47 protein-coding genes (2 of these 47 only partly in view) are annotated in these 57,671 nt (G+C 57.0%); 25 read left to right on the top strand and 22 right to left on the bottom strand.

The features are described 5' to 3' along the window. From G536_RS30845 to G536_RS0117020, 10 genes are all read right to left on the bottom strand, one after another. Window positions 1–2,148 carry the 5' portion of a S8 family serine peptidase gene (locus G536_RS30845; protein ID WP_084708670.1) on the bottom strand. Its footprint begins 468 nt before the window's first position, so the window shows 2,148 of its 2,616 coding nt (coding positions 1–2,148); the start codon lies at window positions 2,146–2,148; the stop codon falls past the left edge of the window. Between the two features lie 316 nt (window positions 2,149–2,464). Next, window positions 2,465–4,474 carry an OmpA family protein gene (locus G536_RS0117060; RefSeq protein ID WP_022824815.1) on the bottom strand — a complete coding sequence of 670 codons (2,010 nt, stop codon included), beginning with the start codon at window positions 4,472–4,474 and terminating at the stop codon, window positions 2,465–2,467. Between the two features lie 183 nt (window positions 4,475–4,657). Next, window positions 4,658–6,100 (bottom strand): 3' terminal RNA ribose 2'-O-methyltransferase Hen1, encoded by a 1,443-nt coding sequence (locus G536_RS0117055; protein WP_022824814.1) that lies wholly within the window; start codon window positions 6,098–6,100, stop codon window positions 4,658–4,660. A gap of 356 nt (window positions 6,101–6,456) precedes the next feature. Continuing rightward, entirely contained in the window at window positions 6,457–8,337 is a 1,881-nt protein-coding gene (locus tag G536_RS0117050) for a cytochrome-c peroxidase (RefSeq protein WP_022824813.1), read from the bottom strand. A 102-nt stretch (window positions 8,338–8,439) separates the two neighbouring features. Beyond that, a complete protein-coding gene (locus G536_RS0117045; RefSeq protein ID WP_022824812.1) occupies window positions 8,440–9,909 on the bottom strand; it encodes a PhoX family protein in 1,470 nt (489 codons plus the stop codon). Window positions 9,910–10,152: 243 nt separating this feature from the next. Continuing rightward, entirely contained in the window at window positions 10,153–12,915 is a 2,763-nt protein-coding gene (locus G536_RS30840; protein ID WP_084708668.1) for a choice-of-anchor I family protein, read from the bottom strand. Between the two features lie 85 nt (window positions 12,916–13,000). Continuing rightward, window positions 13,001–14,434, bottom strand: coding sequence for a GH1 family beta-glucosidase (locus G536_RS28505; protein WP_022824810.1), 1,434 nt, complete (start codon window positions 14,432–14,434; stop codon window positions 13,001–13,003). Between the two features lie 197 nt (window positions 14,435–14,631). Next, entirely contained in the window at window positions 14,632–15,639 is a 1,008-nt protein-coding gene (locus G536_RS0117030; protein WP_022824809.1) for a glycosyltransferase family protein, read from the bottom strand. Between the two features lie 108 nt (window positions 15,640–15,747). Continuing rightward, window positions 15,748–16,641, bottom strand: coding sequence for a UDP-2,3-diacylglucosamine diphosphatase (locus G536_RS28500; protein WP_022824808.1), 894 nt, complete (start codon window positions 16,639–16,641; stop codon window positions 15,748–15,750). Beyond that, window positions 16,638–16,838: a hypothetical protein gene (locus G536_RS0117020; protein ID WP_022824807.1), complete on the bottom strand. Its 201-nt coding sequence runs from the start codon at window positions 16,836–16,838 to the stop codon at window positions 16,638–16,640. Before G536_RS0117020 ends, G536_RS28500 begins: the two co-directional genes overlap by 4 nt. A gap of 258 nt (window positions 16,839–17,096) precedes the next feature. Between G536_RS0117020 and G536_RS0117015 the strand changes: the two genes are divergently transcribed. Next, window positions 17,097–17,657: a hypothetical protein gene (locus G536_RS0117015; RefSeq protein WP_022824806.1), complete on the top strand. Its 561-nt coding sequence runs from the start codon at window positions 17,097–17,099 to the stop codon at window positions 17,655–17,657. 116 nt (window positions 17,658–17,773) lie between these two features. On the opposite strand, the gene G536_RS0117010 is transcribed toward G536_RS0117015, so the two are convergent. Then, the gene (locus tag G536_RS0117010; protein WP_022824805.1) at window positions 17,774–18,286 is read right to left on the bottom strand and encodes an NUDIX domain-containing protein; all 513 of its coding nucleotides are present in this window, start codon (window positions 18,284–18,286) and stop codon (window positions 17,774–17,776) included. Between the two features lie 376 nt (window positions 18,287–18,662). Between G536_RS0117010 and G536_RS0117005 the strand changes: the two genes are divergently transcribed. Then, the gene (locus G536_RS0117005; protein ID WP_022824804.1) at window positions 18,663–20,093 is read left to right on the top strand and encodes a DEAD/DEAH box helicase; all 1,431 of its coding nucleotides are present in this window, start codon (window positions 18,663–18,665) and stop codon (window positions 20,091–20,093) included. Window positions 20,094–20,299: 206 nt separating this feature from the next. Further along, a complete protein-coding gene (locus G536_RS0117000; RefSeq protein WP_022824803.1) occupies window positions 20,300–20,776 on the top strand; it encodes a hypothetical protein in 477 nt (158 codons plus the stop codon). A 156-nt stretch (window positions 20,777–20,932) separates the two neighbouring features. On the opposite strand, the gene G536_RS32265 is transcribed toward G536_RS0117000, so the two are convergent. From G536_RS32265 to G536_RS28490, 3 genes are all read right to left on the bottom strand, one after another. Continuing rightward, window positions 20,933–21,100, bottom strand: coding sequence for a hypothetical protein (locus tag G536_RS32265; RefSeq protein ID WP_022824802.1), 168 nt, complete (start codon window positions 21,098–21,100; stop codon window positions 20,933–20,935). A gap of 774 nt (window positions 21,101–21,874) precedes the next feature. After that, window positions 21,875–22,600, bottom strand: coding sequence for a helix-turn-helix domain-containing protein (locus tag G536_RS30835; RefSeq protein WP_022824801.1), 726 nt, complete (start codon window positions 22,598–22,600; stop codon window positions 21,875–21,877). Window positions 22,601–22,989: 389 nt separating this feature from the next. Further along, window positions 22,990–24,783: a L,D-transpeptidase family protein gene (locus G536_RS28490; protein ID WP_033370378.1), complete on the bottom strand. Its 1,794-nt coding sequence runs from the start codon at window positions 24,781–24,783 to the stop codon at window positions 22,990–22,992. Window positions 24,784–25,129: 346 nt separating this feature from the next. Here G536_RS28490 and G536_RS28485 point away from each other — a divergent pair, with 346 nt between their 5' ends. Continuing rightward, window positions 25,130–26,941 (top strand): M1 family metallopeptidase, encoded by a 1,812-nt coding sequence (locus tag G536_RS28485; RefSeq protein WP_051167003.1) that lies wholly within the window; start codon window positions 25,130–25,132, stop codon window positions 26,939–26,941. Between the two features lie 193 nt (window positions 26,942–27,134). Then, on the top strand, window positions 27,135–28,082 hold the full coding sequence (locus tag G536_RS0116975) for a cyanophycinase (protein ID WP_022824799.1): 948 nt from the start codon (window positions 27,135–27,137) through the stop codon (window positions 28,080–28,082). A gap of 134 nt (window positions 28,083–28,216) precedes the next feature. On the opposite strand, the gene G536_RS0116970 is transcribed toward G536_RS0116975, so the two are convergent. After that, on the bottom strand, window positions 28,217–29,200 hold the full coding sequence (locus G536_RS0116970; RefSeq protein WP_022824798.1) for an isoaspartyl peptidase/L-asparaginase family protein: 984 nt from the start codon (window positions 29,198–29,200) through the stop codon (window positions 28,217–28,219). Window positions 29,201–29,350: 150 nt separating this feature from the next. On the opposite strand from G536_RS0116970, the gene G536_RS0116965 reads away from it, so the two are divergent. From G536_RS0116965 to G536_RS0116940, 5 genes are all read left to right on the top strand, one after another. Continuing rightward, complete coding sequence (locus tag G536_RS0116965; RefSeq protein WP_022824797.1) at window positions 29,351–29,773, top strand: DUF3127 domain-containing protein; 423 nt, start codon at window positions 29,351–29,353, stop codon at window positions 29,771–29,773. A gap of 221 nt (window positions 29,774–29,994) precedes the next feature. Beyond that, window positions 29,995–31,149 carry a hypothetical protein gene (locus tag G536_RS32260; protein ID WP_157530709.1) on the top strand — a complete coding sequence of 385 codons (1,155 nt, stop codon included), beginning with the start codon at window positions 29,995–29,997 and terminating at the stop codon, window positions 31,147–31,149. A gap of 230 nt (window positions 31,150–31,379) precedes the next feature. Beyond that, window positions 31,380–32,558, top strand: coding sequence for a sulfite oxidase (locus G536_RS28480; protein ID WP_211223340.1), 1,179 nt, complete (start codon window positions 31,380–31,382; stop codon window positions 32,556–32,558). Window positions 32,559–32,754: 196 nt separating this feature from the next. After that, complete coding sequence (locus tag G536_RS0116945) at window positions 32,755–33,630, top strand: SDR family oxidoreductase (RefSeq protein WP_022824793.1); 876 nt, start codon at window positions 32,755–32,757, stop codon at window positions 33,628–33,630. Between the two features lie 140 nt (window positions 33,631–33,770). Then, on the top strand, window positions 33,771–34,403 hold the full coding sequence (locus G536_RS0116940) for an AlbA family DNA-binding domain-containing protein (protein WP_022824792.1): 633 nt from the start codon (window positions 33,771–33,773) through the stop codon (window positions 34,401–34,403). A gap of 268 nt (window positions 34,404–34,671) precedes the next feature. On the opposite strand, the gene G536_RS32790 is transcribed toward G536_RS0116940, so the two are convergent. Then, window positions 34,672–36,183 carry an alpha/beta hydrolase-fold protein gene (locus G536_RS32790; protein WP_071837744.1) on the bottom strand — a complete coding sequence of 504 codons (1,512 nt, stop codon included), beginning with the start codon at window positions 36,181–36,183 and terminating at the stop codon, window positions 34,672–34,674. Between the two features lie 146 nt (window positions 36,184–36,329). Here G536_RS32790 and G536_RS0116925 point away from each other — a divergent pair, with 146 nt between their 5' ends. The 7 genes from G536_RS0116925 (at window position 36,330) to G536_RS28470 (ending at window position 43,219) form a co-directional block, all read left to right on the top strand. Then, window positions 36,330–37,031 carry an alpha/beta hydrolase-fold protein gene (locus G536_RS0116925; protein ID WP_022824790.1) on the top strand — a complete coding sequence of 234 codons (702 nt, stop codon included), beginning with the start codon at window positions 36,330–36,332 and terminating at the stop codon, window positions 37,029–37,031. A 130-nt stretch (window positions 37,032–37,161) separates the two neighbouring features. Next, window positions 37,162–38,223 carry an ATP-grasp domain-containing protein gene (locus G536_RS0116920; protein WP_022824789.1) on the top strand — a complete coding sequence of 354 codons (1,062 nt, stop codon included), beginning with the start codon at window positions 37,162–37,164 and terminating at the stop codon, window positions 38,221–38,223. A gap of 172 nt (window positions 38,224–38,395) precedes the next feature. Next, the gene (locus G536_RS0116915) at window positions 38,396–39,493 is read left to right on the top strand and encodes a carboxylate-amine ligase (protein WP_022824788.1); all 1,098 of its coding nucleotides are present in this window, start codon (window positions 38,396–38,398) and stop codon (window positions 39,491–39,493) included. A gap of 220 nt (window positions 39,494–39,713) precedes the next feature. Next, window positions 39,714–40,562: a type 1 glutamine amidotransferase gene (locus G536_RS0116910; RefSeq protein WP_022824787.1), complete on the top strand. Its 849-nt coding sequence runs from the start codon at window positions 39,714–39,716 to the stop codon at window positions 40,560–40,562. Between the two features lie 159 nt (window positions 40,563–40,721). Continuing rightward, window positions 40,722–41,915, top strand: coding sequence for a hypothetical protein (locus G536_RS0116905; RefSeq protein WP_022824786.1), 1,194 nt, complete (start codon window positions 40,722–40,724; stop codon window positions 41,913–41,915). Window positions 41,916–42,000: 85 nt separating this feature from the next. After that, entirely contained in the window at window positions 42,001–42,543 is a 543-nt protein-coding gene (locus tag G536_RS32255; protein WP_157530707.1) for a hypothetical protein, read from the top strand. Between the two features lie 148 nt (window positions 42,544–42,691). Beyond that, a complete protein-coding gene (locus G536_RS28470; RefSeq protein ID WP_022824784.1) occupies window positions 42,692–43,219 on the top strand; it encodes a YkvA family protein in 528 nt (175 codons plus the stop codon). 130 nt (window positions 43,220–43,349) lie between these two features. On the opposite strand, the gene G536_RS0116890 is transcribed toward G536_RS28470, so the two are convergent. Continuing rightward, window positions 43,350–44,090: a ferredoxin reductase gene (locus G536_RS0116890; protein WP_022824783.1), complete on the bottom strand. Its 741-nt coding sequence runs from the start codon at window positions 44,088–44,090 to the stop codon at window positions 43,350–43,352. Beyond that, window positions 44,087–44,734: a sulfite oxidase-like oxidoreductase gene (locus tag G536_RS28465; RefSeq protein WP_022824782.1), complete on the bottom strand. Its 648-nt coding sequence runs from the start codon at window positions 44,732–44,734 to the stop codon at window positions 44,087–44,089. The genes G536_RS0116890 and G536_RS28465 overlap by 4 nt, the downstream gene beginning before the upstream one ends. A gap of 398 nt (window positions 44,735–45,132) precedes the next feature. On the opposite strand from G536_RS28465, the gene G536_RS0116880 reads away from it, so the two are divergent. From G536_RS0116880 to G536_RS0116870, 3 genes are all read left to right on the top strand, one after another. Next, window positions 45,133–47,391, top strand: a complete 2,259-nt coding sequence (locus tag G536_RS0116880) for a S46 family peptidase (protein ID WP_022824781.1) — start codon at window positions 45,133–45,135, stop codon at window positions 47,389–47,391. A 311-nt stretch (window positions 47,392–47,702) separates the two neighbouring features. Further along, window positions 47,703–48,059 carry a hypothetical protein gene (locus G536_RS32250; RefSeq protein WP_157530705.1) on the top strand — a complete coding sequence of 119 codons (357 nt, stop codon included), beginning with the start codon at window positions 47,703–47,705 and terminating at the stop codon, window positions 48,057–48,059. 67 nt (window positions 48,060–48,126) lie between these two features. After that, window positions 48,127–49,368 carry a metal-dependent hydrolase family protein gene (locus tag G536_RS0116870; protein ID WP_245575851.1) on the top strand — a complete coding sequence of 414 codons (1,242 nt, stop codon included), beginning with the start codon at window positions 48,127–48,129 and terminating at the stop codon, window positions 49,366–49,368. An 81-nt stretch (window positions 49,369–49,449) separates the two neighbouring features. On the opposite strand, the gene G536_RS0116865 is transcribed toward G536_RS0116870, so the two are convergent. Further along, the gene (locus G536_RS0116865; RefSeq protein WP_022824778.1) at window positions 49,450–50,205 is read right to left on the bottom strand and encodes a glycosyltransferase family 2 protein; all 756 of its coding nucleotides are present in this window, start codon (window positions 50,203–50,205) and stop codon (window positions 49,450–49,452) included. Between the two features lie 168 nt (window positions 50,206–50,373). On the opposite strand from G536_RS0116865, the gene G536_RS0116860 reads away from it, so the two are divergent. Both G536_RS0116860 and G536_RS0116855 read left to right on the top strand, forming a co-directional pair. Then, window positions 50,374–50,673 carry a hypothetical protein gene (locus G536_RS0116860; protein WP_022824777.1) on the top strand — a complete coding sequence of 100 codons (300 nt, stop codon included), beginning with the start codon at window positions 50,374–50,376 and terminating at the stop codon, window positions 50,671–50,673. Between the two features lie 147 nt (window positions 50,674–50,820). Beyond that, a complete protein-coding gene (locus G536_RS0116855) occupies window positions 50,821–51,690 on the top strand; it encodes a LysM peptidoglycan-binding domain-containing protein (RefSeq protein ID WP_022824776.1) in 870 nt (289 codons plus the stop codon). Window positions 51,691–51,811: 121 nt separating this feature from the next. On the opposite strand, the gene G536_RS0116850 is transcribed toward G536_RS0116855, so the two are convergent. Continuing rightward, window positions 51,812–52,687, bottom strand: a complete 876-nt coding sequence (locus tag G536_RS0116850) for an SDR family oxidoreductase (RefSeq protein ID WP_026880302.1) — start codon at window positions 52,685–52,687, stop codon at window positions 51,812–51,814. A gap of 329 nt (window positions 52,688–53,016) precedes the next feature. Between G536_RS0116850 and G536_RS0116845 the strand changes: the two genes are divergently transcribed. Further along, complete coding sequence (locus G536_RS0116845) at window positions 53,017–53,880, top strand: Rossmann-fold NAD(P)-binding domain-containing protein (protein ID WP_022824774.1); 864 nt, start codon at window positions 53,017–53,019, stop codon at window positions 53,878–53,880. Between the two features lie 83 nt (window positions 53,881–53,963). After that, on the top strand, window positions 53,964–55,220 hold the full coding sequence (locus G536_RS0116840) for a BaiN/RdsA family NAD(P)/FAD-dependent oxidoreductase (protein WP_022824773.1): 1,257 nt from the start codon (window positions 53,964–53,966) through the stop codon (window positions 55,218–55,220). Here G536_RS0116840 and G536_RS0116835 read toward each other — a convergent pair. Continuing rightward, entirely contained in the window at window positions 55,165–55,725 is a 561-nt protein-coding gene (locus tag G536_RS0116835) for a DUF6756 family protein (protein WP_022824772.1), read from the bottom strand. The two genes, G536_RS0116840 and G536_RS0116835, sit on opposite strands and share 56 nt — an antisense overlap. Window positions 55,726–55,825: 100 nt before the next feature. Here G536_RS0116835 and G536_RS0116830 point away from each other — a divergent pair, with 100 nt between their 5' ends. Continuing rightward, a complete protein-coding gene (locus G536_RS0116830) occupies window positions 55,826–56,272 on the top strand; it encodes a PA2169 family four-helix-bundle protein (RefSeq protein WP_022824771.1) in 447 nt (148 codons plus the stop codon). 116 nt (window positions 56,273–56,388) lie between these two features. Here G536_RS0116830 and G536_RS28460 read toward each other — a convergent pair whose 3' ends face one another. Beyond that, window positions 56,389–57,671, bottom strand: partial view of a DEAD/DEAH box helicase gene (locus G536_RS28460; RefSeq protein WP_022824770.1) — the 3' portion only. 649 nt of this gene lie beyond the right edge of the window; 1,283 of the gene's 1,932 nt are visible here — the last part of the coding sequence; its start codon lies beyond the right edge, outside the window; its stop codon occupies window positions 56,389–56,391.

Here is a 57,671-nt window from a genome sequence, read left to right as displayed (position 1 = left end):
GTCGGTGCTGCCGTAGTCAATATCGGCAACCTGAATGGTGCGGGTGCCGTTTTGCAGCTGCGTCTGGAAGCCGGCAGCCAGAATACGCGGCGCCGTGTTATCCACCACAAATACCGTGACGGTCTGCGAGGCCGAGTTGCCGGCATTATCACGCACGGTGATAGTTACCTGGTTGGGGCCGATGTTGGCGCAGGTGAAGCGGGTTTTGTCGAGCGTCATCGAGGCAATGCCGCAGTTGTCTGTGCTGCCGTAATCCACGTCGGCGGCTTCAATGGTGCGCGTACCATCAGCTTCCAAACCCACAATAAAGCCCGCGGCCAGGATAGTAGGCGGCGTTACGTCGTTTAGGCAGGGATTAGCTACGGCGGCAATGGCCTGCTCGGCCCGTACGAAGCCGAAGCCCGTGCGCAAATCGTAGCCGGTATCGAAGCCAGTAGTGAAGGGGTCATCCATGTCGAGAGCCGTGCTGGTCAGCGCATCCTCAATGGCCTTAGGCGTGAGCGTGTTGCCCGCAGACTGCTGCATGAGGGCAGCCACGGCGGCTACGTGTGGCGCGGCGGCCGAGGTACCGAAGAAGTTGGGGAGGTTATCCGCATCGGCTGGCGTATCGGCCCCGAAGAATGTGTTGTTGCCGCCATCTGGGCCTACCACGGCAATGTTGCGGCGGATTTTGCTCGGGTCATAGCCCGTGTCTACGCCCGCCGTCGTAATAAATACCGGCGTGCCACCCAGTGCCGAGAAGCCGTTGACAACCGGACGAGTCAGGTTGGTATTGAAGGCTGGCGTGTTGAACCACGCGCTGGCGCCAGTGGCTACCGCGCCGGCCGAGTTGTTGTGGCCGTACGAGGTGGAGCTGTTGGTAGCGTACTCTGTGATTACGGAGCTTCCGAAGTCAACGTACTTTATTACAGCCGGATCAGGACCAGCCGTTTTTGTAATAGCAATTTCAATTGTTGCGCCACCAGCAGCCGTCAGGCTCAGAATTTCGGATGGGTCGCCGCCAATGTTGTTGCCCAGCCGAGACAGGTTGGTCAGCAGGGCCCCGTTGAAGTACACCAGAACGTTGAGGTTAGTCCGGGCGCCGGCGCCACCGCTAACCGAGAAGAATGGGTCAGCCCACTGCAACGCCAACCGAACATTGCCACCCGCTGGAATCGTAACGGTTTGCCGGGTATCTACTGTCCCGTCTGTTCTGAAGTTATGTGCCTCCCCGTAATTCACCCCATCCACAATAATGGATTCTCCGGAATTGCGGAAAGGTGCTTGGTACGACTTGTTGGCCTGATTACCAGCCGAGCTGAAGTACGATACATTACGAGCCACCACTTGGTCAACGGCCTGGGCAATAATGCCGTCCTGGAACATCGGCTCGTCCAGATAGATAACGTCGTCGACGATGACGTTGCAGCCGGAGTTGGCCAGCTGTACAATGCCGCTAGCGAAAGAAGCCTGACCCGCAAATGCTGTGTGAAAAGCAATTTTGGCGTCCGGCGCCACGTCGTGCACGATTTCGGCCATGGCGCGGCCTTCATCTGAACCGGTAGGCAGGTCTAGGAGCACCTGCACGTCGTTGGGCAGGTCGCCGGAGGCTACGCCCGCGGCAGGCCCGCCGGCAATGGCGCCGTAGGTGTCGGAAAGTACGCCCACTTTCGAGCCTGAGCCCGTTACGTTGTAAGTGGTTTTGGCTTTGTCAGAGCCCATGGCCTTGTCGCCTTCCGACGTTACGGCGCCCACGTTGTGCATGGGCTGGTAAGATGGCGCAACCTGGTGCAGCGTGTTAATCTGCTCCAGCTGGTCGATTTTATCGATGGGGAACTCACCCGATACCATCCGGCCAAACACTGCGCCGTTTTTCAGCCCCAGCTTTTGCAGGGTTTTGAGCAACGCGCGGCCATCGGCCTGCTCGGAGGCGGCATCAATTACCACGTACCCGTTTCTAACCTGTAACAGGTCTGCTTTCTGCAACCCACCACCAATGGTCGTACGGGATGCTGTAGTGGATTTATTGGCTAGCTCACGTAGCTCAAGGGTCGCCTTGAACTTCTGTTCTTTTGCCTTACCCTGTTGCGCGTAGCTGCTGGTGAGGGTGCCGAACAGCAAGCTGGTACAAGCGACTAGCCTGCCCAGTTGGAGTACTGTTTTTTTCATGTAGGTGTGGGAGATAGATGAAATGATTGTACGCCACAAGGTATAAGTATATTTATAAATAATGTCATTATATAAATAAAATCAAATGCGTATAAGATTGTTTATACACTTGGCACCTTCAAAGGATTCTCGGACTGAAACCTTGCGCTACTATGTTCCTGCTTGACTGTTGCCCACTACCACGCCTAGCTGATACGCCTGCCGATAAATCACTGCTCCAATAGCTTTACTATCAATGTGTTACCTAAACCACCGACACGGCAAAACCGGCTGCTTACTTTGCAGCCTGGGTTTCTGCCCAAGAAGTACCGGCTACTTACTGGACACCCGTTATCCGAAATTCCACGCGGCGGTTGAGTTGGCGGGTAATTTCCCGGTCGTTGCTGGCGCGGGGCTGGGTACCGCCTAGCCCTACCCCTCTGATGCGCTTCGGCACGATGCCCAAACCGATGAGGTAAAGCCGAATGGCCGTCACGCGCTGCTCACTCAGAATCTGATTTTTCTCGGCGGGGCCCACGTTGTCGGTGTGCCCGCGCAGCTCAATGGTAAGCTTGGGGTTTTCTTTCAGGATGGCCAGCAGTTCATCCAGGGCTGGGTAGGCCGCCGGCAGCAGCCGGGTGGTGCCCTGCTCGAATTGCACGTTATCCAGCCGCAACGTGGTGCCCACCGTGAAGGGCCGAAGCAAAATATCCTGCATGTAAGGCCCCGCCAGCGTCCGGTAGGTGCTGTCGGTGGTGAGGTAGCCCACCAGGCGCACCCGCGCAGCGTAGTCCTTGTTGGCCTGCACCGGCACGGCAAATGACCCATCGGGCGCCAGTGACGCAGCAGGACCGAAGCCGCCGCTACCACTAGCCAAGTGCAGGCGCAACTGGGCCTGCGGCAAGGGCTTCAACGTAGCGGCATCGAGCACGCGCCCACGCCACACGGCCGGCGCCGGGGGCAGCGCTGCGGCCGTAGGCATGGCCGGAACGCTTTGCCCAGCTGGCCGGGCATCGGGGTCGGGGACCTGAAACAGGTTGCAGCCCGCCAAATCGGTATAGATGCCGCTGCGCACCCGGTAGGCCTCGCGCCGCTCCAAATCCACCCGGTACAAAGAATTGGGCCCGGCCAGAAACAAGCGGCGGCGGCCGGCTTTGTCGATTTGCAGCAGCACGTCGCTGTAGCCGCCTTTCTCGGGCAGGCCATCCAGAGAAATCATTTCGGGGGCGGGCTGCCGGGTGTTCAGGTCCACCTTTATCAGGGAGCCATCGGTGCTGTATATCTGGTAGAGTGTATTGGCATCGTCGAGGCAGAAATTGCCGTGCGAACCTGCCCCCGCAAACCCGATAGTTGAGTAGTAGGACGCCTGCCGCACGGGGTCGGTGGCCCAAATTACGGTTACGGAGTTGTCGGCGGGGCTAACTTTCACCAGCTGGCTGGCGTCGGCGGTACTGAAATACAAGTCGCCCCGCTCGTCGGTGGCGGCCGAAATCCAGACGGTTTCCGGGCCCTGGGCCGGCAGTTGCCAGGGGGTGTACTCGCCCTGCCGGGTGGTGGGGTTGTAGCGGTACACGTATTCGGGGGCGTTGGTGGGGGCCTTGGTCACCGAGTACAGGCAGTTGTCGAAGCCCTTGGCCAGCGCGTACGACTGAAACGGCAGCACCTGCCGGTGAATTTTGGGCGAGGCGGACGGGTCCGTCACGGAAAACTCGTGAATCGTGCGGCAGTCGTCCTCCCAAATATCGTTGACGTAGCGCAGGGCCGCAATGCCGTACATCTTGTCGTCGCACTGCTGCCCGGCGGGGTAGCGGCCGGCTGGCTGGTTGGTAAACCCAAACGAATCCACCACCTGCTGCCCTTCGGCCAGGGCGCGGCCCTCCTGCCCGACTGTGGCCCAGTATTCCAACTGAAACTCTTGGTTGCCGCGCCATACCCGGCGCCCCAGCACATGCACACGGGTAGCGCCTATTGAGTCCGAGGCGAAAGTGTAATCGTAGCGCAGCTCCTGGTAGCTGCCGGCGTCATGCTGGTCGAGGCGCAACACCTGGGAACGGGGCAAGCGCCGGACACTGCGCCACAGTGAATCCTGCTGATTTCGGGCCAATAGATTTGGGGGTTGCTCGGGCAACAGCCGCACAATCAGTACCACCGCCGGGGCGAGTTTCGAGGTATCGCCGGCAAAGAAAGTCGTTTCGGTTTTACTGGCGTTTTGGCGCAGTTGCCACGCCTGCGGGTACGTGAGCTGGTAGCCCGCCTGCGGATTCGCGTACACTTGCGGGGTGGCTGGCACCTGCGCGTACCCCATCAGCCAGCACCCCACTAAAAACAACGTCAACAAGCCCTTCATACGTAGTGGCAACAACCAATAATTTGTCAAGTAAGTGCAAAAAATCATACGGCGCCGTGTTAGACGCAGTGAAGCAGACGCACCTGCTATGATTCCTTGTTACTTGCCTTTTATCGACTCCTACCCTACCGAATTCCTAAGCTTTTCAGTATCAAGACTTCTACTCCCTAACGTGCGCCCAGCCTACCGCTCAAACACCGCCAGCTGCGACGGCGCGCCGACCTCCTCATATTCCGGCCCTAGCGGCTCGGTACGCACCCGGTAGTTGTGGCGCTCGGCCACGCCCGCGGCCCACTCGGCAAACTGCGCCCGGGTCCACTCGAAACGGTGGTCGGTGTGGCGGAACTGGCCAGCCGACAGGGTTTCGTAGCGCTGGTTGTAGTCGGCGTTAGGTGTTGTGACGAGCACGGCTCCCGGCCGGGCCCGCGCAAATACCACCTGCTCGAAGGCGGCCAGCCGGCTTTCATCTAAGTGCTCGATAACCTCCACCACGGCTGCGGCATCATAGCCAGCCAGGCGCGGGTCGTGGTAGAGCAAGGAGCCCTGCACCAGCGTAAGCCGCTCCCGCTGGCGCGGCGGCATTTCCGCTACGTGCAGCCGCTCGTGGGCCCGCTGTAGCTCTTGGTGCGACACCTCCATGCCCAGCACATGCTCGACGTGCGGAATCTTGAGCAGGCGGCGCAGTAGTTTGCCTTCGCCACAGCCCAGGTCCAGTACCCGCTTGGCCCCCAGGCGCCGGATTTCCTCGGCTACTCGGTCCAGCCGAATATCGTGCAGCTTGTGCTTAGCGGCGGCCGGTTCGGTGGCTTCATCTGCCGTGGCCGTTGCGGGGTCAGTGGTTTCTTCGGCAGTTAGTTCTTCGTTGGCAACGTCGTCGGCGGCGGCCAGTTCGCCGGCCAGCAGGCGCTCCAGCGTGGGGTTGATGAACTCGGCGAAGCGCAGGTAGCGCCGCGTGATAAACTCCCGCTCGGGGTGCTGCGGCAGCCACTCACCACCGCGGTGCAGCAGCTTCTCAGCCTCCGACCGCCCAATCCAGTAGTGCTTGTCGCCGCGGTCGAGCACCGGAATCAGCACGTAGAGGTGGCTCAGCAGGTCGCGCAGGCGGAGGCCGGGGTGGCGCAGACGCAGCGTGTAGTAGCGGCTGTCGCCCCAGTCGGGCATGGTGGGGTCGAGCGGATGGGCCTGGGTTTCCACCGCGTAGCCCAAGGGCCCGAAAAGGCGGTGCAACTGCTCGGCACCGGCCGCGGGCATTACGGCCACGGTTACCTCCAAAGGCAGCAACGTTTCGGGTAGCTCCGGCCGGTCTTTGCAGGTGCCGTTCATGGCCGTATTGAAAGCCTTGGACAAAGCCGTACTCAGAAACGACGAAGCCGCGTAGGGCCGGTCGTTCACGTATTGTTCCAGCGCAAACCCCTCCCCGGCCGGGCCGCGGTGGTTGCGCACCAGCGCAATCGGGTCGATGTCGAGCAACAAGGCGGCGGTACAGCGCTCGGCCGTGGCTTCGGAATAGAAGATATGGGCCTGCCCGTAGGCAATATCCACGGATTGCAGCCGCGCCGGGTTTTTGTGGAGCAGGTAGCCCAGGTCGGTGGCGGGCTGGTGGGTGGTGGAAATTGTGAGAAGCATAGTAGGGATACTAAATAGAATACGGCACCACCCAAGGCAGGCCGCAGCAAGATACGGAAGCCGGCCGCATCGAGAGCCGTATAGCTTTGTGACTTTAAATAGACAGTTTATAGCAACTCACACCCAAATACGGCCGTCATGCAGAGGCGCCGCCGAAGCATCTCGCGTGCTGACGTCAGGATTACTGTTGCAACCTCAGCACGCGAGATGCTTCGCTCCGCTCTGCATGACAGACGGCCTTTGTTAGGCAACTATCCATACGGCCTGAAAATTGGCTTTCTGCGTCTAATACTCTTACACGCAAACGCCCCGGCTGAATTATCAGCCGGGGCGTTATGCAGATGCCAACGGCGGAGCTACCGGGTGCTGGTAGTATCGGTGAGGGCTAGCAGGAAGGCTTTCAGGGCCTTTTGGTCGGGGGCGGAAAGGTTGAGCGGGGTATCGGGTAGGGTTTGGTTGTCCACGGTCAGGCCCAGGCCTTTACCGCCACCTTTATTATAGAAGTCGATGACCTGCTCCAGGGTTTGGTAGGCGCCGTTGTGCATGTAGGGCGCTGTGAGGGCCACGTTGCGCACGGTCGGAATCTTGAAGGAGTGGCGCAGTTGGGGCAGTTGCACCTGCACATAGCGGCCCTGGTCGGTATCGAGGCGGCGAGCGGCGGGGGTGGCCGGCACGCCCAGCACCTCCGATTCGGCCTCGGTGAAACCGGGCGGCACCGTGCCGTTGAACAGCGGCGCGAAGTGGCAGGTCCCGCACTTACCGGCTCCCATGAACACGTTGAAACCCCGGATTTCCTCCGCATTCAATGCCTGCCGCTCGCCCCGCACGTGCTGGTCGAAGCGGGAATTGAGCCGCACCAGGCTCCGCTCGTAGGCCGCCAGGGCCGTTTGAATCTGTACCGGTGTGATGGTGGCCTTCGCTCCTACCTCGCTCTGCGGAAACGCCCGCCGAAACTGCTGCACGTACTCGGGGCGGCGGGTTAGCTCGCGGGCGGCATCTTCCAGGGAGCCGTGCATTTCGTCGCGGTTACCCACCACGTCCACCGCCTGGTTTTCGAGGGTGGTGGAGCGCAAATCGTAGAACTGGCCGGCTTGCAAAGCGGCATTGAGGATGGTGGGCGTGTTGCGGCGGACCAGGCCGCCGGGCGTGAGGGTGGCGTTTTTGGCTAGGCCGTCGGTGAAGGCTTTGTTGGGCTGGTGGCAGCTGGCGCAGGAGCGGCCGTTGCCCGCCGACAGCACCGGGTCGTGGAACAGCTGGCGGCCTAGCGCTACCCGGGCCGCGGTGCGGTAGTGGCCGGTGGTAGGCGCGTAATAATCGGGGTTGAAGGCGGCTGAATCAAAGAGCGTGGCGGCATCGGACCGCAGGGCGCGCACTTCCTGGAAGGGCTGAATGCCCAGTTCGCGCTGGCAGGCCAACAGCGCCTGGCCCAGCGGGTTGGCGTGGTCTTTAATGAAAGTCAGCCGGTCGAAGGCGTTGAAATCGGGGTGCAACTGGGCGTAGCGAGCCGCTTGCGTGAGCTGTTGCTGGGCGGTGGCGTAGGCTTGCTGCTTTGGCTTGGCAGCAGATGTAGTAGGCGCGTAATACGCCAGCACGGGTTGCAGGGCGGCCAGGGTGGCGGCCGTTTCAGGGAAGGTGGCGGCGGGGCTGAGAGGCGTGTCGAAGCCGGTGATACCCAACGACACCACCCGAAATACGTGCAGCCGCAACACGTCGAATACGTGGGCATCGGTGAGTTCCTGCACTTCCCAGCGGGTGCGGGCGTTGCTGATTTCGCGCTGCACGGCCCGCACTTCGCGCACTAATTCGGCGTGGTTGGCAGCATCATACTCGGGGTAAAGCATTTCTTCCAGCACCTGAAAGCCGCCGGGCTCGAAGTCCTTGTTTTCGGCCACTTCCACCTCCCCAATGGGGGGGCCGTTGAGCAGGCGGGCGGTGCCGGGCATGTAGTATTCGGTGAAGGGCTCCACCCGCTTATACAGTAGCCGGCAGGCCCGGAAGCTGCGCCGCAACGAATCAAGAGACGTACCGCGGGTAGCCAGCGGCAACAGTTGCTGCCGCACGTGCCGATCAAGGCGAGCCAGCTCCTGCGCTACGTGCTGCTGCACTTGCTGCGCGGGCGTGGCGGCCGGCTCCGTAGCCGTGGCCCCCGACCGGGAGCAGGCCCCCGCCAGGGCCAACAGCGCCGCCACCAGCAACGGCGCACACGAGCGAAGAACAACCAACAACTGAGAGAACATGGAAAGCGAAAAAAGTCGGGACGCCCCTATGCCAATAGCCCCCCGCCGATAATCGGCGGAGGGCAGGATGCTGGCTAGGAATCAAATAAAATAATGCTGGGCTTAGCGCTGCACGCCGCGCACGATGACCACCTGGCCGCCTTCCTTGTTCTTGTTGCGGGTTTCGCTGGAGCCGTCGGCGTTCAGGTACTTATCGTCCTGCCAGGTGTGGGGGTGCAGGTTGAGCAGGAAGGTGTTGGGCACGCCCACCAGGTCGGAAATATCCTGCATGGCGCCGTACTCCCAGGTGCTCAGGCGCTGGTCGTTGCTTTTGTTGTACTTGGCGTTGAAAGTGGCATCGGTGCGGCGGTGGTTCATTTCCAGCATTGGCTTGAGCTGCTTGTTGCTCATGCCGTACTGCCACACGCGGCCGTCGTGGCGGTTGTTGGCGTAGAACGAGTCCCCGTCTTCCTGAATGTACACGAAGTCGTTGGTCACGCACAGGTTGTCGGGGTTCACGATGCTGTTGCCGGGGTCGGTGCTGCCATCCACGGTTACTTCCAGCTTGCCACGCAGCACGTTGTCGGCCTGCATGGTGAGCTTGTACACGCGGCCCCACATGGTAAAGCCGGTTACGGGCGTCACCTTATCCGACTGGCTGACGCCAGTGGCGGTGAAGTACACCTCGCGGCCGGCGCCGTTGCCGCCTTTGCGGTAGTCCACGTCTTCCACGCGGGCAAACTGAATGGCGTTTTTGGCCACCGACTGCGCCGCAATCTGAGCGCCGGTAGAGGTTTTGGCGTTGTCCACTTCCACAAACTCCACGTCGTACTGCTGGCCAGCCACCATGTTGGTTTCAATCGGGTCGGCGTTGGTGCGCTTGAGCATGTAGAGCTTGCCGTTGTCCAGGTCGCCCACGGTGTTGCTCACGTAGGCAATCAGCTGGCCGTTGCCGCCGTCTTCGCCAATGATAATAACCGTTTTGCCAGGATAAGCGTCTTTGGGCAGCGGTACGGCGTTTTCCATCGAAGCGTGGCCTAGGGCCGGCTTCATACGGCCGCGGTCCTTCTTGTTCACAGCGCCGAGCGGGTCAATGGCGTGTACCATGCTCTCCCCGTCGGTTTCGCCGGCGGTCAGGAACATGGGGCCGAAACCGTGCTCCTCGGGCATAGCCAACGTGGCCGAGCACAAGCGGAAGTTGCCGCCGTCGCCGTCCAGAATGTACTCGCCCTTCGTGGGTTTGAAGGTTTTGTCGAGGTACACCCGCGACACCGAGAACATGATTTCGTGGTTGTTGAGCAGGATGTAGCCTTCGCCGTTCGGGTTCTTGAGGATGCCCGAACCATCAGGCTGCGCCCCGAAAATGAAGTTGGGCGACTCCGGCAGCACGTCGTCGGAGCTGATGAGGGGCAGAATTTCCAGATTATCGAAACCGGGCAGTGCCTTCACCAACGCCGGGTTCACGGAGTGAGCTTTTAGCACCACTTCGGAAGTCGGATTGGATTCGTTGTCAGAGTCGTTGCAGGCACCGAGCAGGGCCAATAGCAGCAACGCAGGCAGCTTAGGCACAATGGCGTAGCGGTTGAAATTCATAGCGGTAAAAGGAAACTGGAGATTGGTTTAATGATGCTGCAAAGGACTTGCTCCACCGTTATTACATTGTTACGGACCTGTTATTGAACTGCTACTTTCTAGATAGGACCGTAACACCCCTGTATGATTTACGTAAGGCGGCGCGACCTTGGCGCAGCAAAAAGCCCCACCCGATAACCGGATGGGGCTTGGTAGCAATGCAGTAATAATAATGCGGCCTAGCAATAAGACACGAAAGCAAGTCTAACGAACCACCAGCTTGGAGCTGGCGCCATCCTCGGCGCGGAGTACATACACACCCGGCGCGAGGCCCGCCGTTTCAAACTGCTGCGCCTTGCTCAGGGTGCGTACCGGACGACCCAGCACATCGTGCAGAGTGCCGCTTACGGCACGGCTCAACTGCACCCGGCCGCCCTGGCTTGGGTTCGGGTAGAGGTGCAGCGGTGTAGCCGGGCGGGCAGTAGCCGTGCTGAGCACGCCGCGCAACCCAATCTGGTACACGGCCACGGTGCTGCTGACTTCGTTGGCTAGCAGCAGCAGCGGCTGGCCGGTCGGGCTGTTGGCGGCCGACACGAATACCAGTCCTTCGGGGCCTTGGTCGCCGGTACCGGTAGTCAGGCTGCGGTTGTTGAGGTACTGCACCAGGCGCGGGTTGGCCGGGTCGTTCACGTTCATAATCAACACGCCACCCTGGCGCTCCATGCTGATAAAAGCGTACACCGTGTCCCGGATCATGCCGATGGTCGTGCCCTCCGGCTCGGGGCCTTTATCGTCGGAGCGGTTTTTCCGGACGGGGTTGCCGGTGGTATTGCTGGCGTTGAAAATGCTGCCGAACGTGGGGTCGGTGCTGGTGAGGCGTTCTAGCAGGTCGCCGCTGTCGTGCACCAGCGCGCCGTTGGTGGCGTTAAGAATGCTGAACGAGCGGCCCCCGAAAGCGTAAATCTCATCGAAGTCCCCGTCACCGTCGGTGTCGCCGAGGCGGTTAGTTACGTTCAGGCGGCCTAGCGCACTGTTGTTTTTCAGCGTGGCCGCCTGCGGAAAGGCCGTGGGGTCGAGCACGTAGCCAGCCGCCCCAAGGCGCACGACTTCGGAATAGCCCCCGTCGTAGTCGCGCGCGTCGCCTTCGTTGGCAGTGATGAGGTAGCGGCCACCACCCAGAGCGGCGGGCAACTCAAACGAGGCAATGGCATCGGGCTGCCGCATGCCGCGCACCGGCCAATTGGCCAGTAGCACGTCGGCGGCCTGGTCGGAGGCATCGAAGCTGAAGCCAGGCTGGCTGTGGTCTTGGTAGCCGATGGGCCGCAGGCTGGTAAACTGCAGCGTAGCCAGGTCCAGCGTAGCTATGGCGTTATTTTCCTGCAAGCCGATGTAGGCCGTGCGCGAATCAGCGGATACGGCCACATACTCGGGCTCCAAATCCTGCGCTACCGAGCTGACGGGCGCCGTAGCCGGCCCGCCATAGATGCGGATACCCGAGGCACGCAACGCCGCCGCCTGCGAGTTGTAGCCACTGAAATCAACGGTAGTGGCGTTGGCCTGCGTGACATTGGCAATGCCGCCGCTCACATCTACCACCGTTACCGAACCCAACGGGTCGTTGGTATAGGCTGGGTTGGGTTCTCCCTCATTGGCCGAAATAACGTAGCGGCCATCGGGCGAGAAAGTTACCATGTCGGGCAGGGCGCCAGTCGTGAGCTGCTTGATGAAGGTACCATTCTGGTCGAAGAACACCAGCTTGCCGGGATTTTGCAGCACTGCATCCTCCACGGCACACACCACTAGCCCGTTGCGTACCGCCACCGAGTTGATACCGCCGTAGGGCGCCATATTAATGGAAGCCACCGGCGTAATACCACCCGGCGTCGCGAAGTTGAGAATATCGAGCTTGCCCCCGATGGAGTTGGCCACGTACAGGCGCTGCGTTGTGGGGTCGTGGGCCACAATTTCGGCCGAGTTGGTGCCGCTCACGCCATTCTGGTAGCTACCCAGCAAACTCAGGCGCAGGTTGCCGACGCGGGCTGGCGCTTGGGTGTCGTTGTCTTTAATGTACACCAGAAATTCGGTGGCGCCGGTGGTAAGGGTAGCGTTGGTGGGGTTCTGCAAGCGCACTGTGAAATACTCGGCGGGCTCGGCCGTGGCATCATCGGTTATGGGCAGCGTGAGCGTAACCGGCGTGGAACTGCCCGGCGTGAAGGTGATGGTTTGAGGGCTGGCAAACGTGAAGTCGGTGCCGGCCGTGGCCGTGCCGAGCGGCGCCACCACCGCCTGCACGGTACTGGCCGTAGCGTTGGCGTTGCGGATACTCAGCGGCAGCACCACCGAGCCGGCATTTTCGGCTACAATAAGCGGCGTAGTAGTTCCCGTGAAACCCAAGTCGGGAGTTGGCACTACCACCGTGCCTTGGCCCAAACTTACCTGGTCGAAAGCCACCCAGTCGTCGTTGCCGTTTTGGCGCACGGCCAGGCGCAGGCGGGCATGCGTACTGCCGGCGGGTACAGCCACCGTGACGGTGGTCCAGGCCTGGGTATCCTTACTGAGTTGGGTGTAAGTGCGCGGCACCGGCCACGTGGTGCCGTTGTCGAAGCGCACCACGTACGCCAGCGAATCAGGGTTGTCGAGGGCGTTGCTGAAGTATTTGAAGGTAATGGTATTGGCCGCCGTGCTACCCGATTGAATAGCTACCGGCGCGAAGTCCAGATAATGCCAGATACTGGCGTTGGCCGTGAGCGGACCTTCTAGGTCGCGCCCGCCCCACAGGTTGGCCCCCGCTGAGGGCGTAGCCACGGTGAGGCCAGAGCCCGCCGTACCGATAGTGGTTAGCACAGCCCACTGGTCGGTGGCAGCCAGGTCGTTGTAAGTGGCCGGCGTGGGCGTGTACGCCCAAGTGTCGGTGGTGGCATTCTCGAAGCTCTGCGCTACCGACTGAGCGTGAACTGCCGTAGTGGCTACACTCAGCGCCAGCACGGCCAGGCCGGTTTGCACTCCCGATAGTAAAGTTTGACGCATCCTTGGGAAGGTTGATGATGGAAGCGTCAAAGCTACCGGGCACCTATTACGGCAGGGTTATCTGATAATTACCAAATGGTGAAGCTCAGCCTATCAGGTTGGCGGCCCTGTCCGTAGTCATGACGCTACTCGCAGGCTTCCCGCCCAGGAACTCGCTGTACCAATGTCCGGAGTCTTTGATGGTGCGGCGCTGAGTTTCGTACTCCACGTGCACCAGCCCAAAGCGCGGCCCGTAGCCTTCGGCCCACTCGAAGTTGTCAGTAAATGACCACGCGAAGTAGCCATCCACCCGCACGCCTTCCTGGCGGGCCCGTAACACTTGCCCGATGCAAGCCCGCAAATAGGCTTGGCGCTGCGGGTCGTGCACGTGCCCGGCGGGGGTGCGAGTATCCGGAAAAGCCGCGCCATTTTCCGTTACACGCAGCATTGGCGCATTTGGGTAATTAGCAAATTGCTTAACTATTTGGTATAAGCTCTCTGGATACACCTCCCAGCCCATATCAGTGTGAGGGACGCCACGGGGCGCGGCTCCTACTAGCGAGGCCCAGAGCAGCGGCACGTAGGGTGAGTGGCGCACCACTTCGCGCGTGTAGTTCTGCACGCCCAAAAAGTCGAAGTCGAAAGGCAGGCGCTGCTCGTCGCCGGGCTTGATGTAGCGGTCCATCCAGCCAAGCAGCGGCACGTCGGCTACGGGGTAGCCTAGGCCCAAGGCTGGCTCCACAAACAAGCGGTTGAGCAAGGCGTCGGCGCGGCGGGTAGCGCGAGCGTCGCGGGCGTGGTTAGGCCGCCAGGGTGTCACGTAGGAGCACGAAAAGGTGGTGCCAATCTGGGCGCCGGCCGGTAGAATGGCACGCAAGGCCCGGCCACCTTCGGCCTGGGCCAAAGCCGCGTGGTGAGTGGCCGCCAAGAACGCCCCCAAGCTGCGGCGGCCTGGCGCATGGATACCCAATAGGTGGCCGGCCCCAGTGAATACCATCGGCTCGTTGAGCACCATCCAGTGCTGCACCCGGTCGCCGAGGCGGGCGGCTACCCGCTGGGTGTAGTCGGTGAACCAGCCCACCACGTCGCGGTTGGTCCAGCCGCCAAGCTGCTGCAAAGAGGCCGGCAAATCCCAGTGGTAAAGGGTGGGCCAGGGCGTGATGCCGCGCTCCAAACAACCATCCACCAATCGGTCGTAATAGTCTATACCCTTTTGATTAAACACCCCTATTCCATGTGGCATAATCCGCGACCATGCGATGGAAAAACGGAAATTATCTATGGCCATTTGGTTCATCAGGTCTAAATCCTGGGGCCAGCGGTGGTAGAAGTCGGTGGCTACTTCGGCGGTTTCGCCGCGCTTGACGCGGCCGGGTCGGCGCACGAAATCGTCCCAGATGCTAGGGCCTTTGCCGTCCAGATTCCAGGCTCCTTCCGTTTGGTACGCCGCCGCCGACACTCCCCACCGAAAGTCGGCGCCGAAATCAGCTCGGGAAAAGTTGGCAGGGGTAGTTGGAGGAAAGAAAGCGTCGGGGAGCATGCTGAAAAGAGTTAAACGGAGGCTAGACTTATAGATAATAGGCGGCTATAGCTATACGGAGCGCAGAAGCTGGGCAGTTGGGGGCAGGAAATGGAGATACCACGCCTCTCTCCTGCTTACGGCAACGCGCAACAGGCTAGTGCTGGTAGCCGGCAGAGCCTACCCAACGCAAATGGAGTATCGGTTATGTTCAACGGCTACACGGCTGCCACCAACGATTCGGCTAGCAGTTTGTCTAGCACCTCACCGGTTTCATCGGGATACTCAACGGGCACCACGGTGCCGTTACGCAGCCAATCGTCCAGCACTCCCAGGCTTTTATCCTTTAGATTTTTCACTACCGGCACGCCCATATCTGCCAGGGCGGCGGCGTTGCAGGCCTGCTCATACTGGTTGCGCATGGGCACCACCAACAACTTCTTACCCAAATACAGCGCCTCGGCTGGCGTCTCGAATCCGGCCCCACACAACACGCCGGCACTGCGGGCCAGGCTGCTGGTGAAAGCCGCGCCACTCACCGGCCGCACTCGTACGTTGCCGTGCTCCGACTCCTGCGTACTGTGCTTGCTGAACACTTCCCAGCGCACGTCGCGGCTCAGGTAACGCAGGCGTTTCACCAGCGTTTCTTCGTCGAAGGCGGGCAGGTACACGGTGTAGTGACCGTCGTTTTGCGGGGCCAGATTGCGCACCTGCTGCCGAATAACGGGCGTGGTGGTATGGGCGTCGTAGCGCTGAAAATGAAAGCCGAAGTGCTGAGTGGCGGGGGCATAATGGCGCAGCACGGCCCGGCCTACCATGTCCTCATTCTTGGGGCGGGGGGCGGCGGCGCTGAGTACGGCACTTTGGTGGCTGAGCGCCACGCACGGCACGTTGCGCAGCCGGCAGGCCCACGCCGACACCGGCTCGAAATCGTTAATCACTAAATCGTAGCTTTCTACGGGCAGCATCCGCATTTCGCGCAGAAAAGCGGTGGAATTTAACTGCCAGAACGTTTTCACGAAATTGATGCCCCCCTTCTTCCCGAAGATAAAGCCCATGCCGTGGCAGCGGTAGCGCACCGAAAACGGCAGTTGGATATCGGCGGGCGGGCCGCTCACCAGCAAATCAACCTGCGAAGCCCGCGCTTGTAGCAGCGGGATAATATCGAGGGCGCGGCTCAGGTGGCCGTTACCGGTACCTTGGATGGCATAGAGAATTCGGGGCATTCTTTCTTAGTGATACGTAGCGCCTGGTTGGTGGTGGCGGGTTGTTTAACAGTTGTAGGCGGACGAGAAGCGGCTTCCAGGAACCTTAGAGTACTTAAGAAGTAGCCGTTAAGAACGGCGCAATTGAAATTCGGCCAGCAGGTCGTCCAGCAGCGTTGCGACGGACGTGTCGGCCACCGAATCGTCCTCGTCCATTTCATCGGGGGCCGGGTTGGCGTCGGTGGGCATGCGGGGGTCGTCGGCGTAGCGGTAGAGCTGCCAGCCGGCGGTAGCGGTGTATTCCAGCGCAGTCAGGTTTTCCACCCAGTCGCCGGAATTTAGGTACACTACCTCCCCTTTCTCGGTGCTGACCTGCCGGATTTCGGGGCAGTGAATGTGCCCGCAGGCCACGTAGCTATAGCCCTGGTCGGCGGCAATGGTGGCGGCCGTAGCCTCGAAGTCGCTCACCAAACTCACCGCGCTTTTCACCCTGTCCTTCACCACCTTGGAAAGCGCGACTCGCGGACGGCCCAATCGGTGCAGCCCCCAATTTGCTAGCCGGTTTATCAGAATGAGTAAGTCGTAGCCCTTGGCGCCGAGTTTTGCCAGCCAACGCGAATGTTGCATGGTCACGTCGAAGACGTCGCCGTGGAACAGCCAGGTGCGGCCGTGCGGCAGTTCCAGCACCAGCTTGTTGTCGATGCGAAAGTGCCCGAGCCGGGTGCCGGCAAACTTGCGCAGCAGCTCGTCGTGGTTGCCGGTGAGGTAGTGAATATGGGTGCCTTTGGCGGCCAGCCCGGCCAGATGGCGCACGACCCGCATGTGCGGGGCCGGCCAGTAGCTTTTGCTGAACTGCCAAATGTCCACGATGTCGCCGTTGAGCACCAGCACTTTGGGCTTGATGCTTTTCAGGTAGCGCAGCAGCTCAGTGGCATGGCAGCCATAGGTACCCAAGTGAACATCCGACACCACGGCCACGTCTACGTGGCGGCGTTTTTTCCGGGGAGAAGCTGACGTGCTCAAAGGGCCGGCCGGGTTTTAAGGCGCGCACTAGGCAGCGTGCGCCGGGTGGGCAGAACGTTCTGCGAATCTTCGGCGGCGCTGTGAAAGCGCAGCGGAAACTGCAAAGCGCCTACGGAGCGCAAAAGGAAGGCGCCAAATAGTGCCAACTGAAACACGACGTAGGCCAGCCCGCGCACCATCCGGCGCAGCAGGGGCATTGTAACGGGAGCATGCATAATGAGAAGCCGTTTTACCCGTCTCAAATTTCGGCTTGCGCTATGATGTAAGGGTTACCCACAGGTTACGGTTAGGTCACGTTTCCCGGCCAAGGCCAGCACAGTCGGCGCTTGGTCAGCAAACAGGCCCACCTCAACGGGTCAGAACAATTTTTGGACGAAAACCAGTACACACCTTGCGCCAGCTAGTTATCTTTGAAGAGCTGAAACCTTATTTTTAGCTATATAACTGGTTTTTATATGAAGAAAGTCATTCTACTAGCCGCACTGTTAACTTGCACCTTAGCGGCTTCGGCCCAGTACATGCCGGGCAAGCCGCGCAAGAAATACATGGTAGCCAAAAAAGACGACGAGTGCCCTTACGTGCTCAATGTCACCAAGAACACCGACGAGGACGCCGAGGTAGATGCCTGCGTAACGCGTGTAGCCTACCGTCCCTACGCTGACCTGCTCACGGAAATTGATGCGCTGAAAAAAATCAAGAACTGGGCCGATACCACTTACCAGCGCCGGTTCAGCCAGCTGCCGCCCGGCGGAGAGCTGAGCGTGACGATGTACCGCCGCGGGTCGGCCAACGCCGACCCGGCTTTGCTGAGCGTAGTAGCGAAAAACAAGGAGGGCCAGGAGCTACTCAACGTACCAGCGCTGGCTGCTGGCAGTGGCCGCTTCTGGAACCGCGACTTATACATGAGCAAGCGCAGTATTCCATTTGTTAAAACAGAGGCTCCACAGGAGCTAACCTTACTTATCAACGACGCCAAGACCAAGCAAACATTTGAGTATATTGTGAAGGTTCAATAGATTGGACCCATTTGCATAAACACGTAAAAATCCGTTTCTGATTACCAGAAACGGATTTTTACGTGTTTATGCAAATGGGTTAATAGCTTTTGTAGTCTTACGCAACCTAAGCAGTTTTATTTGCGCAGCTGCACCCATTGCACGGCAATAATCGTCTTAGCGTCTTCTAACTGCTGGCCGATCAATTGTTCACGCGTGAGAGATACCAGTTCTATTTTCTCGTTTTCTGCTTCTAGTCCGCCGCCTTTACCGCTCTGGTTGCTGACCTCGGCGTAAAAAACAGTAATGGTTTCGGCGCTGCCACCGGGTGAAGGATACATGTGAGCAATCTGTTCGATGCGGTCTACGTCGAAGCCGAGTTCTTCCTGAATCTCGCGGCGCATGGCAGCTTCCGGCTCTTCGTCGTTGTCGATCATGCCAGCGGCTATTTCTAGCATCTCCGCTTCTGCCCCTACCCGGTATTGCCGAGTGAACAGGTAGCGTTCCTGCTGAGTGTCCCATACCAGCGCTGCTACCGCTTTTCCGGGTTCAAATCGTTCGCGCTTGAGTTGTTTGTCGCCGTCCTGCACGGTGAGCAGCTTCAATTTAAAATGACCGTCGTAGGCAGTTTCTCGGTTAACTATTTCCATATGGCAGAGTGGATGAGCAAGTATTTTTCAGGAAAGTAAACGGAAAACCGCGTCTAACGTGTTAGTCAGCGGGAATACCTTCCCCTGCTGCAACCGTTTTAGCGGTTTATGGTGTTGCTGAGTAAGCGACGCGCACTTTTTATACGGCTTTCTTTTCCTACTAGGATGCGCCCCGGTTTACGGGTAATTGCTAGCGTTGAGTGGCTTTTTCTGCCTTTTCAGCTTAGGCGTTGCGCTGGTTTTCCGGCTTAAAACTAGGTTGGCTACCCGGGGCCGCGCCTATTTCGGCGCAAAACCACCGACCTTTGCAGTCTTGCTTAGTACCCACTGCCCATCTGGCCACCATTAGGGCACGGCCTCGCTTTTTTTATTTTTGATGTCTTTCGACGAACTCAACCTGATTGACCCTATCCTGCGTGCTCTGCACGAGGAAGGCTACACCAACCCAACCCCTATCCAGCAGCAGGCTATTCCGCAAGTGCTGGAAGGCCACGACCTGCTAGGCGTTGCCCAGACCGGCACCGGCAAAACCGCCGCCTTCACCGTCCCGATTCTTCAGATTCTGCACCAGACTGCCCAGGTTGCGCGCACCGCGCCCGGCCGCATTCGGTGCCTGGTGCTCACTCCTACTCGGGAGCTAGCCATCCAAATCAATGAGAGTTTCGGCGCTTATGGCCGTCACCTACCTAAGCTCCGCTCCACCGTTATCTTCGGTGGCGTAAGCCAGCACGCGCAGGTGCAAACCCTGAAGCGCGGCGTGGAAGTACTGATTGCCACGCCTGGCCGCCTGCTCGACCTGATGAGCCAGGGCTTCGTGGATTTGCGCAACGTGGAAGTATTCGTGCTCGACGAAGCCGACCGGATGCTCGACATGGGCTTCATCCACGACATCAAGCGGATTTTGCCCAAGCTGCCTACTTCCCGGCAGACGCTGTTCTTCTCAGCCACTATGCCCGCCCCCATCCAGGAGCTAGCCAACACCATCCTCAAGCCGAACCCAGTGAAGGTGGCCGTGACGCCGGTTTCCAGCACTGCCGATACGGTAACGCAGGGTGTATACCTGGTTGACAAAAACGACAAGGCCGACTTGCTGGAGCACGTATTACAGGACGCCAACATCAAGCGGGTGCTGGTGTTTACACGCACCAAGCACGGCGCCGACAAGGTGGTGAAGACCCTGGCCAAAGCCAACATTCCGGCCGAAGCTATTCACGGCAACAAGTCGCAGAACCACCGGCAACGGGCCCTCAGCAACTTCAAAGCTGGCTCCACCCGCGTACTAGTAGCTACCGACATTGCCGCTCGGGGCATCGACGTGGACGACCTGACCCACGTTATCAACTACGAAGTACCCAACGAGCCGGAAACCTATGTGCACCGCATTGGCCGCACGGGTCGCGCTGGTGCTTTTGGTACGGCCCTCACGTTTGTGGAGGAAGAGGAGCGCGCCTACTTGCAGGACATTCAGAAACTGATTCGTCGGCAGATTGACCTCGTTGCTAACCACCCCTACACCACCCGCGCAGTAGCGCCGGTATTGCTGCACGGCAGCGAATCGATTAAGCGGCCAAAAGGTCCGGCCGGCCGGCCACCCCGCACCGGCCGCGAAGGCAGCTCGGCACGCCCACCGCGCCCTAGTCATGAGGCCGGTGCCCAGCGCGGCGGCCCCGACCGTAACCGTGCTACCGGCAACCGCCCCGCTACCGCCCGCCCTTCCGGCGACCGGCCCGCAGGCAATGCCTCCTCCAACGCTAACTCCGGGCAAGGTGGCCGCCGCTCTTTCCGCGGTGGCAACAACGGACGCTAGTCGCTCTTAGGCTCTTTTTAGGAACAGCCTCGGCACGTTGCCGGGGCTGTTTTGCTTTCTGGAAACGAAAAACTCCTATCTTCTGTAGTAAAACTGTGAGCGTAGCGCGTACTCTGCTTCTCAGCAAACAAAACAGCTTGCAACAGGCTTTTACGAACAGCGGTGAAGTTGCCGCTGCCCTTCCCTCATCCGACGACGTTTGTTTTATGGCTAATAGCACTCTTCCCGTCATTCAGGCACTCCGCGACACCGCTCACCGCTTAGCCACGCAGGCTCCTTACCAATGGGGCCATATGGGCAGCTGCAACTGTGGCCACCTAGCCCAGACCATTACCAAGCTGACCAAAGGAGAAATTCACGCCCGTGCCATGCAGCGTTACGGCGACTGGGAGCGGCAGCTAATCGACTACTGCCCCACTAGCGGCCTGCCCATTGATACGACTATAGACGAGATGCTGGCTCTGGGCTTCACCCGTACCGACCTCACGCACCTCGAAAAATTGTCCGACCCAACCATTCGGGCTGCTATTCCATTTGAGCGCCGCGACGCCCTGCGCCACAACCAGCGCGACGACGTAGTGCTCTATCTTCGGACGTGGGCTATGCTGCTGGAAAACCATTTGCTGGATGGCATTCAACTACCCGAGCTACTACCGTCTCCGGCGGCCGTCTTAGCCAAGTAGCTTTTTCGGTTCCCAACAAAGCAGAAAGCCCCACCAGATAAGATTCTGGTGGGGCTTTCTGTATGTGTCAATTTGCTCTGGTACTAGCCACGCTATGGCAAGCGCGCAGCAGTAGCCATGCAGGCTGGCTATACAAATAGGATTCAGAAGAAGCGACTAGTCGGCGTTGCTGCGCTGGGCCTCCCGGTAGCCTTCGGGGCGGTGGCTGCGTTTGTATTCGGCATCCGCGTTAGGATCTTTTTCGGCATCGGGGGCTTGCGAGCAAGATGCCAGGAATAACGAGGCGTTAACGGCGAGCAGGAGAAGCAGACGGAATTTTTTCATGTCCCAAAGGTAAGCACCACCCCGAAAATCGCCAAGGATACTTTCAAGCTTAATGACTGAGGTTTGGTGGCTTTACGCAACGCCGCTGGGCGAGTTGACAGGTTTGGTGGTGAAATAGAAATGTCTCTCTAGATCAGCTTTCAGTGCAGTACTCATTGGCGGACCAACTGATTACTTTTGACAACAATCAATAACACCTACCCCACTGTTTGTGTTGGCTATTGCAGTCGTCCCGGCCCCAACAGCTGTAAGATAGTCAGCAGCTGGCTACTACTATTCTGCACCCCTACTATCGTATCAGAGTTTTAGCAAGGCTAACTCGATTAGCGCGCTGTTTTCGAATTGCACTATGATTTTCCTTACTCGATTATCTTGGTAAGGTTCTTAGCATTTTCAATGCAATTGACTGCACTTCTTAGCATTTCGCGTTATTACACTTTATCAACCTCATAATAGCCACATAGTATACTAAATAGATACTTAACCTCACAGGTACCACTTGCTGATATTAAGCGTTTTATAAAACAAAAATATAGCTCAATAATTCAATAATTACCCACTATGACAACCTGCATTATTCTCACCTGACTACCATTCGATGCTGACCACTTATGCATACCTAACTCAACCTTACAAAGTATCCGAAAGATGCTATAGAGAGGTACTGACAAATTGCATTTCCTACGCTCAAACTGCGGCAGAAATGGTTAGCATACCAGCTCTCATTTGGCAGGGATAATAGCACTGCTACCAGCAGATAATACGGTTGCCAGCTTATGCGTTTTCCGGTTGATAATCGGTGAAAGTACCGTCTTGATAGAAGATGACGATACGCCGAATCGCCTTATCGGCTTTCAGAAAAGGTTGGGCGGCCGACGGTACCATAGGGCCAGTGTTATTGTCGTTGCGGGCTCCAGCAGCGGCTACCTGTGCGTTAGGTAAGGACGTAGCTGAATCAGAGCTGGCAGCTAGGGGCGTCGGTGCTGCGGGAATTACGGCATCTAGCAGCGCTGTGGCAATAGGTCTATGAGTACCCGGAGTAGCAACTACATCAGGGCTAGGGGGCATTGGCACGGATGGTACCACCTCACGTTGTAAGGACTCAGTGCTTGTATCAACCCGATTAGCATCAGAAACCACAGCTGTAGGCACCATGGTTAGCGTGGGAGGTTGGCGGGCCGCCGTCTGGTCACTAGGAGCAGGACGAGGTACCTCTGGCGTTTTAGAGCTGCTTGGCCGCTTCACAGCAACGGGTATTGGCGCCGGAACTGCTGCCACAGGAACTGGTTCCAAAGCAGTCATGCTCCCGGCACCCTTCAGCAGCCACGTCAACGACACGTCGGGAAAGGCATCTACTATCTTCTGCACTACCTCCAAACTGGGTTTGTTACGGCCGCTCAGGATATGGCTGACAATAGGCCGGGCTACGCCAATAGTATCGGCGAATTGCGTAGGCGTTAATTGACGGGCGCTCAGAATCGCCCGAATACGGTCAACCATGGGGTAGTAATACTATCATTAACAAATGTACGACTACACAATGAGATACTAGCCCAATCAATCAGCTAATTACCTTTGTAAATACGCGGATCTTTTTATATCCAGGGTTTACAATTATAAAACTTCACTTTGCGTCTGATTACAATTGTTATACAATTGTAATTCACTACATTGCCTCCCTATTTCTGCGGTGGCTATCATTCTTATCTGATACTAATCTGTTTCGTTCCGTTTCAATGGTAGCCCATGCCAAGAATTCTGCGCACGGAATTTCGATGCTCTATTAATTATTTGGAGCACACTAACTGAAAGGGCCCCGCCTACTGCCAGAAGCAGTGAGCGGGGCCCTTTCAGTTAGTGTGCTTTATCTAGCGTGGCAGCAGGCAGCGCTAGTTGTTGAAGTACTCTTTTGCCAGCGCCTTATCATGGCCGTAGATGTCGTCGCGGAAGTTGACGTTGCCCTCGTTGTCGACCCAGGCAGTGAAGTACACCAAGTATACGGGCAGGTGTTTGGGTAAGCTTACGTACTGCTCTTTGCGGCCGGCTATGGTTTCTTCTATCTTAGTCAGGTCCCAGCCGGGCTTGTTACGAAGCAGGTACTCGGCCAATTTTAGGGGCTCTTCTACGCGCACGCAGCCGTGGCTGAAACCGCGTTTGGCTTGGCTGAACAGCTCGTCGTGGGGCGTGTCGTGGAGGTAAATATCCTGCGAATTTGGGAAGATGAACTTCACGTCGCCGAGGTCGTTTTTCGGGCCCGGCCGACGGCGCAGGGTGTACTTCCACTGGGCCCGTGTCAGGTTAGCCCAGTCGATGGTGCTAGGGTCGATGGGGGTAGCTTTGGCACCCCAACCCTTTACCACTTCCATGTCCAAACGGTCGAGGTAAGCCTGCGGATTTGCAGCCAACTTGTAGCGCATCTCCTTATCAATAATGCTAAAGGGCACGTTCCAATACGGGGCCATTACCACCGACTCCATCTTGTCGCTGAACACCGGCGTAGCGTTGAGCGTCTTGCCCACAATCACCCGCATGTCGAATACTTCCTTGTTGCCTTCCACCACGTGGAGCTTGTAGTCAGGGATGTTGACGAGCAGATAATCGGGTTCGAATTTCTTGGGAATCCAGCGCCACCGCTCCATGTTCAGGATGAGTTGGTCGATGCGTTGCGCTACCGGAATGTTGAGCAAGCGGAGCGTTTCACCACCCACTGAGCCGTCTGCTTTGAGGCCGTTTTGGGTTTGAAAAGCCTTGACGGCTGCCACCAATTCGGCGTCGTATTTCTCTGCCGGAGCCGTGGTTTTCGTCGTCGAAGCGGGCGTAGCAGTTGGGTTGTTGGCTACCGTTTGCACGGGGGTCGCGCTGGCGTCAGCGGTGGCAGTAGCTGGAGCCGCTTCGGGTTTTGCGCCTAATAACCGTTGGCGCAGGAGCGCCACCGCGGGCGCTGCCTGACCAGGTTTGAGCTTGGTGGTAGCTGGCAACGTAGGCCAGCCGCCGTTGCGCTGGATGTCGCGGTATTCGGCCAGCGCCTTTTTCAACTGGTCATATTCAGGGTGCAAAGGCTCGAACTCATAGTACGGGTAAGTGCTTTCCCGTTCCTTCAGAATCGTCATTAGCGCCTTATGCAGCTTGATCTTATTGCGCTTCACCTGCCAGTCAATGGTTTTGACTTGGCGCGGGTTTACCGTGCCCCGATAAAAGTCGGAAGCCCAGTTGAAATAAGTCCCAGATAGAGCGACATCAATTTCCTTTTCCAGTGCGTTTCGCTTAGTAGAATCGGCTTTAACCTTCTCTAAATCAGCGAAAAGCTTATCAAAGTCCTTGGTCTTATATTCTTTAGGATCAAGGCCTTCATCGGCTGCCTTACTGATAACGCCGAGCATGGTTTTGGCCTGCGGTACCAGCTCATGGTCACGGAACCAACCCAGCCGAAAGTCTCGCTCCCGGTAGAATTTCTTGGCCCATTCAATCTGATCTTTGAATTTGGGCTCGGCACTCATATACTTCACTACGTACACGCTGTCGAGCTTGGGCTGCGCGCCTCCGGCCTTAGAGGCTACCCCAGGCAACGCGTCTTTTAGTTGAGCTTTCTGCTCCTGACTGCATGAGGATGCAGACGTGAGCACCGTCAGGCTAAGCAGCCAAAACAGTAAGGTGGTAAGAAAAGCAGGTCGGAATAAATTCATGCAAGTAGGTGGAGATAGACAAAACGAACAACAAAGTACCCGCTAGCTAGGAGCTGCAATACAGCTTTTCTAACTGAACAAGTAGTTGCGCGTTTTACTGCAATCCGGGTTGATAAGTTGCTTGGATGGCAGTATTCCCCACTGACTGCAAGTTAGCGGGTTTTGCCGACACCGTTGTTATCTAGCAATGCATGATTAGTTGGCGCCAAACCTCGCCAACGCCAGGCTTGCTGATGAGCTTGTTGGCCGCTCGCCTCAGTGCCTCTGGGCTACGGCGCAGGTGGTTTGGCTATCTTTGCGTCTTCGTCAACCGGCCGGCTACCCGCCGTTTTATCTCCTTGCGCCTATGTCTACCACTGCCTCCGCCCCTCACTTCACCCCCGACCCGCATAGCTACGCCCGGCCAGCGGAGGTAAGTGTACAGCACCTCGCCCTCACCCTGCAAGTTGACTTCGAAGCCCGCACGCTGGCCGGTCATGCCACCTGGGAAATCGTCAACCACACGGGCTCGACGGAGCTGCTGCTGGATGCGCGGGACCTGCATATTGAAGAAGCTTTGCTAGGTAACCTGACTGGTGAGGCGACCGACTTTTCGCTGGGCGCGACCGACCCGGTGCTCGGGCAGCCGCTGCGAATTGCTATCCGTCCCGACACCCAGCAGGTGACCATCCGCTACCATACTACGGCCGGCGCGGCGGCACTGCAATGGCTCACAACGGAGCAAACGGCCGGGCGCCAATACCCGTTTCTGTTCACTCAGTCGCAAGCCATCCTGGCCCGCACCTGGATACCGTGCCAAGACTCACCGGGAGTACGCTTCACCTACGAGGCCCAAGTGCAAGTGCCCGCCGAACTACTGGCTCTGATGAGCGCCGAGAATCCGCAACTGCGCAACGAAGCCGGAGCCTATAGCTTCCGCATGGCTCAACCGATTCCCGCCTACCTCATGGCCCTGGCCGTGGGCGATGTGGTGTTTGTAGCCCTCAGTCACCGAACCGGTATTTATGCCGAGCCCATCACGCTGCCCGTAGCCACCAGCGAGTTTCAGGACTTGGAGAAGATGGTAGCCGCCGCCGAGGAACTGTACGGTCCGTATCGGTGGGACCAGTACGATTTGTTGGTGCTGCCTCCCTCCTTTCCATTTGGCGGCATGGAAAACCCACGTTTAACATTTGTAACTCCTACTATTCTGGCCGGTGACCGGAGCCTGACCAGTTTGGTGGCTCACGAGCTGGCGCATTCTTGGAGCGGCAACCTGGTTACCAACGCCACGTGGAATGATTTCTGGCTCAACGAAGGCTTCACCGTGTACTTCGAGCGCCGCATTATGGAGAAGCTCTACGGCCGCTCTTACTCTGATATGTTGCAGGTGCTCGGTAACACCGGCCTGCACCATACCATTGCGGAACTGGGCGCGACTAGCAAAGACACTCACCTGCACCTCGACCTGGCCGGGCGCGACCCTGACGAAGGGCTCAACGAAATTGCCTACGAAAAAGGCGACTATCTCCTCCTCACCCTCGAACACCTGGTAGGCCGGCCCGCTCTCGATGCTTTTATTAAGCAATACTTCGCGCAGCATAGTTTCCAGAGTATGGATACTGCCTCGTTCGTAACTTATCTGCGGCGTGAGTTGTTAGACAAGACCGCTGGGCTCGAGGAAAAGCTTCAGCTAGATGCTTGGGTGAACGGCCCCGGCATTCCGGCGGTAGCTCCGGCGGTTCACTCCACTCGTTTCGAAGCAGTGGCCGAGGCGCTGAATAATTGGCAGAACGGCACAGCCGCAATCGAGCTACCTACCAGCAATTGGAGCAGCCACGAGTGGGTGCACTTCCTGCACGGGTTGCCGCAGAGCTTAACCATCGAGAGATTAGCGGAGCTAGATGCTGCCTTTGGGTTCACGCAGTCCGGCAACGCTGAAATTCTGGCGGCCTGGTTTCCGCACACCATTAGAGCCGGCTACGCCCCTGCCGATACAGCCTTGCACCACTTCCTGACTCACGTGGGGCGGCGCAAATTTCTGACGCCGCTTTACAAAGCGCTACTAGCTACGCCCGGCGGCGCCAAGCGGGCGCGCCAGCTGTATGCCACTGCTCGGCCCAACTACCACTCAGTAGCTACCAGCACTTTCGACGTGCTGCTTGGAACGGCGGAGTAAAATTAGTTGAGCTTGGACGAAAGTTGGTGTGGGTAGGACAAGCCAAAGAACCAGTGTTTTTCTTGCGGACCTTCACCTATTATTCAGTTTCTAAGCACTACTTTCTAGCTTCGCTATAACGCTGGCTGGCCCGAAGCTTGCTTCCCGGAGAATTCCGGTTTTCCTTTTGTGTTGTACTAGTTGATATTTTGCGTTGAATACTTCCAAACCTTTGGGTAAGCTCATTGCCATCGGCGGCAACGAAGACAAGGGCACCTACCCCAACCCTCGTACCAAAAAGAAATACTACCTCAACTTTTTTGAGCTTGGTATCTTGAAAAGAGTGGTCCTCGAATCCGGCAAAGAAGACCCGCGCATCGAGGTTATCACTACGGCTTCGATGATTCCGGAGGAGGTAGCCAAAAGCTACCTCAGCTCGTTTGCCATGCTCAATTGCCATCAGGTCGGCATCATGGACATCCGCACGCCAGAAGACGCGCTGCTACCCGAGTACGTGGAGCGGCTGCGCAAAGCCGACGTAGTGATGATGAGCGGTGGCAACCAGTCGCGCCTCACCCAGATGTTTGGGGGCACTGAGTTTCTGCGGGTACTCAAGCAGCGCTACCACAAGTCACCCAACTTCGTTATTGCGGGCACCTCAGCTGGGGCTATGGCCATGTCGCAGACCATGATTTCGGGGGGCAGCGTGCCCGATGCCCTGATGAAGGGCGCCGTAAAGATGGGCACCGGCCTGGGTTTGCTCGACACCGTAGTGATTGATTCGCACTTTGTGAAGCGCGGCCGTTTTGGCCGGCTCATCGAGGCAGTAGCGCTACACCCCAAGCTTATCGGTATTGGGCTCGGCGAAGATACCGGTGTGCTGATTACGGGTGGCAACCAGTTCGAGGCTATTGGCTCCAACCTGGTAGTTATCATGGACGGACACAAGCTGGAGCACAACAACGCCACGGCCGCTCGCAAAGGCGAAGCTATTTCCATTGAAAACATGCTGCTGCACGTGCTGGTAAAAGGCAACGTGTACGACGTAGTGCAGCGCGAATTCTACCCGAACCTGAAGCTGCTGCTCCAGGCCGCCGAGTCGGAGCAGCTGGTAGCTGACAAACCTGCCAATGCCCCGTCGTCCGTGTCCACCAGCGCATAGGAGCTTGCTCTGCTGTTTTCCACGCAAAAGCCCCGTTTCCTAGCTGGAAACGGGGCTTTTGCGTGGAAAATTAAGCTAAATTCCGTTCGTCGGCTACTCCTTATATATATAGGTGCAAAAACTCGCTACCCAAACTAGTCTTTGTAAATCCCGATGTAGAGGCCGGACTCGGTGAAGCTGCCGCGGTACATACCTTCGGAATTGAAGGGCAGCGCCACGTGGCCGGCTGCATCTACGGCCACGAGGCCACCCTCTCCGCCTACCGGTGCCAGCTTGTCGTGCACCACAATGCGGCAGGCTTCAGCTAAGCTCAGCCCCCGGTATTCCATCAGGCAGCTGATGTCGTGCGCCACCATGGCTCGCAGAAAATATTCGCCGTGCCCGGTGCAGCTGATGGCGCAGGTACGGTTATCGGCGAAGGTGCCTGCCCCGATGATTGGCGAGTCGCCGATGCGGGAGTAGCGTTTGTTGGTCATGCCGCCGGTGCTGGTGGCGGCGGCCAGGTTGCCATGCTGGTCACGGGCCACGGCGCCCACGGTTCCCATTTTCTTTTTGGGGTCTTCATTGGGAAAGGCACCGGGTTCTTCCAGCGGCGCTTCCCCAGCTAAGGCCTGGCTATGGTCGAGGCGCATCCGGCCTTCCCGCAGGGCTTCCTGCAACTGCTCGAACCGATGCTCCGTGAAAAAATACTCGGCAGGTTGCGTGGGTAGGCCATGCTCTTGGGCCAGCTCATCAGCTCCAGGATAGGCCAGCAGCACGTGCTCGGTTTTTTCCATCACGAGGCGGGCGGCTCGAATGGGGTTCTGCACGGTCCGCACCCCGGTTACGGCCCCGGCCGCCCGGTCGCGCCCGTCCATGATGGCGGCGTCCATTTCCTGGTGCCCTTCGTGAGTGAATACGGCGCCACGACCTGCGTTGAACAACGGATTATCTTCGAGGCTACGCACAGCCAGTTCCACGGCATCCAGTGCCGGGCCGCCTTCGCGTAGCACCGCGTAGCCAACCTCCAGGCTTTCCCGCAAAGCTGCCTGGTAGGCAAGTTCTTTTTCTGGCGTCATGAGGGCGGGCGAAATGGTACCGGCACCACCGTGGATGGCCAGCGAGAAAGGATGATTCATGCGCAAGGAAAAATCAGCTAAAGAAAAAAACAGAACGGTAACCCAAAGGTACGCAGGCCACTGACCTCGACACTGCTAAAATGGATAGCCTAACCCCGTTTTTTTTCGTACGTTTGAATTACTGTTTTCACTCCCCAAACTATTTACCTTATGGCTTACGATGCTACCGGCCGCCTGCACGAAATCTTCGATGAACAGCAGGTGAGCGAGAAATTCCGCAAGCGCGAGTTCGTGCTGGAAGTTGTAGACGGCCAGTACCCCGAGCATATCAAGTTCCAATTGGTGCAGGATAAAACCGCCCTCATCGACCCGTTCAAAGTGGGCGACGAGGTTAAAATTGCGTTCAACCTCCGGGGCCGCGGCTTCAACAAAAACGGCCAGATGCTGTACTTCACCAACCTGGAAGCATGGCGCATTGAACCTGCTACCGGTGGTGGCGCTGCTGCACCGCAGGGCGGTGGCTACCAGCAAGCGGCTCCTCGGGCTGCTGCTCCTGCCGCCAACCAGAACCCGAATCTGCGCGCTTCGGCCGCTCCTATTGCCTCCGACGACGACAACGACCTGCCGTTCTAAGCTGGTTGCGTTGGTACTTGCCGACTCCAAAATGCCGCTTCCGCTTCCGGAAGCGGCATTTTTCATAACTGAATATCTGCTCTAACCTCAGCCGCTACTCGAACCTGATTCTTTTTATCCCTTATTCTGCTCACGTGCTATTATCAGGCAGTATTCCACAAAGGCTATTTATTCGTCAGCATGCCCTAATATGGAGTAGCTGTTTACTATTTTCCTGTTTAATGATTATTTACTACTGGTATATAATCATAATTAAAGATACACCCACTGACATTCAGGCGCACGTAAATTATTTATCCCATAATATTTGTATTGAACATAAGCCTGCTCCTGCTAATAGCGGATTTTATTATATAACTTGGCTACTTGCAGGTTTTTCTTGCGACTATACTTTATTGCTAAAAATAGCAGTTGTATTTCTTGGGCTGTCATGGGGAGCAACTGCCTTATTATCAACATATGCAGGACTACACCTATCCTCTTGGGAAAACGAATATGAAAATCAAATAAAACACTCCGACTTTTCAATACTTTCCACACTTCTAGTTGCTATAATTTCCTGTATAATATTTCCTATTATCGTTTCTAGATCTACTTTATATCTTGGGTTATTTCCACCTAATGTATATCATAATTCCACATGGCTTGGTGGGCTTCCTTGGACAATCGTCATTTTTTTCCTAGGCACTTACCAGCTAAGAGCAGAGAGTCAAAAATTACGTTTTGAAATACTAATTGGAATACTGCTGATAATCAGTGCATGGTTTAAGCCAAGTTTCGCTTTCGTCTTTGTACCGTCGTATGCGTTGCTACGTGTAGCACATACACGGTGGGGTCTATTACCGTCTCTAGTACTACCATTTAGCTTGTCGCTGTTACCAGTTGTGGTGTTTGTCATAGGGCAAGTACTTTGGATTGCAGCATTCCCACAAACTAACCCAAGTAAAGATGATGCACATTTCGCTTTTGCATTTCCAGCTGGGTGGCGCTATGCTATGCCGTACTTACCTTGGGATCGTGCCTTAATACGGTTTGGCAGTTCCTTTTTCTTACCAGCTGTGGCTTATTATTTACGTCCCGACTGGCTTAAGCACGTTTCGCATAAGCTGGCCCTCTTGTGCACTATAGTAGGATTTCTCTTATTTATGCTTGTTTATGAAACAGGAGAAAGATCTACTCATGGCAATTTATTATGGCAATGCTTTTATGCTAATCACATAGTATACTGGATAATAATTCTATCAGCAATAAATTGGAAACCATCTTCTTCCATAGAAAAGAGGCAACGTATTATATTATTTATAGTCATTATTATAAACATAGTCAGCGGCTTGATATACCTAACAAGTATAATAATCAAGAGAGATTACAGCTAATTTTTCTATATCGTGAGATAATAAAAATATAGATCTAGTTTAAATATATAATTATTATTTTTTTAGCTATACAAAATCAAATTATAGCACGATTATATACTTATTATTTCTTATTCCAAAAAATTTACTACGTTAACTATTTCGCCGTCGACAGAAATTTCATGGCAGTTATATTGAATATGTAGGCGCGTATTTATGGGCACATATAATTACTAAAACTGATATATCTTGTGCACAACTCCTTCCTCAACACACTTACCTTCCTGCCCATGCCCGACGCCACCGACATTAATCATTTCAACAAGCATGCTTCCGCCGAGCAAAGTGCAGCTTCGGCAGCCCCAGCCGCCAGTGGTTTTCCTGGGCTCATCACCCGCGAAACTGAGCCGCAGAATCTAGAATTTCCCTTTCCGAGCCTAGCAGGCCGCCTGACGCCCACTAGCCAGTTCTATATTCGCAGCCACTTCCCTATTCCAGATTTGCCTGTTGCAAGCTGGCGTTTAGTTATAAATGGGGCAGTAAATAATGAGCTGACGCTTACCTATGATGAGTTGCGCCAGCTACCTGCTACCACGGTTTCGGCTACGCTAGAGTGCGCGGGTAATGGACGGGCACGTTTGGCACCCAAACCCAAGGGGCTGCTCTGGGAACAAGGTGCCGTGGGCAACGCCGAGTGGACTGGCGTACCACTAACCGTGCTATTGGAGCGCGCTGGCGTGAAAGCAGAGGCGGTAGAAGTTATTTTCGAGGGGGCCGACCGGGGCGAGGTGAACGAGGAGCCGAAGTCGCCGGGAGCCATTCACTTTGCCCGCAGCTTGCCTCTGGCCAAGGCCCAGCAAGCCGAAGTACTGGTGGTGTATGCTATGAACGGCCAACCGCTGCCGCCAGAACACGGCTTTCCGGTGCGCTTGGTGGTGCCGGGCTGGTACGGCATGGCCTCTATCAAGTGGCTGACAACCATTACGGTTTCAACGGTACCCTTTGAGGGGTATTGGCAGACTATCGAATACGCTTACTGGCAACGCGTGCAGGGCCATCCTACCATGGTACCCGTAGCGGAAATGCAGGTGAAGGCAGAAATTGCTCGGCCTATGCTGCACGAAGCTCTGGCTGCGGGCGTACCGTACCGCGTGCACGGTGCCGCCTGGACCGGCGAAAGCGCCATTGTTAAAGTGGAGGTCAGCGCTGATGGCGGTAGCTCCTGGCAGCCAGCCACGCTCCTGGAAAAGAACGTGCCGTTTACTTGGCGCCTATGGGAATACCAATGGACTCCCGCCATTGCCGGTCGGTACAAACTGCTGGCCCGCGCCACCGACGAACAGGGCCAGACTCAGCCCTCCGAGCACAGCAAAGACCGACGCACCTACATGATTAACCGCGTGGCTTCGGTGGAGGTGCTAGTGCATTAGCATCCAATCTATTCTGCTTCTATTCAAGCAATTACTATCTGATGAGTTAACCTTGCTGAAGTCAGTGAAGACAATTCATGCTAAGCCCGTTGCCTTTTCTTCCGGCTACTAATAAACCCTGAATCCGCTTCCTTGCGTTTATAGCGGCGTACCGCTTCCCTACGGTCTGCTTTCTGTCTCACTGTATCTGTCCTGCATGGCTGTCTCCGCTCCTGCTTCCCTTATCGGCAAAACTGCTCTGGTTACGGGGGCTAGTAGCGGTATTGGGTTAGTAACGGCCCGTGAGCTGGCCCGGCGCGGGGCGCGCGTAATTATGGTGGCCCGCAATCCCGACAAAGCGGAACGCGCCCGTACGGCCATTCAGTTTGCTGTTCCGCAGGCCCAGTTAGATGTGCGCCTCTGCGACTTATCGTTGCTGGCCAACGTGCGGCAATTAGCGCAAGAGCTAGCTCACGACTACAGCCAGCTGGATATTCTCGTCAATAATGCGGGCATCATGCCGGGGCCATTCACGCTAACCACCGAAGGCCACGAGCTGAGTTGGGCTACTAATCATCTGTCGGTTTTTGCTCTCACGCAGTTGCTGCTGCCGCTGCTTACCGCCGCCGAAGCGGGCCGGATTGTGACGGTAGCCTCAGAAGCGCACTGGCTAGGCGAAATCGAATTGTCGCAGGAGGCCCGCAACGACCCCGACAAATACAGCTGGCTTACGGCCTACGCCGATTCTAAACTGGCCAACATATTGTTCACCAACGAATTGGCCTATCGACTCGAACTCACCAACATCACAGCCAACTGCCTGCACCCCGGTATGGTAAATACTGGGCTAGTGCACGACGGTAGCTCCTGGGCCATGAAAGCGCTGTGGTGGCCAGCCAAGCCATTTATGGTGAGCCCAGAACGGGGTGCCCAAACCACGCTGTATCTGGCCACGGCCCTAGAAGTGGCGAAAGTAAGCGGCAGCTACTTCAAAAATTCCCGCCCCGGCCGCAGTTCTGCCCGCGCCCAAAACCGCACGGACGCGGCGCGGCTCTGGCGCATTTCAGAAGAAGAAACCGGGTTGGATTTGTAGCCTATTTCCAGTGAAGCTGGTTATGAGGATGGTCAGAGAATTTGTACCCTATTTTTCTTATTTCAAAAATTAAGGTACAAATATCCCTGCCGCATCTGCCAAAGCCACCTCACCGACTCCGCGTATCAGCCTGAACTATTATGTCCGACTTACAAAGCTTGATTCGACAGGGCGAGGGGGAACAGTTGGAGTTCAAGAAGAAGACCACCCACCCGTCCCGTATTTCGCGCACCTTGGTGTCCTTGGCCAATACTCATGGCGGCCGGGTGCTGGTGGGCGTCGATGATGACGGCCGCGTGGTAGGCGTGCGCGACGCCGAAGAGGAAATTTATTTGTTGCGTCAGGCCGCTGAGTTCTACGCCGACCCGCCCCTCACGCTAAAAATCAGAGAATTGGAAGAGGATGGCCGCGTGATACTAATAGTGACGGTGCCCGAAAGTCCGCACAAACCCCACCGCGCCCAAGTAGCCGATGGTGACTGGCGCGGTTACGTGCGCGTGCGCGACGAAAGCGTGCAAACCAGCCAGCTCACCGAAAAAGCCCTGGAGCACAACGACCAATTGGCTATGCCACGCCTGGAAAAGCTGCCGCTCAATAAGGAGGAGCTAGCGGTGCTGGAATATCTGCGCCAGAACCCACGTATTACGTTGCCGCAGTATATGAAGCTGCTCAATATTGGTCAGCGCCGCGCCTACCGCACCCTCATCAAGCTTACCCTCCACGGCTACATCAAACACCACGACAAGCAAAAAGAGGTGTATTACACATTGTAGCAAGGCCTTCCAAGTTTCTGGCCTCGATAGATCGACTTCAATAACAAAAAGCCCCAAGCTGATTTTTCAACTTGGGGCTTTTACTATTAATCCTGCTTGCGGGCACGGGCTTCTTTTTTTTCGTCTTTGGCAGCCTTCTTTTCTTTAGTCGTTTTAGTCGGTTCCTTCTTTTTTTCTTTGCGGGCGTCTTGTGCTTTAGCCATGGTGTGAGGAGGTTAAGGATGAGAAGTGAAGAAGATAACGCAACCGGTAGGCGGCGTGTTGCTCGCTAAGCCGGCAAATTCGGCAGGTACCGGCTCTGCAATATATGCAGATGATGCGCCTCATGGCCCGGCAACATGAAAGCCAGCGCCCGCACGCTCACTGGGTGGCCACTGGCCGTGCCCATCCGGTCGTAGGCTTCGGGCTGAAACGAGTCGAAGAGGCTGAGGGTAGCGGCCCGCACCGTGGCGTATTCGTTGAGGATGCTTTCTAGAGCGCGGGCGTTGGCCCCCGAGGCGGGCACGTAGTCGTCCTGCTCGAAGCCGGCCAGAGGCTGCTGGTCTTGGCGGGCAATGCGCAGGGCGCGGTAGGCGAAAATCCGCTCGGTGTCCAGGATGTGCACCAGCATTTCCTTGATGCTCCATTTGCCGGGCGCATACGCGAATTGCGCCTGCTCATCGGTCAGGTGGCCAACGAGTTGACGGAGCTGCTCGGGTTGGTGCTGAAGCTGGGCCAGTGGGTCCGTGCCTTCGGGCACCAGGCTGATATAGGTATCGTAGTAGGCGTTATATTGATCGGCAGCGGGGCGAGCTAGAGGAGGCATAGGGGGAACCGAAAGAGTAGAAGGCGCTAGGTACTGCGAAAAAACCATACTACCCCGGTGCCGCCGCTGCTGGAGGCGTTGCCGACTGCCCCAAGGGCTAGTGAGGCTACTGATTTTCGCTTGTAAGGCCACCCGCGGCGGCTTGGTATCCGGCAAGCCGAACGCCCAATGCAAAAAGTCGGGCAGCATTCGGCCCCACGTGTGCTGGTTGTGCCGCCCTCCTACCACCTCCAAGTACCGAATACGGGCATCGGGCAGGCCTTGGCGGACGAGGGTAGCCATCAAATCCAGGGTGTCCTCAATGGCGTCGATGATGCCATTGTGGTTTCGGTCGTTGGTTTCGTCGAGGGTGCCGGTTTGCAGCCAGAACTGGTGGTCGGGGTGCGCTTCCCGCTCCCGCACGAGTCGGTGCATGATTCGGTCGGCGTCGGTGTAGCCGTCGGTGAGGGCGCGGCGGCGCCACCAGAACGAGCCGGAAAAGGCCCCGGCCCGGGTAGCGGTTTCGGGGTGGTGCCACGCAAAATCAAATGCCGTGAGCCCACCCAAGGAGCAGCCAGCCGTTACTACCTCGTGCGGGTTGGTGCTGGCGCGGTAGTGCTGCTGCACGTACGGCATGAGTTCGTGCAGCAGAAACTCGGTGTACTGCCCGGCCCGGCTGCCCCGCTCCAGATAATCGGGCTGGGCGGCAGTGCCGTACTCCTGAATCCGCTCGTGGGCGTGAATAGCCACCAGCACGAACGGCTGCAACAGCTGCTGCCGGTACAGCTGCCGGAGCGTGGCCGGCAGGCGCAAACGGCGCAAATCCTGGCCGTCGTTGAGGTAAAGAACTGGGTACGGGGTGGCCGCAGCCGGGTCGTGGCCGGGCGGCAGCACTACGTCCAACTGTACATCTCGCCCTAGAAACCCGGAATGTAGCGTAGTAACCCGCACTACCTTAACGGAGCCGATGCGCTTGGAGTCGTTTGGCAAATACATGCACAAAAGTAAAATTGTTGGCGGTACCCCTAACCTCCTCCGTATAATTAGCCGTTAAAACTGATGTGGAATAGCGGGAAGTTTTTTAGTAGTTTCAACTTATTCTCGTCTTATTGCCATTATTAATCATCTTAAATCGAGCCACTTTGCAGGAAGTCTACCGCCCTTTTTACTCTCACAACCTCGGCCACGACGTTGAAATGCTGGTTTTCGGCGACATGGGCTACCCCATCGTCATCTTTCCTACCTCGCGGGGCCGCTACTACGAGGCCAAGGACTTCAAGCTCACTGAATCGGCGCGTTGGTTTGTTGAAAACCACAAAGTGAAGCTCTACTGCATCGACAGCGTGGACACGCACACCTGGTACGCCAAGCACCTGCACCCCGCCGAACGGGTGCAGAACCACATGCGCTACGACCAGATGATCAGCCAGGAACTGGTGCCGATGCTCCAGCAAGAATGCCACGTGGATAAAGTGGGCGTAGCCGGGTGTAGCTTCGGTGGCTATCAGGCTCTCAACTTCGCGTTTCGCCATCCTGAGCAAGTAGCCTATCTGTTTGCCATGGGCGCGGCCTACGATATGAGCCAGTTTGTAGACGGGCACTACGACGAGAACTTCTACTACAACAACCCGCCCAGCTACATGCCCAACGCCCAGAACGACCACTTCTATCAAATGAAGATTGTGCTGGGTACCGCTGAAAACGACTTCTGCAAGCCGTCTACGCTTCAGATGTCGGACATCCTTAACAGCAAAGGCATCCGGCACTGGCTGGACATTCGGCCCGGCACGCACGACTGGCCGGTGTGGCGCGACATGTTTCCGCACTATCTCTCCTTAATGTAGTGGCCGTTGCGCCGTGCTGAGTGCCTAAGCTGCCTGCACTATATTTGGCAGCGCGCATGAAGCGCCACGCACTACGTCACCATCACCCTAAGCACTAGGCACAACGCACTAGGCACTAAACTAACCGCTTATGAAAAAAATTGGCATCCTCTTCGGACAGGAAAACACTTTCCCACAGGCTTTCGTCGACCGTGTAAACCAGAAAACCGGAGGCAAAGACATCATGGCGGAGTTCGTCAGCATCGGACAGGTTGAGCAAGCCGTGCCAACGGACTACGCCGTTATCATCGACCGGATTTCGCAGGACGTGCCGTTTTACCGGGCCTACCTCAAGAATGCCGCCCTGGGCGGCACGGCCGTTATCAACAACCCGTTCTGGTGGTCGGCCGACGAGAAGTTCTTCAACAACGCGCTGGCCGTGCAGCTTGGCGTGCCGGTGCCCCGCACCCTGCTCCTGCCATCAAAAGAGCGCCCTGCCGACACCAGCCACAACTCGTTCCGCAACTTGGAATGGACTAACTGGGACGAAGCATTTGCCAAAATCGGCTTCCCGGCTTACATGAAGCCTCACTCCGGCGGCGGCTGGAAGAGTGTATACAAGCTCGACAACATCCACGATTTCCACCGCGCCTACGATGAAACCGGCCAGCTGGTGATGCTGCTCCAGGAGGCTGTAGACTTCACCGACTACTTCCGCTGCTACTGCATCGGGGGCAAAGAGGTACTGATTATGCCCTACGAGCCGCGCAACGAGCCACACCTGCGCTACGCCACCGAAATGAAAACGACGGGCGCCGCTGGCAAAAAGCTGTTGGCCACCATGAAAGACTACGTGCTCAAGCTCAACCAAGGCCTAGGCTACGATTTCAACACTGTGGAATTTGCGGTGCGCGACGGTATTCCGCTGGCTATCGACTTCGGCAACCCTGCCCCTGATGCCGACGTGAATTCGGTGGGCCAGCAGAACTTTGAATGGGTGGTAGAAGCGGCGGCCAACCTGGCCATCAGCCGCGCCAAGGCTCAAAAGCCCGGCCAAGACAACCTCACCTGGGGCACGTTTGTGCGCAACGGGGCCGGTGGCGCCGCTGCTCCCGCCAAGAAAGCACCTGCTGCTCCCGCCAAGAAAGCACCTGCTGCTGCCGCTCCTAAAAAAGCGCCTGCCAAAAAAGCTGCCGAAGCTAAGTCGGAGTAGCAACAGCCTGGTGCTTATAGCACAAAGAACGTCATACTGAGCTTTGCGAAGCATCTCGCGTGTCTGATGCTAGATTAGTAATCCTGAGTCAGCACGCGAGATACTCCGCGAGGCTCAGCATGACGTTTTTTAGTTTTCGATTATTTCCGACCACTCCTCCACAGACTTAGCTATGCCTCAATTCACGCTCGGAATAGAAGAAGAATTTCAAACCATTGACCCGGAAACACGCGACTTACGCTCCCACATGTCGGAGATTGTGGAGGGCGGCAAGGTGGTGTTGCAAGAGCAGGTGAAGGCCGAAATGCACCAGTCGGTGGTGGAGGTCGGCACTACGATTTGCCACAACATCACGGAGGCGCGGGCCCAGGTCACGCACCTGCGCCGCATGGTGATTGAGCTGGCCGATAAAGTCGGGCTCAAGATTGCCGCGGCGGGTACGCACCCGTTTTCGCGCTGGCAGGAGCAGCTTATCACGCCCGATGCCCGCTACGACAAGATTGTGGAGGAACTACAGGAGGCAGCCCGCTCCAACCTCGTTTTCGGCATGCACGTGCACATCGGGCTGGAAAACCGGGATTTGGGCGTGTATGTAATGAATACGCTCCGGTATTTTCTGCCCCACCTTTTTGCGCTGAGTACCAACTCGCCGTTCTGGGAAGGCCGCGAAACAGGCTATAAGTCGTTCCGGACCAAGGTGTTCGAGCGGTTTCCGCGCACCGGCATTCCCGAGCATTTCGGCAGTGCCAGCGAGTACGACGAGTACATTGCGCTGCTGGTAAAAACGGGCTGCATCGACAACGGCAAGAAAATATGGTGGGACTTGCGTTTGCACCCGTTCTTCGACACCATCGAGTACCGCATCTGCGACATGCCGCTGCGTACTGACGAAACCGTGGCCATTGCCGCCGTTATGCAGGCCCTAGTAGCCAAAATCTACAAGCTGAAAAGCCAGAACCTCAACTTCCGGCTCTACCGTAAGGTGCTTATTAACGAAAACAAATGGCGTGCCGCCCGCTACGGCCTCGACGGCAAGATGATTGACTTCGGCAAGGAAACGGAAGTCCCGACCCGGGAGCTGATTTTGGAACTGCTCGACTTCATTGATGATGTGGTGGACGAGTTGGGCAGCCGCCATGAAATAGAATACGTGCACAAAATCCTGGAAATGGGCACCGGCGCCGACCGGCAGCTACAGGTGTTCCGCGAAACCAACGACCTCAAAAAAGTAGTGGATTTCATTGTGGCCGAAACCTCCCACGGGTTGTAGCACAAATACTCCGACCGTCATGCTGAGGTAACGAAGCATCTCGCGTGCTGACACTGGATTAGTTGCTAACCATCAGCACGCGAGATGCTTCGTTACCTCAGCATGACGTTCCTTGTTAAGGGTTCTTCGTACTTTTGCTTTCTCCTACCCAGCTTTGCTACTGGGCGAAAAGTTGATTGTTGTTTTTGAAAAACCCCGTTTTTGCAGCGGGTGCCCTTGTATGAAGTCTTTGAAAATTGCCATTCTCGATATGTACAACAATTTCCCCAACGAGGGAATGCGCTGTATTTTGCAACTGGTGCGCCGCGCCCAGGAAACCAGCCACGTCAGCTTGTCCTACGACGTATTCAACGTGCGGGCCAATACCGAGCTGCCCGACCTGAGCTACGACATCTATATTTCCAGCGGCGGCCCCGGCAGCCCGCTGCCCTCCGACGAAGCCTGGGAAAAGCCCTACTTCGCCCTCATCGACGGGTTGTTTGCCTGGAACCAAGCGCAGGCCCGCAAAAAGTACGTTTTCCTGATTTGCCACTCGTTCCAGCTGGTAGGTCGGCACTTTGAAATTGGATTGCTCAGCAAGCGCAAATCCACGTCGTTCGGCATCTTTCCGATGCACCGCACCGAAGCCGGCCAAACCGACCCGCTGCTGCGCACGTTGCCGGAGCCGTTTTATTCGGTCGATTCGCGCGACTACCAGATTACCGAGCCGAACGAAGCGCGCTTGCAGGAGTTGGGCATCGAAATTCTGGCCATGGAGAAGGAACGGCCCCACGTGCCCCTTGACCGGGCCCTGATGGCGCTGCGCTTCACGCCCGAAATCTTCGGTACCCAGTTCCACCCCGAGGCCGACGGCGAAGGCATGCTGCGCCACTTCCAAACCGACGAAAAGCGCGAGCAAATCATTGCCAACCACGGCGAGGCCAAGTACGAGGAAATGGTGCGCCTGCTTCAGGACCCCAACACCATCGAGCTGACCGAATCCATCATCATCCCGACCTTTTTGCAGCAAGCAGTAGCCGCCCTTGAGCCACTAGCAGCCGAGCAGCAACCCGCTGGCGTCACGTTTTAACCTATTTTCTTTAGAACGTCATGCAGAGGCGCCGCCGAAGCATCTCGCCTGCTGATGCTTGATTAGTAAGCAAATGTCAGTGCGCGAGATGCTTCGGCGGCGCCTCTGCATGACGTTCAACCTGTTCTGTTACTTCTTCTCTTCAACCTCTCCCTTGCTATGATTCCGGAATTTCGAGCCCGCTACAATCAGACTTTTACGCCGGAGCGCTACCAGGAAATGCTGGCCGATGTGGAGCGGCAGCTACCGAATCAACTGGAATTTCGCCTCTCGGAAACCCCGATTTTCGTGCCGGCCCAATTGCGTGACAAGCTGGTACAAGCCGGTGACGACATTATCCGGGTGATTCAGCGGCCCGACTTCAAGCAGCTAACGGACGCTTCTATTCCGCCCCACCAGCGGGTGCCGAACGAGGACGAGCACGCTACGTTCCTAACCTTCGATTTCGCCATCTGCCGCGATGCGCAAGGCGAGCTGGAGCCGCAGCTCATTGAGATGCAGGGCTTTCCGTCTCTGTACGCCTTCCAGACCTGGCAGCCGGAGCTATATGCTAATCACTTCGACGTAGCCGAAGAAGTAACGCCGTATTTCAACGTAACGACGGACGCGGAATACAAGGCCGAAATGCGCCGCCTGCTGCTTGGCGACGGTCCTGCGGAGGAAACCATTTTGCTGGAGCTATTCCCGGAGAAGCAGAAAACCCGCGTCGATTTCGCCCTGACCAAGCAATTTTGGAGCATTGAGGCAGTGTGCATTACCAAAATTCGCAAGCGCGGCCGGCAGCTGTTCTACGAGAAAGATGGCCGCGAAATTCAAATCAAGCGCATCTACAACCGCATTATCTTCGATGAACTGGAGCGCTACCCGGACCTGCAAACCGACTACAAGCTTACCGACGACGTGGACGTAACCTGGGTGGGCCACCCCAACTGGTTTTTCCGCATCAGCAAATACACGCTGCCGCTCATCAAAAGTGCCTACTCGCCGCCCAGCTACTACCTGCACGAGCTCAGCACCTACCCCCCTGACCTGGAGAACTACGTGCTGAAGCCGCTCTTCTCCTTTGCCGGCGCGGGCGTGCGCCTGCACATCACCGCCGCCGACCTCGACGCCCTAACCGACAAGCAGAACTACCTGTTGCAGCGCAAGGTGAGCTACGAGCCCGCCATTCAGTCGCCGGACGGGCTGGTGAAGTGCGAAATCCGGCTGCTCTACGTCTGGTTCCCTGATGCCGCCCAACCCCGCCTGCTCACGGCGCTAGGCCGCATGAGCCGCGGCGAAATGATTGGCGTCAACTTCAACAAGGACAAGAATTGGGTCGGCGGCACCTCGCCGTTGTTTGAGCGGGGGTGAGTTGGCGAGGCATTATTTACTGAGAATCACATAACATCAAATATTTTGGACAGTTCTGAGCGACACCAAACAACATTAACATACAATGAGTGATTATAGCATTTCGATAATTCCAAAAAAGTCATCTTACCCAAATAGGAAAGAAAAAGCAACAGAAATTTTAGAGTGGCTGGTTCATAAAAATATTATTAACTCAGATCCATCTGATTGCACTTTAGGTTCTAAATTTGGCTATGCAATATCAGAAGAAGCAAAACGCATTACATGTTTTCCTAATGAATTGCCATTTAGCCTTATTACAAATGGACTTGATATCATTACAGAACGACAGGTCTTCGATACTTGTCAATACGGCTTGGATGAATGTATTTGCCCTAATTGTAAGGAAAATATTGCTTCAGAAGACTGGAGCTTCTTTAATGATTGGCATGAGCAGAAGAGCAATAATTTAACTTGTCCATTATGCAATATTGCAACCGACATTCACCAATTCACTTTTTCGCCTGAATGGGGTTTTAGTGATCTAGGGTTTACATTCTGGAATTGGCCAGATTTGACAGATGATTTTATAGAAGAATTTAGTCATAAGTTAGGTTGCGATGTATCAATAGTATACACGTATATTTAATTAAAAAGGGAAAGATATTTTTTGCGTAAATTTTAAAATTATAATTTCCACTCCTTTCATTGTCAATACGTAGAACCTCGCTTAAAACTAGCCCCATCAAATAACCTCTCCAGCCCTCCCCGCGTAAGCGCGAAGAAAACTTCACTATATGAATTCTCTCTTCGAAAAAGGGCTTTCCATTTCTAAAAACGCGCTATTTAGCGTATTTCTAAACCGCGCCGGTAAGCTGCTAGGGCGTCCGTTTCGGGCGGTGCTGGTACTGAACGAGGTAGCCAACAAGCTCGCCAGCAAAGAAAGCGGCGACAACAAGTTCAAGCAGGTATTCGATGTGGCCCGCACTCTCATTCGGTTGGTGCGCAACTATATCAGCGGCAGCTACCGGGAGGTAGAAACCGGCACCATCGTGTCGGGGCTGGCGGTGCTGCTCTATACACTCTCTCCGATTGATTTGGTACCGGATTTCGTGCCCGTGGTAGGCTTCTTAGATGACTTGGCGCTGATTAGCTGGTTCGTGGAGAAATTTCAGGGTGAAATCACCCGCTTCCGCGAGTGGGAGAAAACCAACGCCACCGACGAAACCGACGATATTCCAGCGGCTTCGGCTCAGCCGGCTTATGCAGCTTCCAACACCAATGCGGAGAATGCACCAGCCGTTGCGGAAATGGGGCATTCGTAAGCCCTCCGGATTCTCTATCATTGGAATGCCCAACCATAACCGGTTGGGCATTTCTGTTTATCAGACCCTTCTCTTTAAAGTCCACCTACCGTCATGCAGTGGCGTAGCCGAAGCATGACGGTAGGTTTATTTAACTCCCCGTTGGGCCGAACCGCTCGGTGCGGATAGAATCGTCAGGGAGGCCTTGGGCTTGTAGCAGTGTGGCGGCGTTTTCCACCAGGCCGGTGGGGCCGCAGATGTAGCACTGTGGGGCGCTGGGCAGGTGCGCTACTGCCTCGGTGAGCATGGCGGCATCGAGGCGGCGCTGGTAGCCGGTCCAGTTGACGGGGGCGTGGCGGGTATAGGTGAGTAGGAGCGTGAAGGTCGGGTCAGCTTGGGCTAGAGCCTCCAGTTCTTCCTGGTAAATCACCTCGTCGGGGCTGCGGACGCTGAACAGCATAACCACTGGATTGCGCAGCCCAGCGCGCTGACGGTGCCGCAGCATGCACATCAACGGTACCACGCCCGAGCCGCCGCCGACAAGCAGCAACGGCGCATCGGGCGCGCCGGCTGGCCACACAAAGTAGCCCCCAATGGGGCCGCGTAGTTCTAGCAGGTCGCCTACTGCCACCCCTTCGTAGAGATATCCCGACACCTCGCCTTCCTCGATTAGCTCTACGGTAAGGGCAATTTCGCCGGTTTGCTCCGGGGGCGAGGCAATGGAATAGCTCCGCTCGGCTTGGTAACCGTCGGGGGCGGTAAGGCGCAGGTCGTAGTGCTGGCCGGCACGATGCAGCGTCCAGTTGGGCAGGCGCAGCGTGTAGGTTTTCACGCGGGGCGTTTCGGGCTTGATGGCTACTACGGTGCCTATTTGCCAGTTTAAGCGGCTCACAGGCAGAAGCTGGTGGTGGAAGCTTCGGGTTCGTCGTCGTCGCTGCCGTAGCGCTGCTCTTTCCACGGGTCGCCGTACATGCTGTAGCCAGCGTCTTCCCAGAAACCGGGCTCGTCTTGGGCCATAACGCGCAGGCCTTGCACCCATTTGGCGCTTTTCCAGAAGTAGAGGTGCGGTACCACCAGCCGCGCCGGGCCGCCGTGCTCGGCCGTCAGCGGCTTGCCTTCGTATTCCAGCCCGATAAAGGCCTTGCCGTCGCGCAAATCGGCGAGGGGCAGGTTGGTGGTATAGCCGCCGTAGGAGAAGGCCATGACGAACTGCGCTTCTGGTTTGAGCTGCACGTGTTCCAGCAGCGTATCGAGGCTGACGCCCCGCCACTTGGTGTCGAACTTCGACCACTTGGTAACGCAGTGAATGTCGGGGTTGAAGCTTTGCTGCGGCAGGGTATTGAACTCGTTCCAGCTCCATTTCACCGAATTTTCCACCGCGCCTTCCAGTTGAAACTCCCAGTTAGCCAGATTGATACGCGGCGTAGGGCCGGCCGTAAGCACCGGAAAATCCTTGGTTTCGTACTGGCCGGGCGGCAGCTTATGAGCACCGTCGGTGGGCCGCTTGGCCTGGAAGCCTTTGTTGATGAATGCCATGCGTGAAAGAGTTAGGGTGAATTAGAGTTGTAGACAATAAGCAGAAAGGCACGTCATGCAGAGCGCAACGAAGCATCTCGCGTGCTGACGTTGCCTAACTAAATCACACATCAGCACGCGAGATGCTTCGCTGCGCTCTACATGACGACCTAGATAAACAGGCAGATATATAGTGCGTTTTGCGGCGTTATGGGCAGCGGAAATGGCAAGTTTTACGACAGTCATTACTCGCGAGAGTTCTAAATCTGCAAAATCAGTGAGTAGCTTTGTGCGTCGTTGATGGCGGATGAGGCTTCCAGCTTGGTAGCCGCGCCGTTTGTGTGTTGATTGTGGGGCTTGGACGCAGCCAAAGTACCAGAATCCGTGTTATCTGCTTCCCACTTCTGAATTCAGAACCTATGCAAACTATTTCCCGGCTGGCGCTGCTGGTCTTTGCCGTTCTCACCCTCACGCCCCCGGCCCGCGCCGATGAAGGCATGTGGCTGCCGTTGCTGCTCAAGCAGCTCAACGAGACCGACATGCAGAAAAAAGGCCTTAAACTCACCGCCGAGCAGATTTACAGCGTCAACCAAGGCAGCCTCAAAGATGCAGTAGTGCAATTTGGCGGCGGCTGCACCGGCGAAATCATCAGCACCGAGGGGTTGCTGCTCACCAACCACCACTGCGGCTACAGCCAGATTCAGCAGCACTCGTCGGTGGAGAATGACTACCTCACCAAGGGGTACTGGGCCATGAACCGGGAGCAGGAATTGCCCAATCCGGGCCTCACGGCTACGTTTATTGTGCGCATGGAGGACGTGACCAGCCAGGTGCTGATGGGCGTGCCGAAAACCAACGTGCAGGAAGCGGATCGGGAGAAACTGGTGCAAGCCAACATCCAGCGGGTGGCGCAGGCCGCCGTGCAAGGCACGCATTACCAATCGTTTATCCGGCCATTCTACAACGGCAACGAATATTACATGTTCGTAACCGAGGTGTTTCAGGATATCCGGTTGGTAGGCGCGCCCCCAAGCAGCATCGGCAAGTTCGGCGGCGACACCGACAACTGGGCTTGGCCCCGTCACACCGGCGACTTCTCGATGTTTCGCATTTACGCCGGCCCCGACAACAAGCCCGCCGCATACTCCAAAGACAACGTGCCCTTCAAGCCGCGCCACCACCTGCCCATCTCGCTGGCCGGCGTGCAGCCCGGCGACTTCACGCTGGTATTTGGCTTCCCTGGCCGCACCAACGAGTACCTGACCAGCTGGGGCGTCGAGGAAACCTACTCGGTATCCAACCCCGCCAAAATCAAGGTGCGCGACGCCAAACTGAAAGTGCTAGCCACCGACATGGCGGCTTCCGACAAGGTCCGGATCCAATACGCGGCCAAGTACGCCAGTATTGCCAACTACTGGAAAAAGTGGATTGGTGAGAACCGGGGCCTGAAAAAGCTGGATGCTGTAACCCGCAAGCAGCAGCAGGAAGTGACATTTCAGCAGTGGGCCAACAGCGGCGACGAAGCCCGCAAAGCCGCCTACGGCCCCCTCCTGCCCCAACTGGAGCGCAGCTACACCGCCGCCCGCGACTACACTCTGGCCCGCGACTACGTAACCGAAGCCGCCCTAGGCATCGAGCTGATTGCTTTGACTAACAGCTTATTGCCACTGGCCGAAATGGTGGAAAACAAAGTTCCCGCCGCCGAACTGGCTTCGGCCGTAGAGAAAGCCAAGAAGGGCACCGCCAATTTCTTCCGCAACTACAGCGCCCCCACCGACCGGAAAGTAGCCACCGCGCTACTCCCGCTCTACGCTACTGGTACACCCGCCGCGCTGCTGCCTGCCTACGTAAAAGCGCTGCCCAAGCAGTATCCGGGCGCCGCCGGCTGGACCACCTACGTGAATCAGCTGTATGACAAGTCGCGCCTGACCAGCAACGAAAGCGCCCAGGCGCTGCTCGATGAAGTGGCCAAAGGCAACGCTCGCGCCCTACTCGACGACCCCGCCGCCAAGTTGTCCTCGGCCATCATTAGCAACTACCGCACGGCCATCTTGCCCACCTACACCGCTGCTACCGACAACATTGCGCTGCTCCAGCGCACCTATGTGGCCGGCCTGCGCCAGCAGCAGCCCGAGCGCACCTTCTACCCCGATGCCAACTCCACGCTGCGCGTCGCCTACGGCCAAGTGCAGCCCTACCAACCCGCCGACGGCACGCAGTATGAGTTCTACACCACCCTCGACGGAATCATGGAGAAGGCCGACCCTACCAACCCTGAGTTCGAGGTACCGGCCCGCCTTGCCGAGCTGTATCAAACCAAAAACTACGGCCCCTACGCCTACAAAGGCAGCGTGCCCGTGGCCTTTATTGCCACCAACCACACAACAGGCGGCAACTCTGGCTCACCCGTCATCAACGGCCGCGGCGAGCTAATCGGCATTAACTTCGACCGGAACTGGGAAGGCACCATGTCCGACATCATGTTCGACCCCGACCGGGTGCGCAACATCACGCTGGACGTGCGCTACATGCTGTTCGTGGTGGATAAGTTCGCCGGGGCTAAGCACTTGGTCAACGAAATGACCTTGGTTGACAACCCGAACGACGTGAAGCCGGAGCCGGGCAAGAAAATCAAGAAGATGAAAGTGAAGAAGGCTGGCGCAAAAACGGCGGCATAGCTTCTTCCGCATTGCAACTTTATCAATGGGGAGGTACTCTAGCCAAGGGTATCTCCCCTTTTTATTTCAAGGCTTCCTAAATGAAAAGAATCATTATGCTATTCATCGTCCTAGCGACTGTTACTACACCCGGCTTCAGCCAGAAGCTGATGCTCACAGGTGGGTACACACGAGTGGGAAAAAACTCGTTTTCCGGAACTGCTTCCGCTGGGCTCCACGGAATTTTTACACTGGGACAATACTTTGCTTTTGGTGCAGGTATTACAGCTGGGAGTAACCGGCAGCCTTATCAAGAGTTTATTCCTGGGTTTATGGGCTTCGGGGGCCGCACTGTCACGGCCTACCACAATTCCCTTTATTCGTTGGAGGGAATTGTGGCCGGCCGCTTGGCCTTGGCACCGCGCTTTGACGTAATCCTTGGCCCTAGTGCGGGCTTCTACGTTATGGGGGCCCGTGAACGGGGCGACGAGTTAAAGCCAGGTTTCGGCCTGTGGTCTAACCTGACCTATAAACACTTGGGAGGTAGCCGTTTCAATCTGGAAGCAGTATTTCACCCTAAGACCTTGCTTCGCAGTGCCCCCGTGGAGGATGCTGACTTTTGGTTCGACGACCAGCACCTATTTGTATGGGATGCGCGGGTTGGTATATCGTATGATTTGAAGCGGTAGCCCTAACTTGTAGGAGTCAACCCTTTCCCGTCCTGCCTTGGTGCGTTTTCTCTTCGCTTGCATCCCCCTGCTGCTCACTAGCTTTTTCACCGCCGCCCACCCACCCGCTGCTACCGTACTGCTCCTGCTCCGTCCCGCCGCCGTTTTCGATGGCGAAACGCTGCATTCTGGCTGGGTGGTGTTGGTGGAGAATGACCGAATACGGGCCGTGGGGCCGGCTGCGCAGGTAACGGCTCCGGCCGGGGCGCGTACGCTGGACCTGCCGGACCTCACCTTGCTACCAGGGCTGATTGAGGGCCACTCCCACCTGCTACTGCACCCCTACAACGAAACACCCTGGAACGACCAGGTATTGTTAGAGTCGGAGGCGCTGCGGGTGGCGCGGGCCACGGCCCATGCCCGCGCCACGCTGGCCGCCGGCTTTACCACAGCCCGCGACTTAGGTACTGAAGGCGCTGGCTATGCCGATGTGGGGTTGAAGCAAGCCATTGAGCAAGGCATTATTCCAGGCCCCCGCCTGCTGGTTGCCACCCGCGCTTTAGTTGCCACCGGCAGCTATGGCCCCAAGCTCTCCACCGATGTAGACGTACCCCAAGGTGCCCAGGAAGCCGATGGCGTCGATGGTATCATCCGGGCCGTGCGGGAGCAAATCGGGAAAGGTGCCGACATCATTAAGGTGTACGCCGATTATCGCTGGGGCCCTAACGAGCCCAGCCGTGCTACTTTCTCACAAGACGAGCTAAACCTGATTGTGAAAACCGCCAACAGCGCCGGCCGCCCGGTAGTAGCCCACGCCAGCACGCCCGAAGGCATGCGCCGCGCCACCCTCGCCGGCGTCCAGACCATAGAGCACGGCGACAATGGCACCGCCGAAGTGTTCAAATTGATGAAGCAGCGCGGCGTAGCGCTCTGCCCCACCGTAGCCGCCGGCGACGCTATTTCGCAATACCGTGGCTGGCACAAAGGCCAAGATCCTGAGCCCGAGCGCATCCGCCAGAAACGGGAAAGCATGAAGCTGGCCCGCCAGAGCGGTGTACAGTTCGTTATGGGTGGCGACGTGGGCGTGTTCGCGCACGGCGACAACGTGCGCGAAGCCGAGCTATTGGTCCGGGAGTATAGTTTCACCCCGCTCGACGTACTACGCGGCTTCACCAGCGGCAACGCCCGCCTCTTCCAGCTACCCGACCGGGGCCGCATCCAGTCCGGTTTCCTCGCCGACCTTGTAGCCGTAGCCGGCGACCCAACGCAAGATGTAGCCGCCCTCCGGCATGTGAAGCTGGTACTAAAAGGCGGCGTTGAAGTGAAGTAACCGCCTGTCATTCCGACGCAGGAGGAATCTGAGTGAAGTTGTTCAACGATAATACTCAGATTCCTCGCGTCGGAATGACAATTAGCCTGGCCGCTCGACGCCTAGCGCCTTGAGTTGCTCGGCGTACTTGTCGTAAATCACGCGCAAGTCGGCACCATGCTTGTCAGCATCTACCCCAATGCTGACGTTGCTGGTGTGGAAGCGGTGCAGGTGGCTGATGTGGGGCGAAAGGATGGGCAGGTGGCCGGCCAGCAGGAACCGTACATACAGGTCGAGGTCTTCGGCCATTTCAATCGTCTCGTCGTAGCCGCCCACCTTCTCGAACAGGCCGCGCGAATAGCATACGTTACCTTGGATGAAGTGCTCGGCCCGGAAGATAGCCTTGAGCATATCGGTAGTGGACTCGAAGCGCCAGGCGTAATAATCTTCGCTGGGCAGGTAGCGCCGCTCTTCATCAACACGCAGGAAATCAGCCACAAACCACGGCTGGCCGGGGTGGCGCTGCACAAGATCGGCATAGTGATAGAGGCAGCGCTGGAGCAGTACGTCGTCGTCGTCGAGGGGTACCAGCCAAGCATCGGCGGGCGTTTCGCGGATTAGCAGGTTGCGGGCCGGGCCGGGCGCGAGCTTGGTAGGCTGGCTGATGACGCGCACCGGTCCACCTTTTTCGGCGGTGGTTTGCAGCCAATTGGCAGTGTCGTCGGTGCTGCCGTTTTCCAGAATCAGATGCTCGTACTGAATGTCGAGCGGAGCCGTGATAGTGGCGCGGACGCTGGCTACGGCTTCAGGCAAAAACTGGACGCGGTTGTAGGTCGGCGTGATAACCGTAAAATGCATATTGAGTAGGGCATGAGGTAAACGGGGCAGCGAATTACTACCCACCAAAGCCCCCGCAATGGCGGGGCGTCTTCTTATTCTGGTAGAAACCGGAAAAAGTTGCCCCTAACACTGCCTGCGGCCAACTTTCTCCGCTGCCCGGCGTTAGTTGGCACTCACGCTCCCGCTATGGCTAAGTTTGTCGTTACGCTGCACCTGCCAGTGGTTTTCTCGGAAGATTTTATAGCTCTCATCCCTCGGCACCGCGCTTTTATCAACCAGCTGATGGAAGAAAGCGTGGTGGAAACCTACGCCATCAGCGCCGACCGTACGCAGGGCTGGGTGACCATGAGCGGGCAAAGTGTGGAAGTTATTCGAGGAACGGTGCAGAAATTTCCGCTTTACCCGTTTTTCACGGCAGTGGAAATCAACGAGCTGTTTCTCTTTGATAGCGCGCACGCCCGCTTCCCACGCATCAGCCTGAATTAGGTGCGAAGTGGCGAAATAAGTAGCTTGACTCCTTATCCGTTCCTGGGTTGGGGTAGCTAAACGCACTGTCCATTGGTTCGGCACCAAGTCGGCGCGGTTTATGTAAAGGCCGGCCGTGTAGTACCTTTTGTTTTCGTTTTCCCGTCTATGACAAGTTTTTTCCGGTTTGTGGCCTTTTTACCGGTAGGTACCGTAGTGCTCGGCGCGGCGCTGGCCGCCACCCCTGCGCCAGCCCCCGACCGTATGACCACCGAGCAGCTGATGAGCCGGCTGAGCAGCGCCATCGAAAACCTGAAAACGCTGCGCTGCAACGTACGCGCCCAAGAGCGGCTTAGCAACGGCAAATACCAGCCGGCCCGCACGGCCATGAAAATGACGTTCAATCCGCATCGGGTGTACCTCAAAAACACCAAGGGCATTGAGGTTCTGTGGGTTAGCGGGCAGAACGATAGCGACGCTTGGGTATATCCCAACAGCTTCCCCTACGTAACGTTGAGCTTGGACCCTAACGGCTCCATCATGCGCAAAAACCAGCACCACAGCGCCCTCGATGCCGGTTTCGGGACCATCTCCGACCTTATCCACGGTTCCGCTCAGCGCCGCGACCATAGCTTCGAGCGGAGCTTCCGCTACACCGGCGACACCACAGTGGCGGGCCGGGCCTGCCACATCTTGCTCTCCAGTTACCCTCAGTTCAAGTATGTGGCTTACAAGGCAGTAGCCGGCGACACGCCCGCGCGCATCGCCGATAAGTTTGGTTGTGGCGAGTACCGCGTGATGGAGCGCAACGGCCTGGACCCCGGCGAAGCCATTACCGTCGGCCAGACGCTGCAAGTGCCTAACGGCTACGGCCGCCGCACCCTCGTTTGCATCGACCAGAAGCTAATGCTCCCCACCGTAGTAGAAGTATACGACGACAAAGGCTTGTTTGAGAAGTTTGAGTTCACCGACATCGTGGCCAATCAGCCGATTCCAGTAGCCGAGTTCAGCAAGGATTTCCCGGAGTACAAACTGTAAAGCGCAGATTTTGTAAACGATTCGAGTCGAATGCTATTTAACGAAACAGGCTTGCCAATATGGCAAGCCTGTTTCGTTTTCAATCGTCCACGAAATCCGGGCAATCTGAAAAATCCGCGTTTCAGCGACGCATTGCCTTTTCAATTTCGTCCCACATGGGAGCTGGAATGGCTTCGAGCTTGTTGAATTCCCCTGCTCCGTTCAGCCATTCGCCGCCGTCCAGCGTCACTACCTCGCCGTTCATATAAGCTGCGAAATCCGAAACCATGTAAGCGGCTAGGTTAGCCAGTTCCTGGTGGTCGCCGACGCGCTTGAGCGGGACGCTGGCGGCGGGGTCGAGCTTTTTAGCGAGAGGCTCGGGGAAGAGGCGGCTCCATGCCCCTTCGGTGGGGAACGGGCCGGGGGCAATGGCATTGGAGCGAATATTGTACTTAGCCCACTCCACGGCCAGGGAGCGGGTCATGGCCAGCACGCCAGCTTTAGCAGCAGCCGAAGGCACCACGTACGCCGAGCCGACCGAGGCGTACGTGGTGACGATATTGAGAATGGTGCCGGGCTTCTGTTCGGCAATCCAGCGCTTGCCGAAAGCCAGCGTGCAGTTATAGGAACCGCGCAGTACGATATCTACAATTACGTCGAAGGCCTTGTGGCTCAGGCGTTCCGTGGGGCTGATAAAGTTGCCGGCCGCGTTGTTGAGCAGCACATCAACGCCGCCGAACGTGGCAATGGTTTGCTCCAGCAGCGCTTCCACTTCGTTGTACTTGCGCACATCACACTGCACGGCCAAAATGCTGCCGCCAGTTTGCTGGCGCAGCTCTTCGGCGGTTTTTTCCAGCACATCGAGCTTACGGCTGCTGATTACCACATTGGCTCCGAGCTGTAAAAAGTAGGTGGTCATGGCGCGCCCCAAGCCAGTACCGCCGCCAGTCACGACGATGGTTTTGCCTTGAAGTGCGTTGTCGCGGAGCATAGGTTGGGCGTAGGGATGGGCAGACATTAGGAAGAGAATGGGTGGGAAAAGGAAAGTTAGCTGGGGCAAGCAGCCCCTACAGGGAGTGGCTGGTTTAGCTACTCAAATAAAGGGCTTATTCCCATAACTGTTTGTAATAGCGCAATTGCACCCTAAATCAGGCTTCAAGATTACAAGAGCGCCTTTGTGGGGTGCACCAACGACTTCCCTGGCAATATAAAATTAGCCTTATACTATATTACCAAGGGCTCAAGTTCATAAAAACTCCTAACTAGCCCTACCTGAACGGTACTGCCGGGCGGCAACATTGAGCCACTTCCTACAGCGCGAAGGAAAATTCCTCACCTTTACCTCGCATGACAACGAACTCCTCTTCCCTCCCCGCCTCCAAACCTACCATTGCCATTTTGGGCTGTGGCTGGCTGGGCTTACCCCTGGCGCAGGCGCTGGTTGCCGACGGCTACCCCGTAAACGGCTCTACTACCACTCCAACTCAACTGCTTACCCTGCGTGACGCCGGCATCCGGCCGTATCTGTTGCGCCTGGGCCCGGAGTTTTCACAGACCGATGCCGACTCCCTGCACGCCATGCTACTCGACGTGGATGTGCTGGTACTGAACGTGCCGCCTCGCGCCGCGGCCGCGGGCACCTACCCCGCGCTGTTACGCCCAGTGGGAGCTGCTGTAGCGGCGGCCGGCGTACGGCACGTGCTGTTTGTCAGCTCCACCGGCGTGTATCCGGACGAGCCGCGCTCCATGCGCGAAGCCGACGCGCTTTCCTCGCCCGATGCTCCTTCCGATTTGTTGCGGGCCGAAGGCCAGTTTACGCCCCGCCGGGGTCAGTGGCTTACCACGGTAGTTCGTATGGGCGGCCTTATCGGGCCCGAGCGGCCACCAGGGCGCTTCCTGGCCGGCCGGCACGAGCTAAAGCAAGGCAATGCGCCCGTCAATCTGATTCATCTCGACGACTGCATCGGGCTGCTTCGCCACATTATCCAAGAAAAAGTATGGGGCTACACGTTCAACGCCTGCGCCGCTCAGCACCCTACCCGCCGCGAATTTTACCCGGTGGCGGCCACGCACCTGGGGCTGGAAGCGCCCACGTTCAGCCAGGAACCCGCCGCCAATAGTGGCAAAACCATCGACACCACCCTGCTGCGCCAAACCACCAACTACCATTTCCGCCACGACGATTTGGTAGCAGCCTTGGCTTATTGCTGATTAGATAGCTGGATGAAACAAAAATGTTTCGTCATTCAATCTACCGTTCATCCCCTCATTCATTCCGCTGTATCTTTGCAACCGTGAAGGATGCGAACAATACGGTAGCCGTGCTGGGCGGCGGGGCGGCAGGTTTTTTTGGAGCTATTGCTTGCGCCGAAGCTAACCCGCAATTGACCGTTTACTTGATTGAGAAAACCGGTAAGCTGCTCAGCAAAGTCCGAATTTCCGGCGGTGGCCGCTGCAACGTAACGCACGCCGCCGATACGCCCGCGCAGCTCGTATTGCACTATCCGCGCGGGGCCAAACAACTCAAGGAGCCGTTCCGGCAGTTTGATGCGCAGGCCACTATCCGCTGGTTCGAGAGCCGGGGCGTACGCCTCAAAACCGAGCCCGACGGCCGCATGTTTCCCATCACCGATTCGTCGGAAACCGTTGCGCAGTGCTTGCTAGATGCCGCCCGAAAAGCCGGCGTGCAAATCCTAACGCAAACTTCGCCCGAGCAGATTGAGCCGCTGCCCGATGGGGGCTTTCGGTTGCAGTTGGTGGGGGCACACGCTGGTGATATGCTGGTTGACAGGCTGTTGATTGCCACGGGTGGTGCGCCGAAATCTGAGCAGTACGCGTGGCTGCGGGAGTTGGGGCACAGCATTCAGGAGCCGGTACCGAGTTTGTTCACCTTCAATGTACCAGAGTCGCCGCTACGGGAGTTGCCGGGCGTGAGCGTGCCCCACGTACGGGTGCGCGTGGCGGGCGAAAAGCTGGAGTATGAAGGCCCTATTTTGGTAACCCACTGGGGCGTAAGTGGCCCAGCCGTACTCAAGCTGTCAGCCTGGGGGGCCCGCCGTTTGCATGAGCTAAGCTACCAAAGCACCGCACTGATCAACTGGCTACCAGAGCATACCGACGATTCACTGCGGCAGTATTTACGTGAGTTTCGGGAGCAACATGGCAAAAAAGTCGTGGCTTCCAACCCGCTATTTGGATTGCCACAGCGCTTGTGGCGTACCCTCACTGAACAGGCCGGCGTGATGGAGGAAGTCCGCTGGAACGATTTGCCTGCAAAACCGCAAAACAAGCTCATCGAGGCGCTACTCAATACGGCCTTACCCGTGCGCGGCAAAACCACCTACAAAGACGAGTTTGTGACCTGCGGTGGCGTAGTACTCGGCGAAATCAACATGAAAACCATGGAAAGCCGCCGCGTACCGGGCCTCTACTTCGCCGGCGAAGTAATGGACATCGACGGTATCACCGGCGGCTTCAACTTTCAGGCTGCTTGGACTACTGGCTATCTGGCCGGCCGGGCAATGGGCGAACAGGTAGAGAAGCTGGCTTGAAGTGCAGTTCAGGTATCCGGCCTGATTTCTCGGCATAAAGCCGCAGTTGCTCGGCTATATGCTTTCCGCTGCCCACCAGCACGTCATGGTGCGTAAAGCATAGTAGCCATTGATACTTCTTGTCAACAAGGGTCCATTCGTCCAGCCCCTCCACCTCTTCCAGTACGGCTTGCACGGCAGCTACCGTACCGTCATACCACCAGTATTTATCGGTTCCACGGTACGTTTCATTTACGTACAGAAAAACTCTCTGTGTCGGGTCAAGCAAGGTGGTTAGCAGTGGTTCAACCCAAAAATCAGTTATTAAGGAAGCTACTGGATGCCTGAAGTTTAAGGCATCCCACATCCAAGTAGGCCGCTGATTCAGTTGAATTCGGCAGAATTCGCTGTATGTCTTTTCCTCCACCGCATACCATTCATCAATTGGTAAGGGTTTGAAGTCAGCACTGCTTATACATAAGTCACGACAGGCTCGCGCTACTTCTTGTCTCAAGAAAGGCCACATAATCAGTTGAGCTTAGGGCTAGTGTAGTACTTCTTGTAACTTCATTTGGGTTTTATCAGTAAGGTAAGCCATAACCACCTTACCTAACGATACTCTTCTCATGGAAGCCAAAGCAACTCAAGCCCTCCTGAACGAACTACTCGAAACCCTGAAAGACGGCGAAAAAGGATACTCCGAAGCCGTTACCGACGTAGAGGATCATGATTTGAAGGAGGTATTCAAGAAGTACGCCTTGCAGCGCGACGGATACCTCACCGAGTTGGAAGACCAAATGCACCAGCTCAACCTGAAAGCCGAAGAAGAAAGCTCTATCACGGGCACTATCCACCGCGCCTTCATCAACTTGAAATCGGCTATTACCAGCAAGAGCCGCCACAGTATTCTTGCTGAGTGCGAGCGGGGTGAAGACTACGCCGTGAAAGCCTACGAAACCGCTCTGAAAGCCGAAGGCCTACCTGGCCAGTTGAAATCCATTATCGAGAAACAGTACGCAGGCATTAAGCAAGGCCACGACGAAATCAAAGCCCTGCGCGATTCAGCTGCATAGTTAACAAGCAAAGGATTCTTTTAACCAGAACCTTACGCAAACAAAAGAGCCACCTCAATGAGGTGGCTCTTTTGTTTGTAGCTTATAAAACTAAGCGAGCAGATAAACTGGCTAGATTATTCGCCGGCGTTGTCGCGCTTGCCTTTGTAGCCGCCGCCGTAGCTGCTGCTACCGCCGCGGTTACCACCGCCGTAGCTGCCACCTCCGCGGTTGCCGCCATAGCTGCCACCGCCGCGGTTACCACCGAAGCCACCTTCGCGGCTGCCGTAGCTGCTACCGCCTTCGCGGTTGCCGCCACCGTAGCTACCGCCGCGGTTACCACCGCCGTAGCTGCTACCGCCGCGGTTGCCACCAAAGCCACCTTCACGACGCTCACCACCGCCGAACCCACCAGGTCCGCGACGACGGTCACCGAAGTTACCGCCTTCTTGCTGAGCATCACCTTCTTGGCGTGGCGTGGCCACGTTGAAAGAAACTGGCCGGCCATTAATGTTAGTACGACCCAACTGGCTAACAACCTCCTCCGTGAATTCTGAAGGCACTTCCACGAAGCTGAACTTGTCGTAGAGCGAGATGTCGCCCACTTTCGCAGCCGTCAGGCCGGTGTTTTCGGCAATCAGGTCCACGATGTCGCGGGGGTGAATCTGGTCTTTTTTGCCCATCGTAACGAAGAGGCGCGTGTAGCCGGGGCGGGCAGCACCTTGGGTGCGGCTGGCGTCGAGGCTTTCCTGAGCGCGCTTGTCTTCTTTCATCGTCATTTTCAGCAAAGCTGCAGCCACATCCAACGACGTGATGCCATCTTCCTGATCCTGATCGAGCAGACGCTGCACGCGAGCAACATACTTGTCGAGGTTGCCTTTAGTGATGACGTCCTTAATGGAGTTCAGCATGAGCGTGGTTTTCACCTCCGACACATCCTCGAACGACGGCACCCGCTCCTGCTTGATGGTAGCTTTGGTGAAGCGCATGATGTCACGCAGCTTGTAGATGTCGCGGCCACTCACGAAGGTGAAGGCCTTGCCTAACTTACCAGCGCGGCCCGTGCGACCGATGCGGTGTACATAGTACTCCTCGTCAGCAGGCAAGTCGTAGTTTACTACCACTTCCACGTTCTCTACGTCGATGCCGCGGGCGGCTACGTCGGTGGCTACCAGGATTTCCAGGGTGCCTTTGCGGAATTTGTCGAGGGTGTTCTGGCGCTGCTGCTGGCCCATGTCGCCGTGCAAGCCTTCGGCGAAGTAGCCTTTAGCCTGCAAGTCGCCCACGATTTCGTCAACCATGCGCTTCGTGTTAGCGAAGACGATGCCCGACTTGATGTTGTACATGTCGATGAGACGAGTCAGCACGTCTTTCTTCTGCGGACCACGTACCTCGAAGTAGCTCTGCTCGATGTTGGTAA

Origin of the sequence: Hymenobacter norwichensis DSM 15439 (assembly GCF_000420705.1) — a bacterium.
GTDB classification, from domain to species: Bacteria; Bacteroidota; Bacteroidia; order Cytophagales; family Hymenobacteraceae; genus Hymenobacter; species Hymenobacter norwichensis.
Note: the sequence above shows the minus strand (reverse complement) of the source record. Positions and strands in the feature narration are given on the sequence as shown.

Coding starts and splice junctions, on each gene's coding strand:
- G536_RS0117050 (WP_022824813.1), bottom strand. CDS start 8,337: ATGTTCTCTCAGTTGTTGGTTGTTCTTCGCTCGTGTGCGCCGTTGCTG.
- G536_RS32255 (WP_157530707.1), top strand. CDS start 42,001: ATGAGTGATTATAGCATTTCGATAATTCCAAAAAAGTCATCTTACCCA.
- G536_RS32260 (WP_157530709.1), top strand. CDS start 29,995: ATGATTATTTACTACTGGTATATAATCATAATTAAAGATACACCCACT.
- G536_RS0116835 (WP_022824772.1), bottom strand. CDS start 55,725: ATGTGGCCTTTCTTGAGACAAGAAGTAGCGCGAGCCTGTCGTGACTTA.
- G536_RS30840 (WP_084708668.1), bottom strand. CDS start 12,915: ATGCGTCAAACTTTACTATCGGGAGTGCAAACCGGCCTGGCCGTGCTG.
- G536_RS0116855 (WP_022824776.1), top strand. CDS start 50,821: ATGACAAGTTTTTTCCGGTTTGTGGCCTTTTTACCGGTAGGTACCGTA.
- G536_RS32790 (WP_071837744.1), bottom strand. CDS start 36,183: ATGTATTTGCCAAACGACTCCAAGCGCATCGGCTCCGTTAAGGTAGTG.
- G536_RS0116910 (WP_022824787.1), top strand. CDS start 39,714: ATGAAGTCTTTGAAAATTGCCATTCTCGATATGTACAACAATTTCCCC.
- G536_RS0116945 (WP_022824793.1), top strand. CDS start 32,755: ATGGCTGTCTCCGCTCCTGCTTCCCTTATCGGCAAAACTGCTCTGGTT.
- G536_RS0117015 (WP_022824806.1), top strand. CDS start 17,097: ATGAAGAAAGTCATTCTACTAGCCGCACTGTTAACTTGCACCTTAGCG.
- G536_RS0116970 (WP_022824798.1), bottom strand. CDS start 29,200: ATGAATCATCCTTTCTCGCTGGCCATCCACGGTGGTGCCGGTACCATT.
- G536_RS32250 (WP_157530705.1), top strand. CDS start 47,703: ATGGGCTTCGGGGGCCGCACTGTCACGGCCTACCACAATTCCCTTTAT.
- G536_RS0117030 (WP_022824809.1), bottom strand. CDS start 15,639: ATGCCCCGAATTCTCTATGCCATCCAAGGTACCGGTAACGGCCACCTG.
- G536_RS30835 (WP_022824801.1), bottom strand. CDS start 22,600: ATGGTTGACCGTATTCGGGCGATTCTGAGCGCCCGTCAATTAACGCCT.
- G536_RS0117060 (WP_022824815.1), bottom strand. CDS start 4,474: ATGAAGGGCTTGTTGACGTTGTTTTTAGTGGGGTGCTGGCTGATGGGG.
- G536_RS28470 (WP_022824784.1), top strand. CDS start 42,692: ATGAATTCTCTCTTCGAAAAAGGGCTTTCCATTTCTAAAAACGCGCTA.
- G536_RS0117000 (WP_022824803.1), top strand. CDS start 20,300: ATGGCTAATAGCACTCTTCCCGTCATTCAGGCACTCCGCGACACCGCT.
- G536_RS0117010 (WP_022824805.1), bottom strand. CDS start 18,286: ATGGAAATAGTTAACCGAGAAACTGCCTACGACGGTCATTTTAAATTG.
- G536_RS0117005 (WP_022824804.1), top strand. CDS start 18,663: ATGTCTTTCGACGAACTCAACCTGATTGACCCTATCCTGCGTGCTCTG.
- G536_RS28490 (WP_033370378.1), bottom strand. CDS start 24,783: ATGAATTTATTCCGACCTGCTTTTCTTACCACCTTACTGTTTTGGCTG.
- G536_RS28505 (WP_022824810.1), bottom strand. CDS start 14,434: ATGCTCCCCGACGCTTTCTTTCCTCCAACTACCCCTGCCAACTTTTCC.
- G536_RS0116965 (WP_022824797.1), top strand. CDS start 29,351: ATGGCTTACGATGCTACCGGCCGCCTGCACGAAATCTTCGATGAACAG.
- G536_RS0116940 (WP_022824792.1), top strand. CDS start 33,771: ATGTCCGACTTACAAAGCTTGATTCGACAGGGCGAGGGGGAACAGTTG.
- G536_RS0116880 (WP_022824781.1), top strand. CDS start 45,133: ATGCAAACTATTTCCCGGCTGGCGCTGCTGGTCTTTGCCGTTCTCACC.
- G536_RS32265 (WP_022824802.1), bottom strand. CDS start 21,100: ATGAAAAAATTCCGTCTGCTTCTCCTGCTCGCCGTTAACGCCTCGTTA.
- G536_RS0117055 (WP_022824814.1), bottom strand. CDS start 6,100: ATGCTTCTCACAATTTCCACCACCCACCAGCCCGCCACCGACCTGGGC.
- G536_RS0116850 (WP_026880302.1), bottom strand. CDS start 52,687: ATGTCTGCCCATCCCTACGCCCAACCTATGCTCCGCGACAACGCACTT.
- G536_RS0116830 (WP_022824771.1), top strand. CDS start 55,826: ATGGAAGCCAAAGCAACTCAAGCCCTCCTGAACGAACTACTCGAAACC.
- G536_RS28465 (WP_022824782.1), bottom strand. CDS start 44,734: ATGGCATTCATCAACAAAGGCTTCCAGGCCAAGCGGCCCACCGACGGT.
- G536_RS0116860 (WP_022824777.1), top strand. CDS start 50,374: ATGGCTAAGTTTGTCGTTACGCTGCACCTGCCAGTGGTTTTCTCGGAA.
- G536_RS0117020 (WP_022824807.1), bottom strand. CDS start 16,838: ATGCCCCTGCTGCGCCGGATGGTGCGCGGGCTGGCCTACGTCGTGTTT.
- G536_RS0116915 (WP_022824788.1), top strand. CDS start 38,396: ATGCCTCAATTCACGCTCGGAATAGAAGAAGAATTTCAAACCATTGAC.
- G536_RS0116905 (WP_022824786.1), top strand. CDS start 40,722: ATGATTCCGGAATTTCGAGCCCGCTACAATCAGACTTTTACGCCGGAG.
- G536_RS28485 (WP_051167003.1), top strand. CDS start 25,130: ATGTCTACCACTGCCTCCGCCCCTCACTTCACCCCCGACCCGCATAGC.
- G536_RS0117045 (WP_022824812.1), bottom strand. CDS start 9,909: ATGAATTTCAACCGCTACGCCATTGTGCCTAAGCTGCCTGCGTTGCTG.
- G536_RS0116865 (WP_022824778.1), bottom strand. CDS start 50,205: ATGCATTTTACGGTTATCACGCCGACCTACAACCGCGTCCAGTTTTTG.
- G536_RS0116845 (WP_022824774.1), top strand. CDS start 53,017: ATGACAACGAACTCCTCTTCCCTCCCCGCCTCCAAACCTACCATTGCC.
- G536_RS0116920 (WP_022824789.1), top strand. CDS start 37,162: ATGAAAAAAATTGGCATCCTCTTCGGACAGGAAAACACTTTCCCACAG.